Source organism: Gelidibacter gilvus (genome assembly GCF_004115975.1).
Classification (GTDB): Bacteria; Bacteroidota; Bacteroidia; order Flavobacteriales; family Flavobacteriaceae; genus Gelidibacter; species Gelidibacter gilvus.
This window is the reverse complement of sequence record NZ_SDDZ01000008.1, coordinates 57,672-115,342: the sequence shown is the minus strand read 5'-3', so window position 1 is coordinate 115,342 and position 57,671 is coordinate 57,672. Positions and strand designations below refer to the sequence as shown.

Here is a 57,671-nt window from a genome sequence, read left to right as displayed (position 1 = left end):
AGTTAAAGCTCTAGAATTAGAGATTTTATCAAAAATAGGCTTGTTCCATCCAAACAACTCATAATCATCACCTTCAGGAATAACTGTAATGATATTGCTATAATAACCTAAATAGCCATCAGGGGCTATTTGTTTTCCACTTAATACGTTCCCAGAAATGATCCGATCGTTTCCGCCTTGTTCAACGCCATTGTCATAAACCATGGTTGCTACTTCGCTTGCTATTTTAGTAACAAAATAACGTGGTTTTTTAACTGAAGACCCAACAAGGGCAACAATACGCTCAGCATTGAATTTACCGGTAAGCAATAACTCACCAATGATTACTAAGTCTTGTGGGTTAATGGTCCAAACGGTTTCCCCTTTATTTACAGGATTTATTTTATTGATTTGCGTTCCCACATTGCCACAAGGATGCGGCCCGGATACTTTATGCAAAGTAATTCCTGAAAGTCCAGCTAAAGGAGAATTTGATTTTTCGCCAACGCTCACGTGCACTTTACCTTCTGTTAGTTTACCTAAGGCAGTAATGGCAGCTTGCAATTCAGCTTCTTTGCCCTGAAGTACATAGTCAAGATCAGCAGCTAAAGGCGCGCTGTCATAACCAGAAATAAAAATTGCTTTAGGAGTATGGTCAGGTTTTGCGATAATGTCATAAGGACGCTGTTTGATAAACGCCCAACATCCAGAGGCCAACAAATGTGCTTTTATAGTTTCAGCATCAACAGCATCTACATTCAGCTTACCGTAATCGTGGTAAGTTTGCTCTTTATCAGCCTGAATTTTAATGCCCATAATGCGTCTTTTCGCCCCGCGTTCGATCTCAATAATCTCCCCTGAAACTGGTGAAACAAATTTCACCGCCTCATTGGATTTATCATGAAAGATAGGCTCTCCAGCTTTCACCTTTGCACCTTCTTTATAAATCAACCTTGGAGTAACAGCGTGGAAGTCTTCTGGTCTTAACGTATAAAAGTTGCTTATAACCGCCTTTTCAGTGGTTTTTTCAGCTCCTCCCTTAAGTTTGATATCGAGACCTTTTTTAATCTTAATGTCGTTTGACATATTATAAGTCTATTGGTTAATAGTTACAATGATGTGATTTTACACAGTAAAAATCGGTGCAAATTTACGAAATATTTATGCAGTCTACATAATAATTGTCATAAAATTTATACGTTAACGATTGCGTAAAATATGAGGTATAATTTTTGTTTATCTTTACCTCTCAAACCACATGTAGATGACTTCACGTTTTAGATATTTTCTCTTATTGTTTTTTTTTACGGCTTTTGTGTTTTCGCAAATTGAAGAGGTCAATCCGCCCAACTATATAAAAACAATCATGTTTAGAGGCAACACCAATGAAAGTCAATTGCCCATCCTAAAATTAGGCGAACCTTTGCTCTTGGAATTTGATGCGCTTACCGGAACTGAACCTGATTTTTATTATGTTATTGACCATTTTAACTACGATTGGACGCGCTCCAATTTGGTGAAATCTGAATACTTGAGAGGTTTTGACAACCAACGGATTCAAGACTATAAGAATTCATTCAACACCTATCAGATTTATTCGCATTATATGCTTCAAATTCCCAATCAACAAACCAAAGGATTATTGGTGACCGGAAATTACCTCATGAGCATTTTTAACGATGATGATGAATTGGTATTCTCAAGAAAATTTATGATTTATGAGGATCTTGTGAATGTTGGCGTTGCCCTCAAGCGTTCGCGTGATGTCAAGGATATTGATACAAAGCAATCGGTGGACATTGTTATCAATAGCAGAAATATCAACTTCAACAATCCTTTGGAAAATGTCAAGAGCCTAATCATCCAAAATAACAATCTCAATACGGCAATTTCCGACGTAAAACCACAGTATCTGTTAGGAAATCAGTTGATTTACAAATACACTTCAGAAACCAGTTTTTGGGGTGGCAATGAGTATCTTTATTTTGAAAACAAAGATGTACGGGCCGCCAACGTAGGCGTTCAGTTTATCGAATTAAAAGATATTTATCACAACTATCTTTTTGTCAATACCTCAAGAGCCAATCAGCTCTACACTTACAATCCTGATATCAATGGTAATTTTTTAATTACCGCCATAGATGCACAAGACGTGTCCATTGAAGCCGATTATACCATGATCCATTTTGCGTTGCAATACCCCGAATTGACAGATGGCAGTTCCGTATATGTCTATGGAAATTTCAATAATTATGCGCTTGAACCCGATAACGAGCTTCAATTTAATGCGAAAACTGGATTATATGAAATAGCATTCCGTCTAAAACAAGGGTTTTACAATTACAAATATGTGATAACCGATAAAAACGGCACTCTGAATGAAGGCGCGATTAGCGGTAACTTCTACCAAACCGAAAACAACTATAAAGTATTGGTCTACTATAGAGATTTGGGTGCACGTTATGACCGATTGATTGGCATGGGCGAAGGGTCTTCAGTCAATATTTCGAATTAAATTCCTTATAACCAGAATAAGTTACTCAAGATTATTTTAAAAAGCCGGCGTTCAGCTGACACTCAAAGCTATAAACTCCTAATTCAGTGTTAAATAGCTGTAAAAATAGGGATAGCGTTACATCTTGAATCAAATAAATTATTAAAATCTTCTAAATTGTCCTATTTTAGCACTAATCTAAACATTCTAATATTATGGTCCAGCAAGTTACAAGTGGTATTAAGATAAGTGTACAGACTACTTTTGAGGGCACTTTTTATAAAAACTATAAAGTCCATTTCGCTTTTGGATATAAAGTGACCATTGAAAATCAGAGTAAAGGCGCTGTACAATTGAATTCTCGCCATTGGAAAATTTATGATGCCCTTAATAATATTGAAATTATTGAAGGCGAAGGCGTCATTGGCAAAAAACCAGTCTTAAAACCGGGAGAGTCACATACGTATACTTCAGGGTGTTTGCTATCATCTCCTTTTGGCGCAATGCACGGCCACTACAATATGGTCAACTTTACCACCACCAATAAATTCAAGGTTTACATTCCGTCATTTAAATTGAGTGCTCCTTTTGCTTTGAATTAAACCAAATGTCGGTCTGTTTTTATCTTTAAAATCGTGTGCCCGACTTTAGTTTCTTTGATGTTTCTAAATTAATGTCTGAGCAGAGAGCATTCCATTTGGCATTTAGGTCAACAAAAAACCATCAAGCGTTATTTTCAAAATAGCTCTACTAACCTCTTCAAAACCCACTGTCCTATCCTTTCAGAAATCTAAATCTGGATTCTGAATTGGAAAACAACAAGATGGATTTCAAAAACCTGCATTTTATCGTTCAGACACTTAGCTACAATTGACAGATAAGTTATTCCTGAAAATAGACGCGACATTTAACGTGGTTTTAGGAGAATATCGCATGTAATAGGTTTCAAAATTTCGTACCTTCGCATCTTAAAATTTTAAACATTCAAAATAAAAATAATCATGGGAAAAGGATTTTTCAAGGTACCGGTAGCGGTCAATGAACCTGTAAAAACTTACGCTCCAGGATCTCCAGAACGTGAGGCAGTGATAGCGGAATACTCTAAAATGTTCAGAAGTAAAGTTGATGTACCTCTTTATATCAATGGCAAGTATGTCACAACTAAAAACACCAAAACCATGTCCCCGCCCCATGATCATAAGCATGTGGTTGGAACCTATCATTTGGCAGATAAAAACCACGTTGAGGATGCCATTGCCACCGCACTTGAAGCTAGAAAGACATGGTCTCAAATGCCTTGGGAACATCGCGCCGGTATTTTTCTTAAAGCTGCCGAATTGCTTGCTGGTCCATACAGAGCAAAAATCAACGCCGCGACAATGATTGCGCAATCGAAAACCATCCATCAAGCTGAAATTGATTCGGCTTGTGAGCTGATTGATTTCTTGAGATTCAATGTTCAGTTTATGACTGAAATATACCATGATCAACCTCAAAGCACAAGTGATGCATGGAACAGGGTCGAGTACAGACCTTTAGAAGGCTTCACTTATGCAGTGACGCCATTTAACTTCACTGCCATTGCAGGTAACTTACCATCATGTATGGCTTTAATGGGAAATGTGGTGATTTGGAAGCCAAGCAACCACCAAATCTATTCTGCTAAAGTGATTATGGATGTCTTTGAAGAAGCTGGAGTTCCTGCAGGAGTTATCAACGTTGTTTTTGGTGATGCTGCGATGATTACAGACACCATTATGGCCAGTCCGGATTTTTCTGGATTACACTATACAGGATCAACTTCCGTTTTTCAAAGCTTATGGAAAAAAATCGGAAATAATATCGCAAATTATAAAACCTATCCACGAATTGTAGGAGAAACTGGAGGGAAAGACTTTATTGTTGCCCACAAAACTGCCGATGCCAGACAAGTAGCAACCGCAATTGTTAGGGGTGCCTTCGAATTTCAAGGTCAAAAATGTAGTGCAGCTTCAAGGGCCTATATTGCAAAAAGCATTTGGAGTGATGTCAAGAAATATGTTATTGAAGATCTAGAAACCGTAAAAATGGGTTCTCCTGAAGACATGAATAATTTTGTTACTGCAGTCATCCATGAAGCTTCTTTTGATAAGTTGGCTAGCTATATTGACCAAGCTAAAAAAGATAAGACAGCTACTATTATTGCCGGTGGAAATTACGATAAGAGTAAAGGTTATTTTATAGAACCAACGGTTATTGAAACCACTGATCCGAAATACTCAACGATGTGCACAGAACTTTTCGGTCCTGTAATGACGGTTTATGTATATGACGATAAAGATTTTAGCAAAACCTTAAAGTTAGTAGATGAAACCAGTGAATATGCACTGACAGGCGCTATTATGGCAACGGACAGATATGCAATTGATGAAGCGACCAAAGCCCTACAAAACTCGGCTGGAAACTTTTACATCAATGATAAACCAACAGGTGCCGTAGTTGGGCAACAACCTTTTGGTGGCGCAAGAGCTTCAGGAACCAATGACAAAGCTGGTAGTTTACAAAACCTTTTACGTTGGATCTCTCCGAGATTGGTTAAGGAAACTTTTGTCACACCAACAGATTACCGTTATCCGTTTTTAGGATAATCTTATCATAACAAAAATAAATCCTCAAACTAGCGTTTGGGGATTTTTTTTGCCCTTTTAGATAAATAATTATTTTACTTAACCTCAGGAAGTCAAAACTTTGTATCTTTAAATCAACTAAAAATAAATCTTACATGAAAAAAATCTACTTTCTACCTTTATTATTAACCAGTGCTTTCTTATTTGCCCAAACTCCCGGTAGTGAAAGCCCTGTTATGACCGTTGACGCCAGCATCCCTTATCAAGGATTTGACGAAGCTATTCCTTTATTGGGTTCTGCCCAGTATAAAATTTATTATGACAATGTTGATGGTGTATTGGACAAACCCATCTTTCTGATTGATGGTTTCGATCCAAACGATTCAAGAGACATCCCAGCCGTATATGCACTTTTAAATTACGGAAATTCCGGAATGAACCTGGCCGATTTAATAAGAGATGAGGGCTATGACCTCGTGGTTTTAAATTTTGAAGCAGCCTATCCAAGCCCTACGGATGGCACCATACTTATGGGAGGTGCGGATTTTATACAACGCAACGCCCTGACATTAGTGGAACTTATAAATACCATAAACAGTATGAAAATAGGGTCTGAACAAAACGTGGTCATCGGACCAAGTATGGGTGGTCTCATCTCTAGATATGCGCTACGTTATATGGAACAGAATACAATGGATCACGATACACGATTGCACATCTCGTTTGATGCACCACATAGGGGAGCCAATGTGCCAATTGGCATGCAATATCTATTTAATTATATGGTCAATGGTGAACCTGGAATTACAGAAGCCGAACCTTTAGTAAACGGTCTATTGAATAGTCCGGCAGCTAAACAAATGTTGATCGACCATTATTTAGGCCATGTAGCCGCAAATGGGGTTAGTCAAGATAATTCAACCCATACACCTAAAGGCGCGCCTGATTTTAGGGATGCGTTTCAAACTGAACTTGACGCTATGGGTTTTCCACAAAACACAAGAAACGTCGCCATCACAAACGGTAGCGGTGTTGGACAGATGACAGGTACTCCAGGAATGGAACTTATCAACCACACCTTTGATATGGGAACCATCGATATTGGAGGACTACCAGTTTATTCTAGAGCCCTGGTCGCCGTACATTTTGCACCAGTTGCCAATGAAAACATTAATGTGTCAAATTTTACTGGAGAGATAAGGTTATTACCTTTTGGTCCTTGGATAACGGCTCTTAATTTTACTGCATCTGCACAATCAACCGCAACGTCCGATGGCTTGGACAGCGCTCCTGGAGGTCAATTTGATTTATTTTCTTTTGACGATGGTTCCAATCCTTTAGTTTCGGATTTTTTCAACAATTTAAATTCGCAATATTTCAGTTTTATTCCAACGCTCAGCGGATTGGCTATAAACAACCAACCCAATTGGTATGCGAATCCAGATATCAACAATTCGCCATTTGCCAGCACTTATATTCCAACAGACAATGAGCCGCACGTTACGCTAACTGAAGGAAATGTCGCCTTTACATTGGCCGAAATCCTTCAAGGCACTCTTGGAACCATTGATTTCTCTAGTACCCATAAAATCAAACTGCAAAAGAATCCAGTTTATAATTCAATGACTTTGTTGAGCTCTACTGATTTCACAAATGTAAAGGTTTCAATTGTTGATCTTACGGGGAAATTAGTTTTAAGTTCACGTACTTCGCTTTCTAAAAGCACAACAATTCCTTTTAACTTGGAAACCGGCTTATACTTACTGAATGTTCAAACCGAGAATGGATTTGTTTTCAACACCAAGCTTCTTGTAAAATAATTCTACGATCACTTATAAAAAACCAAAGGCTGAATTTTTAATTCAGCCTTTATATTTTATGGGCAAATGCACCAGTTTTTTTGTTTCAAAGAACTCTTCTTTGTAAAAATCAGAGAGCTCATACACCTTGGCCTTTGGGAAGTCCTGCAATTCTTCAGCCAAATCGCCACCTTTTAAATAAATGATTCCATTTTTGAGTTCGTGTTTTTGCTTTTTGGCAACTTTACCTTTTACCCAATGCACAAAGGTTGGCATTGCCGCTACAGCTCTACTTACGATAAAATCGTAGGTACCATCTAATTCTTCCACTCTACTGTGAGAAGTTTTCACATTGGTCAATTCCAATCCTTCAACCACCTCATTGACAACTTTTAGTTTTTTAGCAATACTATCCACCAAATGAAAATTGGTTTCCGGAAACATAATGGCCAAAGGTATTCCAGGAAAACCTCCACCCGTGCCAACGTCCATCACTTGAGATCCAGGTTTAAAGGAAACCAACTTAGCAATAGCCAGGGAATGCAGGACATGGCGCAAATACAATTCGTCAATATCCTTACGTGATACCACGTTTATTTTAAGGTTCCAATCTTTATAAAGATCCTCCAACTGCTCAAACTGATGTAATTGAAGTTCAGATAACTCAGGAAAATAATTTCTAATTAATTGCATTATTTCTAAATTTTCAACAAAATTAGTCATTTTTACATGGATATTTTTAGCATATTAGCACCAAGTGCAAAACAATAATTGATTATCTTTGCTCAATTAATATGATGGCGTGATTTTTGACCTTATCATAGCAAAATATAATACCATGACACAACAAACTCTATCCTTCTCTAGAAATGATTCTACAAAGTTTTTCAGAACACTTAACAAACGCGTCAATGATTACTTCAAAGACAACAATATAAGACGAACTGGAAACTGGAAAATATGGGTAAAAACGGTGGTGATGTTTACCCTGTTTCTAACGCCTTATTTTTTAATCCTTACACTTGATTTACCAGGATGGTCAATGTTGTTGTTAACGATTGTCATGGGTATTGGAATGGCCGGAGTTGGCATGAATGTGATGCACGATGGCAATCACGGTGCCTTTTCAAACAAAGAATGGATCAACCGTTTAATGGGAAGCAGCATTTACATTTTGGCTGGAAACGTTTACAATTGGAAGGTTCAACATAATGTACTCCATCACACATACACCAACATTCACGGACATGATGAAGATTTGGAAGCAGGGAGAATCTTACGTTTTTCAAAGCATGCCAAATGGCACAAACATCACAAATTCCAACATTATTATTCGGTATTACTTTACGGCCTCTTGACCATAAACTGGGCCATTACTACTGATTTTCTTCAAATGAAGCGCTATATGAAGCGTAAATTATCATACGGTAAATTCCCTAATCCTGCAACGGAATGGAGCAAATTGGTTATTTCAAAAATAATTTACGTTTCCATCTGGATTGTTGTTCCATTGGTATTTACGGACATTGCCTGGTGGAAAGTATTGCTCGGATTCTTTGTAATGCACTATGTTGCTGGACTTATTTTAAGTGTTGTGTTTCAGTTGGCGCATGTTATGGAAGATGCTGAAATGCCTCTACCGGCAGAAAATGGTACCATGAAAAACACTTGGGCAATCCATCAATTATTGACTACTGTCAATTTTGGTACTAACAATAAAATTGTAAACTGGTTTACTGGTGGGTTGAACCATCAAGTAGAACATCATATTTTCCCACACATCAGTCACGTTCACTATTCTAATATTTCAAAAATAGTCAAAGCGACTGCGCTAGAATTTGATCTTCCGTACAAAGAGTACGAAACTACACGCAAAGCAATCATAGCACATTTCAGACACTTAAAAGAAATGGGACTAAAACCTGCAATACAAGCTTAATCACTACTTTTAAATGAACTTACTTTCAGATAGAATTCTAAACATGTCTACCTCTGCAACTTTAGAAATGGCCGCTAAAGCCAGAGAATTAAGGGCAGAAGGAAAAGACATCATTGGTTTAAGCTTAGGCGAACCAGATTTCAATACGCCAGACTATATAAAAGAGGCCGCCATACAAGCCATCCATGACAACTACAGCTCCTACACGCCAGTGGACGGTTATGTAGAGCTTAAAGATGCCATCATCAAAAAGTTCAAGCGCGACAATGGTCTAACGTACAATCGCAGTCAAATTGTAGTATCAACAGGCGCCAAACAATCGCTTGCAAATGTTGCTGCCATATTAATCAATAAGGGTGACGAGGTGATTATCCCTTGTCCGTATTGGGTGAGCTATGCCGATTTGGTAAAACTAAATGACGGCATACCTGTTGAAGTACCCACAACTATTGCCACTGATTTTAAGATGACACCAGAGCAATTGGAGGCTGCCATTACGCCTAAAACAAAAATGCTTTGGTACAGTTCGCCGTGCAACCCGAGTGGTTCTGTGTATAGCAAGGAAGAATTACGTGGATTAGCCGATGTCTTGTTAAAACATCCTCATATTATTGTAGTCTCTGACGAAATTTATGAACACATCAATTTTGTCGGCAAACATGCAAGCATGGCAGGATTTGAAGATATGTACGACCGTACGATTACCATTAACGGCGTTTCAAAAGCATTTGCTATGACCGGATGGCGGATTGGGTATATGGGAGGTCCTGAAATATTTGCACGTGCCTGCAATAAAATGCAAGGTCAAATAACCAGTGGTGCCAATAGCATTGCCCAACGGGCTGTTATTACCGCTTTAAATGAGTCGCCATCTAGAGTTCAGTTTATGATTGACGAATTTAAAGTTCGTCGTGATCTGGTTCTTGATTTACTTAAAGACGTTGAAGGTTTTAAAACCAACATCCCTGAAGGCGCATTTTATGTATTTCCAAATATATCCTATTATTTTGGCAAGACATTGAGAGGGAAAACTATTAATAATGCTGCCGATTTCTCTTTGTATTTGCTCGAAGAAGCACTTGTAGCCACAGTTGACGGCGGTGCATTCGGAAATCCAGATTGCATCAGACTTTCTTACGCAGCTTCACAAGATCAGATTGTGGAAGCGATGGCACGCATCAAAGCTGCAGTTAATTAAATAACATAGCGACCAAATAAATATATTAATAGCCACTTTAGTTAAGTGGCTTTTTTTATTCTTCACAAGTAATCTACAACCCTAAAGACCAGACGCCCACAATATCTTTAGCTTTAATTCCCTGAGAAACTTTAGATCTAACGCTATCATTATATAAGTCTCGCATTATGTAGAATTCAATACCTTTCCTATTTCGAACTTTTCTCTATATAACTAATTGAATTCTTCGGATTTATCGATCTCATAATTATATGCCTTTTCAGAGTAGTCAACTTCAACTCCACAAATTAATCATTACCATTTTATTAAAAAGACCATTTCAAAATCACTATAATTCCAATATAAAGGCTAATAAATCAATATAATGCTAATTATCCATATCATTAATAAGTATAATAGGGCTAGTATTAACTTCAAATCATGTTAATCTAACAAGGATCTATATTAAACTACCAATGCTATTTGTTGCTTAATCAACACAATAACAGGAAGTCCGTAAGGAGCATGAACCACCTAATGATCTGACTACGAGGTTAATGAATTCTGTTTCTTTATACTAAAACATCACAATAAACGAAACTTATTATAATTCAACTTATATAATTGATTATCAATACAATATAAAAAATTAAAAAACATATCAACAATTACAAAGCTTTAACATCTTTGTAACCAAATCAAAATAATTATACTCAACTATCTGGTTTTTAACGCCTTAAAACTTAATATATGATTTTATAAATTAAGGAATTAACTGTTTTTAACATTTGGGCATGTAGTTTTTACAGTTAATTAACATTAGCTATTGTTTTATATATAATTATTCTGTTCATTTGTTGCCATAATTCTAACCATTTTATAAATGAAAACAAAAATCAGTCTAATTTTAACACTTTGTTTAGTGTTCGTTGCACAGATAGCATTTGCGCAACAAAAATCCATATCAGGTACAGTTTCTGATGAATCTGGTTTACCATTGCCTGGAGTAAACATCTTGGTCAAGGGAACAACCTCTGGAACACAAACCGATTTTGACGGTAAGTATTCTATAAACGCAAAAGCGGGTGATATTCTTTCATTCACTTATGTGGGATTAAAAGCTCAAGAAGCGACCGTGGGAGCATCAAACACAATCAATGTGACCATGGCGGAAGACGCCGCAGTTTTGGATGAAGTCATCGTTGTAGGTTACGGTGTCCAAAAGAAATCTGAAGTAACCGGTGCTATTTCAAGTATCTCTGGATCTGACATCCAAGGCTTGGTAACGCCAAGTTTTGAGTCGCAACTTGCAGGTAGAGCTGCTGGGGTTCAAGTAACTGCCAACAACGGAATTATCGGTGAGGCACCAAGAGTCAGAATTAGAGGCATTTCCTCTATTGGTTCTGGTACCTCTCCGCTTATTGTTGTTGATGGGATGCCTATTTATTCAGGTGATATTGGAGGCTCTACCTCAACAAACGGCTTAGCAGACATCAATCCAAATGACATTGAATCTTTCGAAATCTTAAAGGATGGTGCAGCAACAGCAATTTATGGATCAAGAGCTGCCAATGGGGTAATCTTAATTACTACTAAAAAAGGAAAGTTAGGGGACATGAAAGTAAGCTACAGTAATGTTACCGGTTTCGCCGCAGCTGTGAAAACTTTCGATCTTTTGGAAACTCCAGACTTTTTAGTTATTGCCAATGAAAAGCGTACCAATGCAAACCAAACTCCTTGGGCAGTTGGTAGTGTTTATAATACAGATTGGCAAAAGGCTGTTTTAAATAATAGCGCCTTTCAAACCGATCATAATCTTTCATTTAATGGAGGCACAGAAAGCACTAAATACTTTTTCTCAATGGGCTATACTGACCAACAAGGGGTTGCGGTAGCTAACGGTATGACCCGTTATAATTTAAGATCAAACTTAGAGCACAAAGTCAATAAATGGCTAACAATTGGTGGTAGCATTGCTGTTACGAGAACGTCCTATACTGGTTTAAATACAGGCCTCAACTCTTTGTCGGGAAATATATTTAACGCGATCAGACAACTACCAAACACGCCGATTTTTGATCCTAACAGTGCTTCAGGTTATAACTTCTCTGCAGATGGCGGCAATGTTGGCCCTTGGGATAACTTAGCACCAGTGGGAGATAACATTCCAAACATTGCTTATGTATTGGCATACAACAAAATTCAATCTAGAGTAAGTAGAACGATTGTAAACACATTTGCTTCAATCGATTTATTTGAAGGATTAAATTACAGATTTCAAGCCAGTGCCGATAATCCATTAACAAAAGGATTCCAATATAGAAACCCTAAACATGGTGACGGCCGAGGCGCCAATGGTCTTCTTACAAATAATCATAATGATTTGATGCGTTGGAACATCCAAAACATTTTAAGTTATAATAAATCATTCAATGATGCGCATAATTTTGGCCTAACCCTAGTTGCCGAATACCAAAAGGATAGAAATGAATCGTTTTTTGGAACAGGAACAAATTTGTTAGATGAATTTTACAATCAAAATCTTGTTTCAAACGCTTACGGTACGCAAGAATCTGGAGGTGGGGTAACTGAAAATGGTATAATGTCATACATAGGTCGATTGAGCTATAACTACAAACAAAAATACTTTCTTCAAGGATCTATTAGACGTGATGGGATTTCAAAACTGAGCCCAGAAACAAGGTGGCATAACTTCACCGGTTACTCTGCGGGATGGAATATTGCCAATGAGGAATTTTTCAGTAATTTGAGAGGCACCATTAACGAATTTAAAATAAGAGGTTCTTATTCAGAAGTAGGAAACACGGAAATTGGAAGTTATCCTTACTTAAATTTGGCAAGAGCATCAAAATATGGTAATATGAACGGCATTGTGTTCTCACAATTAGGTAGTGGAGAGTTACTTTGGGAAACTAGTCAAAAGACGGATTTTGGTTTAGACCTTGCATTATTCAATAATAAACTTAGAGTCAATTTCGATTACTATAACAATGATATTGACGGCTTAATCCTTAACGTTCCAATTCCTGAATCCTTAGGTATTCCTGACAATAGAATCAAACAGAACATTGGCTCCATGAGCAACAAAGGCTACGAATTTGGGGTAGACTACAGAGCAGTTTCCAACGAAAATTTCAGCTGGAACATTACTGCCAATTTAACTTTAGATAAAAATAAAGTGGTGAGCACTCCAAAAGGTCAAGACATTCCAGGAGGAACATTTGGCGGAATAATTGGAGAGAACCTGCTTATTAGAGAAGGTGAGTCTCTTAACTCTCTTTATGGTTATAGATATTGGGGGGTGAACCCATCCAATGGAAACCCAGTATACCATAAAACTAATGGCACTTTGGTTCAAGCAAATATAACGAATAGTCAATATTATGTTTTCGACCCTAGCAACCCTACTGATGTAACCACATCAGCATCATTGAGTGCGAGTGAAGATCGTGTGATTTTAGGAACTACGATTCCAACCTATTATGGCGCACTTATTAATAAATTCACTTACAAAAGTTTTGACTTAAGCTTTATGTTCCGTTTTAGTGGTGGTAACAAGGTTTTCAACGCGACACGTAGAGAATTGGCCAACCAATCATTAAATAACAGTAGCAAAGAGATGTTAGGAAGATGGCAAAGCCCAGAAAACCCAGGAGATGGTGTGACGCCTAAATTATGGGCTGGCAAAGCCAATTTCATCAATTTTGCAGGTAGTGCAACTACAAGGTTTGTTGAAAATGGTGATTTCATCAACTTGGACAACCTAACTTTAGGTTATCAAGTTCCAAAGTCATTTACGGACAGAATTAAAGTTGACATGTTCAGAATCTTTGTTCAAGGACAAAATTTACTGAGCATAACTGACTACAAAGGTTTAAACCCAGAAATGGAAACTGGAGGCGTGGATTATAACGGAACTCCTAGAGCTAGAATTTTATCCGTAGGATTAAATGTTAATTTATAATATTAAAAAAATGAAAAATATATTCAAATATTTAGCAGTAACTGTCATTGGAATCGGAATGGTTTCATGTTCAGAAGATGCTCTTTTAAACTTGAGCCCCATCAATAATATTCCAATTGATCAAGCCTATTCTACGCCTTCATTAATTGAAAGCTCCATCAACGGAATGTATAATGCCGCAGCCCTTGGTGAGTATGATGGCAACCCTCGTGGTTATGTCTGGGGAGCAGCCTTTGTGGAGCAAGGTGATAACAGAGGTGAAGATGTCGTTAACGAAGCGTCCTTTTATGCATTTACCTATCAATCAACCTATAACCCTTCAACGGCAAACAACGTGTATTATTGGATTGATGGTTACAGATTAATCAGCCGTGCAAACCTTGTTATAGATGGTGTTACCAAAGCAGTTGAGAGTGGCATTATTACTCAAGAAAAAGCTGATGACTATATCGGTCAAGCCAAATTTTTACGAGCCATTACACATTTTGAATTGTTGAATTTCTTTGCAAGACCATACAATTTTTCTGCAGGAGCTACCCATCCAGGTATCCCTTATAGAGTAGTAGCTGTTGATACGCAAGAAGAAATTGATGCCGAGATCCTAAAAGGCAGAAATACGGTAGCAGAAGTCTATCAAAAAGTGTTAGAAGATTTAAATGATGCCGAAAACTTAATAACCAATACTGAGTTGATAAAAGCATCAAAAAATGCTGCCATTGCTTTTAAAACACGTGTATATCTTCACATGAGAGATTGGGAGAAGGTTATAACAGAGGGAAATAAACTTGCTGGTGAATATAGCTTAACTGACGATCCTAATGGTGTCTTTTTAGACAACTCTGGTAATAGTGAATCTATTTTCTCTCTTTTAATGTCCGCAAGTAATAACCCTGGTGTGAATGCTGCTTTAGCTTCACAATATAATAATAGAAAATTGGTGAGTATCAGCCCTATTATTTGGAGAGACCCAAGTTGGTTGCCAACTGACAAACGAAGAACTGAAACTTACAAAGACGAAGCTAAGAAACTAGATCCAACAGGGATGGTTTTTGAGTTTGGAGGTAGAAAATACACGAACAAGTATAAAGATATAATTAGTTATACTGACTATGCTCCAATAATACGTTACGCAGAAGTTCTATTAAGCATGGCAGAAGCGCACGCAAGAATGGCGTCACCAGACTTAACTGAATCTTTAACCTTGCTAAATATGGTTAGAAATAGATCTCTAGCAGATCCAACAACAGAAGCATATACAGCAGCATCATTTACTACGCCAGCAACCATGGTGGGCGCTATAATAAAAGAACGCAGAATTGAGTTTTTGATGGAAGGCAGACGTTGGTCAGATATCCACAGGCTTCAAGGGGATGATTTAGTCCCAATGGACGGTATTCCAGCAAAATATGCAAATTCGAGCCCTAAGGCCTCAGACTACATTTTAGGAACACCTTACACTGGTCCTTTTGGTGAAGCTGCCATTCCTGGAAGTGATTACAGATTTTTATGGCCAATTCCACAGCGAGAGCTGAATTCAAACCCAACCTTGGCAAAAGAACAAAATCCAGGCTGGTAATTAATTTATGTTAGTCTATAAATACTAGCTGTAAAATAAAAAAGTTCAGCTAAAAATAAAACCGTCTCGATCTAGAGGCGGTTTTTTTTGTTTTATATGCTATCCAATTGTTATCAAAATAGATAAAATCTGCGAATGCAAGACCATCACGAAACTGCTAAGATTAAACATACAAAAAGAAGATCTTCTTAAAAATGACAAGAACTAGCCTGAAAATAATTAGGGGCAACACAATAAGTTCTGGAGTCATTTAAAATGGATGACTATAATAAGTATTTCGAACATGAAGAAAGAACTGTAAAGTTCTTTCAGGACTATCCGCTACATTTTTATAAGTATTATAGACTTGATCCGGTATTTACCACCCCCATGTAATGAATCCAGGAGGACTTAAAAAACTACCATTAACCAAGGATCATGACTTCCACCATTTAGGTTTAAAAATTGGGTCAAAAGTTTAGATCACATAACCTAAACCCTCGATCCTACACCCATAATTCAAACAATTCTATTAAAATGCATATTTCAATAGCTAGTTTCAAAATACTTGTTGATTGTTCTATTTTGAAACGTTAAATACAGTAGAAATGTTAAAAAGTTTAAAAAATTTTTTATGTTAGCCCCTTATATTAACTAAAATTTAAACCAATGAATGTAAAATTACGAAGTATGTTAACATTCCTAGCGATGTTAGTAGTGCAATTTACTTTTGCGCAGAACAAAAGCATTACAGGGACTGTGAAAGAACCTGGAGGAGAATCCTTGCCTGGTGCTACTGTAATAATAGTAGGCACAAATAAGGGCGTTAGTACAGATTTTGATGGTAATTTCAAAATCGAGGCAAAAACTGGAGATAAATTAGAAATCTCTTATGTTGGCTATTCTACTCAAACTATCACTATCGATTCTAAAGACAATTACTTAATTGAGTTAAGTATCGACAATAGTTTATTAGATGAAGTAGTGGTAGTTGCTTATGGAACAGCTAGTAAAGAATCTATTACTGGCTCTATTTCATCAGTAAAATCTGAAGCGATAGCAATAAGACCTGTTAGTAATGCCGCAGCTGCTTTAGAAGGTTCAGCAGCAGGAATACAAGTTAACAATACTTCTGGACAACCAGGTGATGGTGTCTCCATTCGCATCCGTGGTTTTACCACAATCAATGGAAGTAATTCACCTCTAATTGTTGTTGATGGTGTGCCTTTTGGGGGGAATTTATCGGACATAAACCCATCGGATATCGAAAGTATGTCTGTTTTAAAAGACGCCTCTGCTTCAACACTATATGGTAACCGCGCTTCTAACGGGGTCGTAATGATTCAAACCAAAAGTGGAAAAGGAGAAAGCAACATGAATTTATCTGTAAAACAAGGGTTCTTTAATCGTGGAATCCCTGAATATGATCGAATAGGTCCAGACGATTTTATGGAAACGATGTGGAAAGGCTATAGAAATGCACTTTTGACCGACAGACCAACCTTAACTGTATCAGAAGCCAATGCTTTAGCTTCCGGAAATCTTTTTGATGAGAGCTTAAAACTAAACATCTATAATGTTCCTAAAGATCAATTGTATACTGCTGATGGAAAATTAAACCCAAATGCTCAAATACTTCCAGGTTATGCCGGTGATTTAAACTGGTATGATGGTATTGAACGTGTTGGATATCGTCAAGAATATAATGTTAACGCAAGAAATTCTAACGATAAAGGTGGGATATATTATTCTGCGGGATACTTGAGTGAAGATGGCTACATAAAAAAATCGGACTTCGATCGTTTTACTGCGAGAATGAATGCCGATTATAGACCAAATGATTGGTTGAAATATGGTTTAAGTCTAGACGGATCTCATCAAAAATCTAGTTCTCTTTCAGCCACAACTGGAAGCTCTGCTTCATTTGTAAATCCATTTATGTATGCAAGAAACATTGCACCAATATACCCTGTACATTTGCACGATCCAGTTACGGGAGAGTATCTTTTAGATGAGCAAGGAAACAAATTATATGATGGAGGAGAAAACACAAGAGGTCAATATGTTGGAAGGCATACGGTTTGGGAGAACGAATTGAACAGTCAAAGTTCTTTTAGAAACACCCTTCATGGACAGGTATTTGCTGATTTTAATTTTTTAAGCGACTTTACTTTTACAATTCGTGGCGACTTGAACGTACGAAACGAAGAAAACCAAAGCTATAACAATGCTATTATTGGTGACGGTGCAGGAAACGGAGGTAGAGCCTCGAGAAGTATCTATAGATATAAAAACTATACGGCTCAGCAAATATTGAATTGGGGCAGAAGTTTTGGTGACCATAACGTTGAGGTAATTGCTGGTCACGAAAGTTTCTATGACAATTACAATTATTTATATGGGTATAAAACTACCGAAACCTTTGCTGGCAAAGAAGATTTAATAAATTTCACTGAAATTACCCAGTTATATGATTACGGAGTAACTTATACAACCGAAGGGTATTTTAGTAGAGCTAAATACAACTTTAATAATAAATATTATGGTGAAGCTTCCTTTAGACGTGATGGCTCTTCTAAATTCTCTAAACAAAAACGTTGGGGAAATTTTTGGTCAGTTGGTGCAAGCTGGATTATATCTAAAGAGGATTTCTTTAACGTAGAGTCAATTGATGATCTTAAATTAAGAGCTTCCTATGGTCAAGTTGGAAGTGATATGGGGGCTGGAAAATATGCCTATCATGCATTATATAATATCGCACAAAACGCAAATTTAGCCGCACTTTACAAAGAACAAAATGGAGCGGAAGATTTAATGTGGGAAACTTCTTCCTCAATTGGCGCTGCATTAGAAGGCCGTGCATTTGACAGAGTAAACTTTATTATTGAGTATTTTGACAAACGTTCAGACAACTTATTATTTGATATTAATTTGCCACTCTCTTCAGGTTCTACCTCAACGGGATCAGCAACATCTACAATTACCAAAAATATTGGAACCATCTCTAATAGTGGTTTGGAACTTACCTTTGATGTAGACGTAGTCCGCAACCAAGATTGGCGCTGGAAAGTAGGTGCAAATGCAACTTTTATGAAAAATAAGATTGTTAGATTACCAGAAGAGAATCGTGAAAATGGATTGATTAGTGGTAATTTTAAACGCATGGAAGGCCGCAGTATCTATGACTTCTATACATATCAGTTTGTCGGAGTGGATCAAATGACTGGAAATGCGCTATATAAACCGGATACAGAAATTTATAATGTAAATGGATCTAACCCTGAGGCTGATCCAATTCCAGCTAATTTTTTAACAGAGATTAATGGAGAATACTATACCACTAATACAACTTATGGTATAAGAGATTGGTCTGGTAGTGCCATTCCTGATGTCTTTGGAAGTTTCAATACTGAAATAGGGTGGAAAAACTTTAGTTTGAGTGGTTTGTTTACCTATAGTATAGGAGGTAAGACTTATGACAGCTCTTACTCCTCTTTAATGGCTATATCTGGCGCACCAAGTGCTCTGCATGTTGATATTCTAAAATCGTGGAACGGCGTACCAGATGGTATGACAGATACCTCTACAAACAGAATTGACCCTAAAGGAACCCCAGTAGTTGACTTTTCAAGAAGTTCTTATAATAATGCCACTTCTAACAGATTCTTACAAGATGGTTCTTATTTAGTAATCAAAAACATCAATTTGAGCTATAAACTTCCAAGACAAATTGTCGATAAAATGACTTTAAAATCAATGAACTTTTCTGTTGGAGTAGAAAACTTAGCAACCTTTACAAAACTCAAAGGTATGAACCCTCAACAATCGTTCGCAGGAAGTAGCGTGAACGCTTTTGTTACCCCGAGAATATTCACTTTTGGAGTTAATGTTGGACTGTAAAAAAACACATTTATGAAACTTAATATATTAAAATATATCACCTTATCAGGAGTATTGCTATTAACATCATGTAGTGATGACTTCCTTGAAACTGCACCAACCGACTCCACTGGAGTTGAAACGGTCTTTGAATCGACAGCAAATGCTAAACTCGCCATCAATGGGATAGCGAGAATCATGACAAACCAACATTTAGGTTCCCAAGGTTTTAATGGGGAAGGCACTATTAAAATGTACTATGGGAATTATCCAGGTAATGATTTTGTGGTAGCGCTTCCAGGATGGGCTTCCATAATTAATAGTGATTACCATGAGAATGTGACAAGCGTTTACAACTATTATCCATGGCATTATTACTATAAATTAATCGCGAATGCCAATGAAATTATTCATAATATAGATGGTTCTGCAGGCCCTCAAACCGAGAGAGATTATATTAAAGCGCAAGCACTTACCTATAGAGCTTACAGCTATACCATGTTATCTCAGATTTACGGTAATCGTTGGAGTGACTCAAACAACGGTGCTACTAAAGCACTTGTTCTTCGTCTAGAACCTACAAATGATCCTATGCCGCTTGCTTCTTTAGGAGACGTATATGCTCAAATTTATGTAGATTTAGATCTTGCACTCTCATTATTTGATGCTTCAGGCTATACGCGTCCTGCAGGCACCAATTTTGAAATCGACAAGAGTGTTACCCATGCCGTTTATGCCCGTGCAGCTATAACTAGGGAAGATTATCCAAAAGCGATGACTCATGCCGAAGCGGCTAGAGTAAATCACGCCTTGATGAGTGTATCAGAATATAAAGCTGGTTTTTCTAATCCTAACAAAGAATGGATTTGGAGTAGTTATGGCGCTTTGGATGAAACTTTATATTTCTATTCATACTTTGCATATATGGCATATAACTCTTCGGCAAGTGCGGTTAGAACTTATCCAAAACGGATCAGTAAAGAATTATATGATCAAATACCTGATACAGATATTCGTAAAGATTTATTTCTTAATCCAGAAGGATTTTCCTTTAATGCTGCGACTGGTGCCGCGGGCGCTGATCTAATTAGCAATGCTCGTAGTCGCTACCCAGAAATTAAAAGTAACGCCACCATATTTGCACATATGCAATTTAAAGTGGATGCAAATGATATGCCAGGGGTAGGAAATCTAAATCATTTCCGCTCATCAGAGATGTATTTAATAGAAGCGGAAGCAAGATATTTTATAAATTCTCAAGACCCAAGAATTGCTGAGCTACTTGAAGAGTTGACGGCAAGTTCTGGTAGAGATCCAGATTATACGGTTACTGCTACAGGAAGCGATTTGTTAACAGAGATTAAAAAATACCGTGCTATAGAATTATGGGGCGAAGGTTTTGACTGGTTTGATTATAAGCGTTGGAATGATCCTATCGTACGACATGGTGTAGACGATGGAGGGAACTTCTTGCCATCTCTAGCTGTAACAATTGGACCTGACGAAAAAAACAAATGGACTTGGAAAACGCCACAAAGAGAAACAGATAATAACGAGTTGATTGATTAGTCCGTCATCCGTTAAGATCTAAGTGAAATTACAGTTATTCACATTCAAGAATAACACATACAAAAAGGAGTTAAGAAAATATTTTCTTAGCTCCTTTTTCAATTATTGCCTTCGGCGGTTACTTACTAATATTCTTGATTAAATCAGGAGTAAGATTTTCCATTGGAAAAATAAAAATGGCAACCACACCCTTCTTTACGGTGGAACTGTAGCAATACCAATCCAGATAGCCACTTCTAATAGCGCAATCTAACTTTTGAATTATGGGTTCGATTAGATAATTCACCTAAATTATGAAAGTCAAATAAGTCTATTTATCCATACCTTAAACCTTGGGTCAATTAGATTAATCCTACAAACCAGCATCTGATTCTGCCGGAAAAAAGAGTTGTCATGCCAATTTCCACAGATAAAAAGTTAATCCACAAAGAAATTTTAATAATACATCACTAAGCGCCCAAACAACATCTTGAGTTATGGAGTAAAAAGGTACGTATATAAGATTGATAGATTAGTGGGTAGAGCATTTTAAAAATGGTGCAAGAGTTGATTTGGATTAATCTAAAACTTCCCTGATTTACCTATTTCTCCAAAAGAAAGGCGTCAATAAAATCAATACGGTAAACAGTTCCAAACGTCCAATGAGCATTAAAAATGAAGCCCACCACTGCGCTAACGGTGGTAATGACGCATAATTATTTACTGGACCAAAACTACCTAAAGCCGGTCCAATATTGCCCAAAGCAGATGCCGACAAGCCTATAGCAGACTTAAAATCAATCTCGAACATTGAAAACACCAAGGCACCCACTATAAAGGAAATCATGTAGAGAATAAAAAATCCGAGTATATTGTACACTACCTGTCCTGTTATAGCTTTTGAATTATAACGTACTGGTAACACTGCATTAGGATGGATTGCCCGTTTAAATTCCAAAAATCCGTTTTTTATCAAGATCAGATGGCGCATCACTTTGACACCCCCTGAAGTACTTCCGGCAGAGCCACCCAAAAACATAATCCCAAAAAATAATATCATCAAAAATGGTGTCCATAATGTATAATCAGCAGTAATGAAACCTGTTGTGGTAATGACGGTTACAACTTGAAACAAAGCATGTCTAAAAGCACTTTCAGCCTTCCCCCAAACCATTGGATGCTCAATTGTAGAAAGCGACAAATCTGCTCTAAAATAGATGATCAGTGCCGAAATAATCGTAAACGTTGCAATGAACCTGAAATACCAACGGAGCTCCTCATCGCTTAACGCTTTTTGAACTTTTCCTTTGAAAGCATAATAACTCAAAACAAAGTTTGTTCCGGCCAAAAACATAAAAGTGATGATAATATATTGGATAAGTGGCATATCGTTCCAATAAGCAACACTCGCATTTTTTGTAGAAAAGCCCCCCGTAGACAAGGTGCTCATGGCGTGATTGATAGCGTCAAAAAAGGACATCCCTGCCGCCTTTAACAATATGGTCTCTGCTGCGGTGTAACCAAAATAAATTAACCATAATCGCTTTGCAGTATCCGTAATACGAGGATGTAATTTATCAGCACTTGGACCTGGTGCTTCTGCAGCAAACAATTGCATTCCGCCAATGCCCAATAAGGGCAAGATGGCAATTGCCAAAACAATAATTCCCATCCCGCCAATCCAGTGGGTTGTACTTCTCCAAAATAAAACACCTTTTGGCACGGCCTCAATATCATTTATTATGGTAGCTCCAGTAGTGGTATATCCGGACATGGTCTCAAAAAAAGCACTTGTAAAACTCGGAATGACGTCGGTGACCATATAAGGTAAAGCACCGGAAATGGCCATGACAACCCAACCAAAGGTCACCACCATATAGCCTTCGCGTTTGTTCATTTCCTTACTGTGCTTTTTGGTGGCCATCATCAAAACAATGCCAATCAACAGGACGGCAAGCCCAGAAAGAAAAAGTTTTAAAGTAACACCATCATCATATATAAGACTGACTAAAGTGGCCAAAAGCATAAACCCGCCATTGAACAGCAATAACAATCCAAAAAAATAAAAAACGATTTGGTAGTTGATTTTCATAGCATTTCACACAAATTCATAAGGATTCAAAGCTGTTTTTTATGATGCGCCTTAATCATTCAAGATTGTTTTCGAACATTTTATGTTTTTAAAAGAATAATTTCTCTACTTCGGTTATCGCCTTTGGCAAACAGCAAACCACCACTCTATCCCCACCCTGTACTTTAAAGTCCCCTAAAGGGATAATCCCTTTGCCATGTCTTATGATGCCACCGATAATCGCAGAGCGCGGGAATTCGAGATCTTTTATCATTTTTTCTGTGATTTTAGATCTGTTTTTAACTTCAAATTCGAGCAGCTCAGCATTCATATTATTGAGCTTGGTCATTGCTACCACTTCTCCTTTACGGATATATCTAAAAATATTATTGGCCGCCAAAAGTTTTTTATTGATCAAGGTATCAATCCCAATAGATTCGGAAATCTGATAATAATCCATGTTTTCTACTAGGGCAATGGTTTTTTTTACGCCTTTAGATTTCGCCACCAAACAAGACATGATGTTGGTTTCCGAATTTCCGGTTACTGCAATAAAAGCATCCATACTGCCAATATTTTCTTCCTCCAAAAGGTCCACGTTACGCCCATCGCCATTGATGATCAACACCTTGGGCATATCGTCAGCCAACTCAAAGGCCACGTCCTTATCACTTTCAATCAACTTGACGTTGAAATTGGAAGCGCATAAATCCTTGGCGGTTTTATGACCAATTTTACTGCCCCCAAGAATCATTACGTTTTTAACATCTAACCTCATTTTTCCAGAGAGTTCGAACAATTCCTCGCTCCCACCTTTTGAGGTCACAAAAATCACCTTATCACCTTCCTTAAACTCGGTATCGCCACGCGGAATTATAGTGTATTGGGTTCCAAACCGCTGAATGGCGATGGGTACAAAATGAAGTTGGGGAAACACTTCTGCAGCCTCCTGAACTGTCTTACCCACAAAAGCTGCGGTTTTGGACAACCTTAAGCTCAACATGGTCAAGGCGCCTTGCTCAAATTCGTAGCCGTCATCAAAACCATACTGATTTAAAAGCAGTTCTATCTCTCCAGCGGCTAAGGACTCCGGCGAAATCAACTCGTCAATCCCAAATTTTGAGAAACCAAAGTTATCTTTCTGATCAATAAACTCTGTATTGGAGATTCGTGCAATGGTGCGTCTAGCTCCAAGTTCTTTCGCCAGCACGCATGCCGTAATATTTGTGGTTTCTGAAGAAGTTACGGCTATAAACAAATCTGAATTTTCAACTCTGGCATCCTTTAAAACACCAATGGAAGTGGTGTCGCCTTTGATCACCCTGATATCCAAATGGTCAATGGCATATACCAAACTTTCCTTTTTCGTATCTATTAAAGTAATTTCCTGGGATTCATAGGATAGTAATTTCGCCAAATGAAATCCAACTTCACCAGCACCTGAAATGATTATTTTCATTTAATACAGCTATTCAAAAAGTGATACAAATATAAGTTATTTAACAGTCTCCTATTTAATTTAGAAAGGATATAATGGATTTCTTTGAATTCAAAATAAACTATTTAGCGCCATCTTACAGCATTGAGAATCCCTAACATTTTTTAGCTTTTCACATCATATTGACAAATTTCCATTGAAAAAATATGTAGTTTTGCCAAAAATATTGCAATGTCTGAAAAAGTAAAACCATACAAGGATAGTCAGTTGAACAAGAAGGAACAAGTGACCAAAATGTTTGACACTATCTCTAAGGAATACGATGGCCTTAACCGCGTCATTTCATTTGGAATTGACGTAAAATGGCGGAAAAAAGTTGTGGCTATTATTGCAAAAACCCAACCCAAACGCATCCTCGATATTGCTACTGGAACTGGAGATTTAGCCATTAATCTGGCAGAAACAGATGCAGAGGAAATCATCGGGTTGGACATAAGCGATGGCATGCTTGAGGTAGGAAGAAAAAAAATTACTGATAAGAAGCTAGACAACAAGATTAAAATGACGTTGGGTGATTCTGAAAACCTCCCTTTTGAGGACAACAGTTTTGATGCGATTACCGTCGCTTTTGGGGTTCGGAATTTTGAAGACCTAGAGAAAGGACTTTCCGAAATCTTACGCGTTTTAAAACCCAACGGAACTTTTGTGATTTTAGAAACGTCTGTCCCAATCAAAACGCCGTTCAAACAAGGTTACAAATTCTATTCTAAATATATTTTACCAACCATTGGAAAAGTGTTTTCAAAAGATCGGGTGGCCTATTCTTATTTAAGCGAATCGGCATCTGTTTTTCCTTATGGTGAAGCCTTAAACAATATTTTAAGACAAATTGGGTTTACTAATGTTAAGGATTTACCTCAAACCTTTGGCGTCGCTACCATTTATACGGCAACCAAGCAATAACCCCAAATTAATTGACCTAGAACCTCAATACAATGAAAAGAACTGGCATCATCATTCTATTTTTACTGATTTGCAATTCGGCATCAGCACAATTATTCACGAAAGAGAGAGTTAAAAATCAAGAGAATTTTGATAAGGATCGATTGACCTGGGGCTATTTTTTAGGCTTTAATAGCTATGACTTTAAGTTTGAATATGAGTATGACTACTATACGGTAGACGAAAATCGTGCCTACCATGATATTTTAGTGAAAACCAATATAGGATTTAATGTAGGCCTGGTAGGAGATCTCCGAATCAATGATTATTTCAACCTTCGTTTTGAACCTGGCCTTTATATTAGCCGAAGAGAGCTAAAATATGATGAGAGTTATTTTGGGGGCCAACCCTTCAATAGTTCAGATTTGATTAGAGAAGTGAACTCTACTTATATTCATTTCCCTTTATTATTAAAGGCCAGTACCAAGCGCATCAATAATTTTAAACCTTTTGTTGTAGGTGGTTTTTCTACCGCTTTAAATTTGTCCAGCAACCAGGATGGTGATGACAATAGCGCTGGTAAGTTCCGTACCCAAAAAAGCATGCTTTTTTATGAAGTTGGTTTTGGAATTGACTTTTATTTGGAGTGGTTCAAGTTTAGCCCATCCATTAGAGGGGTTTTCGCAATTAATGATGAATTGGTTAGAGATCGTGTTGAACATCCGGATACAAGCCCTTGGACCGATAACATTGCCTCCATGAAAACACGTGGCGTTTTTGTGAATTTCACGTTTCAATAAAAGTTTCCCGCAGATACCGCAGATTTTCTCAGATTGCCGACTGATATAAATTAATAGAAATATCTAAAAAGAGGCGTTTCTCGTTTGAAGTTTCTAGTTTCCCGCAGAACTCTCGGATAACTAACTGATTTTCATTATTTAATCAATCCACTAATCCCTAATGCCTAATGCCTAATACCCAATGCCTACTAACTAATCCCTCCTACCTCACTCCTCATACCTCACTCCTCCTACCTCATTCCTAATCCCTAATCCCGCCTCTTAAACTCACTCAATAAAATAGCTGTTGCCGTTGCTACGTTCAAACTTTCCGTCTCTTGATGTGCGCTAAAGTGCGGAATGCCCAGTCTGTTTTCAATAAGTGCTTCAATTTCAGTAGAGATTCCGTTGGCTTCATTGCCCATAATCAAAATACCTTGTTTTGGCAGCGTACTTTCATAAATGTTTGTACCATCCATAAAAGCACCAAATTTTTGAACGGTTGAAGTTTTTAGAAATTCCTCCAAGTTCAGATAACTGACGTTTACACGTGTCAAAGATCCCATGGTCGCCTGAACAACCTTTGGATTGTAGCAATCTACCGTGGTTTCACTGCATACCAAATGCTCGATTCCAAACCAATCGCACAGTCTAATTATCGTCCCTAAATTTCCAGGATCGCGTACGGCATCCAAGGCGAGAATTAATTTATCGCTCACTATCTCATTTGCATTCGGGATTTCAAAAACAGCCACTACCTGTTGCGGCGTCGTCAAGGCACTGATTTTTTTGAGTTCAGCTTCCGTAACGAGGCTGAATTTTTCACGAGGACAAATATAATCATCACTGAGAGCGTATAGATGATGGAGCTTAAAATGCGACTTTAAAAACTCAGCGACAGTCTTTTTCCCTTCTACGGTAAATAACCGGTGTTTTAATCGCTGTTTCTTTTGTCCTAAGCTTGCAATTAATTTAATTTCATTCTTTGTTAACATTAAAATGTATTTACTTTTGTTACGTTATTGATTCCTATCAACGATTTTTTTTATGATTGTTTTACCACCTATAAAAACAGTAAATTTGAGCCCATCAATACTTATGTCAATTTCCTCTTGAAAGTTAAGGTAGCAAAAATATCACTTATTATGGCAATATTCATATTGCTATCCTCTTGTAACGCTGTAAAACGTGTTGGCAAGGATGAACATTTGCTAATGGACAATACCGTTTACGTCAACGACAAAAAGAACAATACTGACGCGCTTAACAATTTATTGTTTCAAAAGCCTAACGGTAAGTTTCCGTTATTTGGCATCCCAATACGATTACATATTTATAATCTGGCACGACCAAACATTGATTCTATCTTGGTCGCCAAATATAGAAATCCTGAAGACCCAAAAACGGGCCTCAAGAATTTTATTTCCTTAAAACAATACGAAGCCCTCATCAACTCAAGGAAGAATTTCAATACGTGGCTAAAAAAAACGGGGGAACCTCCAGTGGTAATCAATAGTCTAAGGACTGAAAAGTCGGCAACCAATCTTAAAACTTACTACTATAAACATGGGTGGTTCAATGCCACTGCGTCCTACAAAATAGACACAGTGGACGCACAAAGGGCAAAAATGAACTATTATATAAATACTGGCGATCCTTATTATATGGATTCCATAAGTACCAGAATAGCGTCACCTGTTATAGACACACTGTACAAAAGCCTTAAAAAAAATTCATTGCTCGTTAAAGGAGAACAATTTAAGGAAGCCAATTTGACCAATGAGCGCGAGCGTTTAACAACAGAATTGCGAAACTCTGGACTTTATCATTTTGCCCAGGACTATATCACCTTTGAAATTGATACCATTGGCACCAACAAAAAAGTAAATACAGATCTTATTATCCAAAATAGGACAATTAGATATGACGATTCCGTTCAGGTAAGGCCATTTAAGATTTACACCATTAAGGATGTTAATATCTTTACGGATGATACCTATCAAAATATAAATATCAAGCCTACAGATACCATAAATTATAAAGGGTTTAATATTTACAGCTACGGGAAATCCAAGTACCGGGCAAAGGCACTAACAGATGCCATCTTCATTACGAAAGGAGACATCTTCAAAGACATCAACCGCACGCGCACCTACCGTTATTTAAGCGAATTACAGACCTTTAAATACCCAAATATTGAATATGTGGAAAATGTGGAAGACACCACGTTGACCACTAATATTTATTTGATTCCCAAAAAGAAATTTGGACTGAATTTTAATACTGAAATCTCGCAAAGTAACATTCAAACCATAGGCCTTGGCTTCAGCGGCGGACTCCTGATCAGGAATGTTTTTAGGGGTGCCGAAACTCTGGAGGTTTCTGGACTGGCCGCTATTGGTTCTTCAAAAGATTCAGGAATCAAAAAGGATGTGTTTTTTGACATCACTGAAGTGGGATCTACGGTCAAGCTCACCATTCCACGTTTATTTTTCCCATTAAATACGGATAAGGTCATTCCAAAATACATGTCGCCAAGCACCAGAATTAGTGCTGCAGCTACAAGTCAGCGCAACATTGGCCTCGACAAGCAAACCTTTACCGGGAACTTGAGCTACAATTGGTATCCCAATAAAAAAGTCACCAATACGCTTGATCTCTTTAATGCACAATACGTGAAAAACTTAAATGTCGATAATTATTTTGGGGTTTATGAGAATTCATACAATAGTCTTAATAGCATTGCAAAAAACATTAATTATATAGACAACACCGATAATTTATCGATTCCTGATGGTGCAGATCAATTTATATATGATGTTTTAAACGACAACACGTCCTTAGCGCCAACAGATCCAAATTATCAGAATGTTAGCAATATTGATCAAAGGAAAACAAGATTGTCTGAAAACAACCTCATCATTTCCTCAAGTTTCAATTATGTAAAGACCAGACGTGAAAATATATTTGACAATGATTTTTCAACAATAAGATTTAGGGTAGAATTTGCAGGAAATATTCTGACCAGCCTTTCAAAACTGACCAACGCGAAAAAAAATGATAATGATCGCTATGATATTTTCGGAGTGGCCTTCTCACAATATTCCAAGGCAGAAGTTGATTATGTAAAATATTGGGATCTAGGTAAAAAAAGTGTTTTTGCGGTTCGTAGTTATGTAGGAATTGCGGTGCCTTATGGCAATTCAAATAGTATTCCGTTTTCTAAGAGTTTCTTTGGAGGCGGGCCAAATGACAATCGCGCTTGGACGGCTTACAATCTTGGTCCTGGAAGCACGAAATCAACCAACGAATTCAACGAAGCTAATTTTAAACTTCATTTTAGTGCGGAACAACGCTTTAATCTTTTCGGCTCTGTTTACGGTGCCTTTTTTGTGGACGCTGGAAACATCTGGAACGTGTTTGATAATGTCACTGACCCGGCACAAACCTTTGACAGTTTCAGCTCTTTAAAGGATATCGCCGTTGGTTCCGGTTTTGGTATGCGCTACGATTTTAGCTTTTTTGTACTCCGTTTGGATGTTGGCTTTAAAACCTATGATCCGTCTTATGACTTAGGAAACCGATGGTTTAAGGATTACAACTTTGCAAATGCTGTTTATAATATTGGTATTAACTACCCTTTTTAGGAACAGCTTCCGATCGTGTTTTTAAAATTCACAAAAAACACTAAATATCAAAAGACCAATCCAGTTTCATCAGGATATTCAAGAAATGCCTCCAAACTATAAGGTTATAGCCGTATGCACAGCCTCTGTTCATAAAAACAATACGGCCAAAACCTTAATTTTGCTTTAATTTCATTATTTTTGAAATTAATTAAAACAACAAAATCATTATGAGTCACAACATAAAACCAGGTGTTGCTACCGGCAAAGAGGTACAAGCCATTTTTAAACTTGCAAAAGAAAAAAACTTCGCGCTACCTGCTGTCAATGTTATTGGATCTAACACAATCAATGGCGTATTAGAAACTGCAGCGAAACTTAACGCACCAGTCATCATTCAGTTTTCTAATGGTGGTGCTATTTTCAATGCAGGGAAAGGATTAAGTAATGACGGACAAAAAGCGGCAATTGCAGGTGCCATTGCAGGCGCTAAACACGTACATCTTATGTCTGAAGCTTATGGTGTGCCTGTAATTTTACATACTGACCACTGTGCGAAAAAACTGCTTCCTTGGATAGATGGCCTATTAGATGCCAGTGAAAAACATTTTGAGGAAACCGGCAAACCGCTATACAGTTCACATATGATTGATCTTTCTGAAGAACCTCTTGAAGAAAACATCCAAATCTGTAAGGACTATTTGACACGCATGAGCAAAATGGGAATGACTTTAGAGATTGAATTGGGCATTACTGGTGGCGAAGAAGATGGCGTGGACAACACCGATGTAGACGATTCCAAACTATACACACAACCTTCGGAAGTGGCTTATGCATATGAAGAATTAAGCAAGGTAAGTGATCAATTTACAATTGCCGCCGCTTTTGGAAACGTGCACGGAGTTTACAAACCTGGAAACGTAAAGTTAACTCCAAAAATCCTTAAAAACTCTCAGGAATTTTTATCCAAAAAATATAATTTACCACACAATCATATTGATTTTGTATTCCACGGCGGATCAGGATCAAGTGTAGAAGAAATAAGAGAAGCCATCGGTTATGGTGTGATAAAAATGAATATCGACACTGATATGCAATATGCATTTATGGGTGGAATTCGTGACTACTTTAAAGCACATGAGGGGTATTTACAGTCTCAAATTGGAAGTCCTGACGGAGAGGATTCCCCAAACAAAAAGTATTATGATCCACGTGTCTGGCTTAGAAAGGGTGAGGAAACCTTTGTGGAAAGATTAAAAAAGGCCTTTGAAGATTTAAATAACGTAAATACCTTATAACTTTGCAGGAGGTTTTAGGATATTTTAATATCTCTAAATAAATTATAAGATATTTTCTAATCATAAGATTCCTGCCTGCGCCGGAATAAGGTTTATGATAATTTAAATAACGTAAATACTTTATAACTTTGCCTTTAATAAAACTAACTATCGATTACGGTTTTGAAACTCAAAAATCGTTAATCGTTAATCTAAAATCGTAAATCAATATGTCTTGGTTTAAAAGAAAAACAAAAGGAATCACCACTACTACAGAGGAGAAGAAAGACACGCCAAAAGGCTTGTGGTACAAATCTCCAACGGGTAAAATTATAGATACTGAAGAGCTTGAGAAGAACTTTTTTGTCAGCCCTGAAGATGGATACCACGTAAGAATTGGCAGCAAGGAGTATTTTCAGATACTCTTTGATGATAACAAATTCAAGGAATTGGACGCCAATTTGTCTTCAAAAGACCCCTTGAAATTTGTGGATACCAAAACCTATCCGGACCGTTTAAAGGCTGCTGAAGAAAAAACCAAACTTAAAGATGCCGTACGCTGTGCCGTTGGAAAATCCAAAGGAAAAAACATTGTGGTGGCTTGTATGGACTTTGCATTCATTGGAGGTTCCATGGGTAGCGTAGTAGGTGAAAAGATTGCACGCGCTGGAGACTATGCTTTAAAGAAAAAACTGCCGTTTGTCATCATTTCAAAATCGGGAGGCGCACGAATGCAGGAAGCTGCATTATCGTTGATGCAATTAGCAAAAACCGCAGCTAAATTGGCACAGTTGGCCGATGCAAGCATTCCTTACATTTCCTTAAGTACAGATCCAACAACCGGTGGCACAACAGCCTCCTTTGCCATGTTGGGTGATATTAACATCAGTGAACCAGGAGCTTTGATTGGCTTTGCAGGACCGCGCGTAGTGAGAGATACAACAGGACAAGAATTACCTGAAAATTTCCAAACTGCAGAATTTCTATTGGAACACGGGTTCTTAGATTTCATTACAGAACGAAAGGATTTAAAGAACAAAATCAACCTTTATATTGATTTGATCACCAATCAACCACTAAGGGTTTAATCAAAAATAAATTTGCCACGAATACACGATGTTTAAATAACTATCTGTGTGTTCGTGGCATTTTAAATTCATGTAACCGCTACTTAAGCTTTCTGAAAATAGACTTTAAAGGTGGTGCCTACATTGACTTCGCTTTCAACCTCTATGCGTCCTCCCATTCTTTCAACATGGTTTTTAGTGATGAACAGGCCAACACCCCTTGAATCTGACAATTGGTGGAACGTTTTTCTAAATTGGTATAAATCACTCCTATGCGCCTCCAAATCGATACCCAGACCATTGTCTTGGATTTCTAAAATGACGAAGCCGTCTTGAACTAAGCTTCGGAATCTGACAAAAGAGTTTCGTTCTTTGCACCTGTATTTGATGGCGTTGGTTAAAAAATTAAGGATAATACTATCTAAATAGACAGAAACTCCCAATACACTGACATCATCGGCAACCTCATTAATAACTTGACATTGTTCGTTCTTAGCTATGGCGTTCATATTATACATAGCGTTATCTACAAAAAGCTTTAAATTTTTTGGTGCCAAATTGGTATGCAGGGAAAAATCATCGTTCCTAACCTCATTAAGATTGGAGATAGTGACTTCTAACTGGGATAACGATTCTTTAAGCATCTTAAAATTCTCGTCATCCTTGATGCCTTCGGTCTCTTCCTCCATAAAGTCCGTAATCATACCTAAGTTACCAATGTGGCTTCGGATGTCATGAGTTGCAATATGTGCAAAATTCAACAACTTATCATTTTGATTTTTCGCAATTTCTTTAATGGAATTCATTTCCCATAAGATCTCCTTTTGTTTAGTGATGTCCACCACTTGCGAAATGAAGTAGAGCGGACTTCCATCAATATGGAGTTCCATGGAAACGGACAATAAGGTCCATACTATATTTCCGTTTTTATGGAAATAACGTTTTTCAATTTGATAACTTTCTATGTCCCGATTCACCAATCTATTAAGTTGCTCTACATCAACATCCATATCATCTTTATGAGTGATGTCTGGAAATTTCATACTGTAAAACTCCGTTTCTGAATACCCTAAGAGTTCTATTAAGCTACGATTGACCTTAACCCATCTGTAATCTAATCCTACAATGGCTATTCCGTTTGGAGCGTTTTCGAAAATATTTTCAAAAAGCTTATCCTTAATATTTACTAAATGTGTTGGCATTCTATTTATTCTATAATTGAATATCAAAAATAGCTGAGATTAAGCCATATAATTAACCTGTTAACAAATATTTATATCCTATTTGAAATAAAACAACTCTAAATTATTTTTTATCAGCAGCATAATTCATGTAAATATAATCCCTATCTTTGCACCGTGAATCGAAAACCGAGGCGCGTACATAACAATCATTTACAATAATATTAGCATGTATTTAGATCAAAAAGAAAAAGAAGCCATCTTTACAAAACACGGTAAAGGTGCAAAAGACACAGGTTCTGCAGAAGGGCAAATTGCTTTGTTTACTTACAGAATCAATCATTTAACAGGACACTTAAAGCAAAATCGTAAAGATTTTAACACAGAGCGTTCATTGGTCATGTTAGTTGGTAAGCGTCGTGCATTACTTGATTACTTAACTAAGAAAGATGTATTAAGATATCGTGCCATCGTAAAAGAATTAGGATTAAGAAAATAATCACTATTAAGACCACGCCTTTCAGCGTGGTTTTTTGTTTGCGTTAGCTCTCTTTTGCGCTAGGGATTGTAGCGGCATCCTTTTTTGTTTTTCACAAAAAAGATACAGCGGAAAGCCCGACCCTTTTTAGGGTAGCGCCCAAATAAAAAAAAGAATACTATCGAATTAGAAGAAGCTAGATCCCGGAGCAAGCCCGGGACTAAAGGTTTTTCATTGGTCAACACACAACACTACACAACAACACAACGACCATTGTTTAATTTAGAATTAAAAAATTTATGATTCCAAAAGTTTTTAAAGAGGTCATTGACCTTGGTGATGGACGTACAATCTCCATCGAAACCGGAAAATTGGCTAAACAAGCTCATGGTTCGGTTGTTGTGCAATCGGGAAAATGTATGTTATTATGTACGGTTGTTTCCAATTACAAACAAAGTGATGTTGACTTTTTACCGTTAACAGTAGACTATAGAGAGAAATTTGCTGCTGCGGGACGTTATCCTGGTGGTTTCTTTAAAAGAGAAGCACGGCCAAGTGATGGCGAAGTATTGACCATGCGTTTAGTGGACCGTGTATTGCGTCCATTATTCCCAAGTGATTACCACGCAGAAACGCAAGTAATGATTCAGTTGATGTCTCATGACGAAGATGTTATGCCTGATGCTATGGCTGGATTAGCCGCATCTGCTGCGATTCAGTTATCAGATTTCCCTTTTGAATGTGCTATCTCTGAAGCTAGAGTTGGTCGTATTAACGGTGAATTCATCATCAATCCAACCCGTGCACAATTATTAGAATCTGATATTGATATGATGATTGGTGCTTCAGCAGACTCAGTGATGATGGTTGAAGGTGAAATGGATGAAATTTCTGAAGAAGAAATGGCAGAAGCCATTAAATTTGCTCACGAAGCCATTAAAGTACAATGTGCTGCTCAGGTAAGATTAGCTGAAGCATTTGGAAAGAAAACTGTTCGTGAGTATGAACCAGAAAGAACTGACGAAGACTTAGCAAAGAAAATTCATGATATGGCATACGATAAAGTGTACGCCATTGCTAAAGCTGGATCAGCTAAACATGAAAGAAGTGCTGCCTTTGATGCTATTAAAGAAGAGATCAAAGCGAGTTTTTCTGAAGAAGAATTGGCGGATTATGGCGGGATGGTATCTAATTACTATTATAAAGCCGAAAAAGATGCGATTCGTGATTTAACCTTAAATGAAGGTTTGCGTTTAGATGGAAGAAAAACAGACGAGATCAGACCAATCTGGTGTGAGGTCGATTATTTACCATCTACACACGGTTCTGCTCTTTTTACACGTGGAGAAACTCAAGCCTTGGCGACAGTTACTTTAGGAACTTCTAGAGAAGCCAACCAAATAGACATGCCATCTTTTGAAGGTGAAGAGCGTTTCTATTTACATTATAACTTCCCTCCTTTTTCAACTGGTGAAGCACGTCCAATTCGTGGCACATCTCGTCGTGAAGTAGGTCATGGAAACTTGGCACAACGTGCCTTAAAAGGAATGGTTCCTGACGAGTGTCCTTACACTGTAAGAGTGGTATCTGAAGTATTGGAGTCTAACGGTTCGTCTTCTATGGCAACGGTATGTGCTGGTACTATGGCTTTGATGGATGCTGGGGTTCAATTAAAGAAACCAGTTTCTGGAATTGCAATGGGCTTGATATCTGATTCAGATTCTGGAAAATATGCAGTGCTTTCTGATATTCTTGGTGATGAAGATCACTTAGGCGATATGGACTTTAAAGTTACTGGTACTGCAGATGGTATAACCGCCTGCCAGATGGACATTAAAGTAAAGGGTTTAGGTTACGAAATTTTAGTGAATGCTTTAAAGCAAGCACGTGAAGGTCGTTTACATATACTTGAGAAATTGGTAGAAACTATCGCAGAGCCAAATGCTGATGTTAAAGCTCATGCTCCAAAAATGATTACCCGTGTGATTCCTAATGAATTCATTGGTGCATTGATTGGACCTGGTGGAAAAGTGATTCAAGAATTACAAAAAGCAACAAAAACTACGATTGTTATCAACGAAGATCCTATTACTGAAGAAGGTATTGTGGAAATTTTAGGTACCAATCAAGAAGGTATTGATGCGGTATTGACTAAAATCGATTCGTTATTGTTCAAACCAACCGTTGGTGGATCTTACTTAGTAAAAGTAATTAAAATGCTTGATTTTGGTGCTGTAGTTGAATATGAAGATGCTCCAGGAAACGAAGTGTTATTACACGTAAGTGAATTAGCATGGGAACGTACTGAGAATGTTACAGACGTAGTGAATATGGGTGATATTTTTGAAGTGAAATACTTCGGAGTAGATCCTAAGACACGTAAGGAAAAAGTATCTCGTAAGGCGTTGTTGGATAAACCAGAAGGTTATGTAGCCAGACCACCAAGAGATAATAGTAGAGACAGTAGAGATAATAGAAACGGCGGACGCGATAGTCGCGACAACCGTGGATCTCGTGACAATAGAGGTCGTGATGACCGTCGTGATGATCGTAAACCAAGAGAAGATAAAAAAGAAGATTAATTTCTGATTTATAGTCTTAATACATTACCAACCTCTCAGGTTTTAAAAACCTGAGAGGTTTTTTTATGCCCATTTTTGAGGTAACAACCCGACAAACTTGCAAAATCCCGACAACCTGTCACCTTCCCAGATTTTAACAATTGAGAATATGGCAAGGTTCACCCTTCATAATTCCCAAATATGGAACTCATGCCACTCCTGATTATCAAATTGATGAATCTTCAAATTAATCTTTTTAAACCGGACTTCCGTACAATCCTTGCAGCTATAATTGAAATTAATAGTGATAATCAATAACTTAAAGAATGAAAGTATTAGTCATTGGAGCAGGAAATATGGGATTGACCTATGCAGAAGGCATGGCAAACTCACCCTTGCTCAAAAAACATAAACTCCGGATTTTTGACACGGATCCAAAAAAGATTGAAACATTAAGACAACAACCTCAATTTGATGTTTATGACACGCTTGAGGATTGTCTGCCGAAAGCAGACCTCGTATTTATAGCCGTAAAGCCTTTTCATAGTGCCAATTTATTTGAGATCATGAAACCAATGCTCAACGACGATCAGATTTTCGTATCGTTAATGGCTGGCGTGACCATAGAAACCATCCAGCAAAACTTGGGCAAAAACAAAGTGGTAAGGACCATGCCAAATCTTCCAGCTCAAGTTGGGAAAGGCGTCACCTCCTACACCGCATCCAAAACGGTTTCAAGAATAGAATTACTCATGGTAAGAAATCTTTTGGATACCACAGGAACGTCAATACATGTCGTTTCAGAAAACTTCATTGATGCCTCCACAGGAATCTCAGGAAGTGGACCGGCCTATGTATTCTACTTTATGCAATCCATGCTGGATGCCGCCCTGAAAATGGGCTTTTCAGAATACGATTCTAAAGTCTTGGTCAGCAACACCTTTGAAGGTGCGATTGAACTCTTTAATCAGAATGACATCTCACCAAAATCATGGATTGAAAAAGTAGCTTCAAAAGGGGGTACAACCCAAGCAGCCATAGACTCCATGGACGATAATAATGTAAAACAACTCATTCAGGACGCAGCCTATGCCGCATTTGACAGGGCCGTCGAATTGGGAAAAAAACAATAATGGAAACAAAACGAATAGTAGTAAAAGTTGGTACCAACGTACTAACAAATAAAGACAATAGAATTTTAGGTCCCGTTTTAAGGGAATTGGTAAGACAAATATCTGTTTTAAACGAAAGGGACATCGAGGTGATTCTCGTCTCTTCCGGATCGGCAATTGCCGGAAAAGAAATTTTAGGCGAAACGAGTATTCAAGACCCATCCATCAGAAGACAAGTGTATTCTTCTGTAGGGCAACCGCGGATGATGCGCCATTATTACAGTTTATTTCATGATTATGGAATGCGGTGCGCACAGGTTTTGGCCACTAAACGTGATTTTGACCGTGGCAAACACCGTGAAAATATGATCAACTGTTACGAGGGTCTCCTTTCAGAAGGCATTACTCCTATTGCCAATGAGGATGACGCCACATCTCTAACCATGTCCATGTTCTCTGATAATGATGAACTGGCCAGTTTGGTAGCCGAGTTATTGGATGTTGACCGATTGATCATTCTTTCAGATACCAACGGTTTGTATACCGGACATCCCGATGATGAGAATTCCACACAATTGAAAGAAGTTACGGTAAACCAGGCTGTAGAACAATACGTCATGGCTTCCAACAAAAAGGAAGGCGAAGGACGCGGCGGAATGGCTTCAAAATTAAAGATTGCCAAAGGAGCTGCCCTAAAAAACATCCCTACCTACATCGCCAACGGGAAACGGGAGAATGTAATTGTTGATATCATTGACAACAAAGAAGTTGGTACGAAGTTTATTTCTTAGAAAAGAAGGCGGAATTAGGCAATAGACATGAGGAATGAGGGATTAGGGATTAGGTGGAAATGAGAGAGTTATTTCTTGACGAATTTTCAAATATGCCGAAGTAAAAAAAATCCATCCCTTTTTTCAAATTCATCCCACGGAAACGGAAAGCTTGAGGCATGAAGTTGGAAGCGGGAAGTTAAAAATTCTAACAAAATTTAAACACGCTCAAATTAAAAAATTCCTTCCTCGCCCGTTGAGCATGTCGAAATGTTGGCATTGAGCTTGTCGAAATGTTCGCATTGAGCTTGTCGAAATGTTGTCATTGAGCTTGTCGAAATGAAGGAAAGGTGCCTTCAATTCCAGAAAAGGAATTGAAGACGGAAGGGTTACAAACCTTATACAGGTGAAATCATTTAAATAAAACAAAAATTATGAAACTATTAAACACAGATATAAAAAATAAAGTGCTCCAATCGATGATGACTATTATCGATAAAGAGCGAAACAACATTTTAAAAGGAAACCAGAAAGACTTGGATGCCTTTGACAAAACCGATCAAGCTCTTTACGACCGATTGGTGGTGGATGATTCCAAAATTGATGGGATGATTACGGCCATATCAGAAGTAAAAGCCCAGGAAGATCCGGTTGGAAAAGAAATCTCAGATTTAACCTTGGACAGCGGTTTACAGATCACCAATAAAACGGCACCTTTTGGTACGATCATGATCATTTACGAATCGCGACCGGATGTCACCATTGAAGCTGCTGTTCTAGCCTTCAAAGCGAACAATAAAATTCTTTTAAAAGGCGGAAAAGAGGCCCTGAACAGTAATCTTATCCTCGAAAAATGTTGGCACCAAGCTTTGGAGGAAAACGGACTTTCCAAAGATTGGATCAAACTCTTACATCTGCAACGTGAAGAAACACAAGAGTTTTTAAAGAATCCGACAGAAAAGATTGATTTGATTGTCCCAAGAGGCGGCGAACGTTTAATTAAATTCGTAAAAGACCACGCCACTTGTGCGGTATTAATCAGCGGTAGAGGGAATAACTTCCTCTATGTTGCCAAAAACGCCGATTGGGAGAAAACTGTCAAAGTGATCGTCAATGCCAAAACCGATAAGATTTCAGGATGTAACGCTTTGGATAAAGTCTTGATCGACAAAAACATTCCTAATTACGAAACGAAGCTGAAAGATCTTCAAGCCATTTTACATAATTTGGGCGTTGAACTCCTTGTCGATAATAAGGTTGGAAAAATTCTTTCCGACGAAACTCAGATTGATAATGAAGACACTTGGTACGAAGAGTTTTTGGCCATGAAAATTTTAGTTGCCGAAGCCGCAAATGAAGATGTTGCCATTGAGATGATCAACACCTATTCTGGCGGACATTCAGCTTCCATTTTAACAGAGGACAAAACATTGGCACAAAAATTTATGGAGCAAGTAGATAGTGCTGCAGTATACCATAACGCTTCCACACGCTTCACTGACGGCGGACAAATGGGCGTTGGAGCAGAATTAGCCATCAGCACAGATAAATTACACCACAGAGGGCCATTGGGATTAAAACAATTGGTCACCAATAAGTATTATGTGTTTGGTGATGGGCATGTGCGTGTATAATTGAGACTCTGAATTCTAGAGTCTAGAATCTAGACTCTAGAATTCATATCATCCACTACCCTCTCCCCACTCACCTCTCATAATTTAGAACCCTGAACCTGAAATAGTTAAATGTTCACAAAAACTTGGAATTGTCAAAAATTTGACTAATTTATAGCTTATGATTCATACAGATAAAGAAAAGTATACGGAAGTTTTAAGTACATCATTAGCTTACTTAGAAAACATCGGTTTTGAGAATATCAAAGCAGACGCAGAGGGTTACGAAACCCCAAAATCATACCTCCAAAAAGGTAGTGACATTAATATTACACCCGATATTGTAGCAGAAAAGGAAGGCAGAAAGCACTATTTTGAATTGAGCTTAAAATCGGATAAAACGCGCTTGTTAAAATCAAAATGGTTATTTTTAAATACCCTAAGCGCCATGCGTTCTGCCCGATTTAAAATTATAACAACCCGTGGACATTACAAGTTTACAAATGAGATGCTTGAAGCCATCAATTTGACAGATAAAAAATTAATCAAACTTTAATTACGAAAAGGTTTTTAGTCCTCAGACCAAAAACCTTTTTTTTTTGTTCCAACCAAAATCACTAAAAGGCAATTCCAACCTCTCAAAAAGGATAGCCTAGTGCGAGAACTTGAAATCAATCCGATGTAATCGGAGGTTTAAATCCATCGAAATATCCTCTCAATTAAAATTAATTTTGACTTTCTTGTAACATTTTGAGTATCTTTTACGTATAATTACTTACGAAAGGATTATTCACTATTTTAAATTAAAGAGGCACATTTAAATGAGACAACTCAAAATTACGAAGCAAGTTACCAATAGGGAAACGGCTTCGCTAGACAAGTATCTCCAAGAAATTGGAAAAGTTGACTTAATTACCGCAGACGAGGAAGTAGAATTGGCACAACGTATTAAAGCTGGAGATCAACTGGCTTTAGAGAAATTGACCAAGGCCAATTTACGTTTTGTTGTTTCGGTAGCAAAACAATATCAAAATCAAGGCTTGACCTTACCGGATTTAATCAATGAAGGTAATTTAGGTCTTATTAAAGCAGCACAACGTTTTGATGAAACTCGTGGGTTCAAATTTATTTCATATGCGGTATGGTGGATTCGTCAATCCATTCTACAAGCCTTAGCTGAGCAATCCCGTATTGTGCGTTTGCCACTGAATAAAATTGGCTCCATCAACAAGATCAACAAGACTTTTGCCTTTTTAGAGCAAAGTCATGAGCGTCCGCCAAGTGCTGAAGAGATTGCCAAAGAATTGGACATGACCATCAATGATGTGAAAGAGTCCATGAAAAACTCTGGCCGTCACGTATCCATGGATGCGCCTTTGGTTGAAGGAGAAGATTCCAACTTGTATGACGTTTTACGCTCTGGAGAATCTCCAAATCCAGATAAGGATTTGTTGCATGAATCATTGCGTACGGAAATTGAGCGTGCGTTGGAAACATTGACTCCTCGTGAGGCTGATGTCATCCGTTTATACTTTGGTTTGGGAGATCAACACCCGATGACCTTAGAAGAAATTGGTGAAACATTCGACTTAACGCGTGAACGTGTGCGCCAGATTAAAGAAAAAGCAATCCGTAGGCTGAAACATACCTCACGAAGCAAAATATTAAAAACCTACTTAGGGTAGGGATAAATAAAAATTTCAATAGGCAAGCACCAAATTCCAATCTTATTCTTTGGAATTTGGATTTTGATTCTTGGAATTTAAAAGTAACAAACAGTATAAGATACCCACTTTCGTGGGTATTAAACTGTTCGTTTTTTGATTGATGAAAGAACCCTCGGCTGATTACCGGGGGTTCACTTTTTAAAGTTGAAATTGAAGATGAAATTGAAAGAAAATCAGTCTAAATCGTCAAATTCTCGCACTATCCTATACCCAATATCATCTGTGCCCTGAAAACTGCGCTTGAGACTGAGACTGCCAACTGAAACTGCCTGCCCATCCATAGCTTTAGCGAAGGCGGGAAGACTGAACGCCGAATGACGAATTTCGAACACCGAACGCCGAAGTTTAGATTCCCATGAAATTTAAATCTGCGTTCCTTTGTGGAGCTTTGAGAATACTTTGTGGAACTTTGTGTTATAGCTTGGTCACTTAGGAGTTCTGTCAAAGTATAGGAATCGTTGAATTTTGTATAAATAATCGAATGATATTTAGGCATGAACAAACAGGAAGCTTGCCTACCCGACATGAGCTTTAGCGGAGTGAGGTATTATTTACTGAGGCGGGAAAACTGAACGCTGAATGACGAATTTCGAACACCGAACGCAGAAGTTTAGATTCTAATGAAATTTAAATCTGGGGTCCTTTGTGGAGCTTTGGGAATACTTTGTGGAACTTTGTGTTATAGCTTTGTCAATTATTAGTTCTGTCAAAGTTTAGGAAACCTTGAATTTTGTATAAATAATCAAATGATATTTAGGCATGAACAAACATGAAGCTTGCCTACCCGACATGAGCTTTAGCGGAGAGGTATTATTTTCGGAGTCAGAAAGACTGAACGCAGAATGACGAATTTCGAACACCGAACGCCGAAGTTTAGATTCTCTTGACATTTAAATCTGGGATTCTTTGTGGAGCTTTGAGAATACTTTGTGGAACTTTGTGTTATAGCTTGGTCACTTAGGAGTTCTTATAAAGTTTAGGAAACCTTGAATTTGGTATAAATAATCGAATGATATTTAGGCATGAACAAAGATGAAGCTTGCCTACCCGACATGAGCTTTAGCGGAGAGGTATTATTTTCGGAGGCAGAAAGACTGAACGCCGAATGACGAATTTCGAACACCGAACGCCGAAGTTTAGATTCTCATATAATTTAAATCTGCGTTCCTTTGTGGAGCTTTGTATTATAGCTTTGTCACTTAGGAGTTCTATCAAAGTTTAGGAAACCTTGAATTTGGTATAAATATTCGAATGATATTTAGGCATGAACAGAGGGGAAAACTGAGACTGAGACTGCCAACTGAATACTGCTGACTGAGGACTTTTTTCCCTATCTTTGCAAAAAACTTTACAACAACACTGTATGTCTTCAAAACTCATTGCCCCTTCAATTTTAGCCGCCGATTTCGGCAATCTTCAACGTGATATCGAAATGGTCAACAATAGTGAGGCCGATTGGTTTCATATTGACGTTATGGATGGTCATTTCGTACCCAACATATCTTACGGAATGCCCGTAATTGCCGCCATTAAAAAACATGCCACAAAGCCCTTGGATGTCCATTTAATGATTGAAAAACCAGAACGCTATATTGAAGAATTCGCTAAAGTTGGCGCCGATATCATTACGGTCCATTATGAATCAACCGTTCATTTACATAGAACTTTAAGACAAATTAAGGATGCAGGTTGTAAAGCGGGCGTTGTACTCAATATAACGACTCCTCTGGTGGTTTTAGAAGATATCTTACCTGAATGTTACATGGTACTTTTAATGTCCATCAACCCGGGATTTGGCGGTCAGAAATTTGAAGATGTTACTTACAAACGCATCAAAAATCTTCGTCAAATGATCGATGCCCAAGGCTTGGACACGCGGATTGAAATTGATGGCGGTGTCACAGACCAAAACATCCAGAGATTGGTTGAAGCTGGCGCAGATACTTTTGTGGCCGGAAGCCATGTCTTTGGAAGCGACAATCCGACGGCAACTATTAAAACTTTACGGGAATTGGCCAATTCATAAAGGCAGATTTACGATTGACGATTGTTGATTTACGATTGAGGATTGTTGATTGTTGATTTACGATTAACGATTAACGATTGACGATTTTTGATTTACGACCTGCCCGAACGTACCGTTTCCTTATCGGCGGAATCCCCATAGACCGTCAGTACGGGCGGGTTGAAGATTGTTGATTACGGCAGGCTGAGTTCACTTCTGCAGGTTCAAGGGAGGTATGAATTCCTGAAGTTAGAGGGCGAAATTGAAATTGCCCGCCGCCCGCCTGAATGACTATGTCGGGCAGGGAAGGTCAGGAAGTTGCTTGTCCGTCCGAAGATTCATCGAAGGCGGAAAGTTGAAGTTGAACTCGAAATTCAAGTTGAAACAACTTAATCACTAGAAGCTGCAAAATCTAGTATTCTCTTCCCTCAACAGATGCAGAAAGGTTTGAATATCCAACAATGACCGACAAATATCTAATTTCGAAGTTTAAGTTCTAATATATTAGAAATTTTGATTTTTAAAGTCGGACCTGGCTAACCGTTCAGACGTGATTAAAGATTGACGCTTAACGATTTTTGATTTACGATTGACGATTGAAGATTGTTGATCTGATACACACCTCTCACACCTCTCACCTCTCACCTCTCACCTCTCACCTCTCACTCCCCACCTCTCACCTCTCACCTCTCACTCCTCTCACCTCTCACCTCTCACCTCTACCCTATACGCAATACTCTACAAAGAAAATTCCTAATACCAAACCATGACCATCGAATATCAAAGGCCAGAATCTGATATCTTTAATCCAACTTACTTTGTGGACCTGGCTAACCGTTAAGACGTGATTAACGATTGACGATTGTTGATTTACGACCTGCCCGAACGTACAGTTTCCTTATCGGCGGAATTCCCATAGACCGTCAGTACGGGCGGGTTGAAGATTGTTGATTACGGCGGGCTGAGTTCACTTCTGCAGGTTCAAGGGCGGTATGAATTACTGAAGTTAGAGGGAGAAATTGAAATTGCCCGCCGCCCGCCTGAATGACTATGTCGGGCAGGGACGGTCAGGAAATTGCTTGTCCGTCCGAAGATTCATCGAAGGCGGAAAGTTGAAGTTGAACTCGAAATTCAAGTTGAAACAACTTAGTCACAAGCAGCTGCAAAATCTTGTATTCTCTTCCCTCAACAGATGCAGAAAGGTTTGAATATCGAACAATGACCGACAAATATCGAATTTCGAAGTTTAAGTTCTAATATATTAGAAATTTTGATTTTTAAAGTCGGACCTGGCTAACCGTTAAGACGTGATTAACGATTGACGATTAACGATTAACGATTTTTGATTTACGATTGAAGATTGAAGATTGTTGATCACGAACACACCTCTCACCTCTCACCTCTACCCTACAAATAAAGTTCCTAATACCAAACAATGACCATCTAATATCAAAGGGCAGAATCTGATATCTTTAATTCCAACTTCCTTTGTGGATCTTTGTGTCTACTTTGTGGCACTTTGTGGAACCTTTTTGACCTGATTCTGAGACATAGAAACCTCGAATCTTTGTTTCCTTAAAATTCATGAAACCTTGGATTTCTATTTAAATAGTGAATGCTATTCAGGCAAGTTCAGACTGCTACCTACGGACTGCCAACTGCCTTCCTGTCCGCACTATTTCACTAAGGCGGGAAGACTGCCAACTGCCCACACTCCCCCTATAAATGAATAATCAAAAAATTAATCAAATCCGTAGTCGTCACCATACCCACCAATTCACCATCATCAACCACTGGTAAAGCGTGAAATTCTTTTTTAGCCAAAATTTGTGCGACCTCTTTGATGCTTGTTGTTGAAGATACCGAGACGATATTTTTGGCCATCACTTGTTCTATGGTGAACATATTATAGACCAAGCTTTCAATTTCCCCATCATCATCCACAGCGTCTACGAAACTAATCCGCAATAAATCGGTGTAGCTCAACATCCCGATAATGGACTTCCCTTCAACCACAGGGATATGTCTGATCTTATGTTTTTTAAATAAATATTCCGCCCTCTCGAGATCATCGCCTTTTTTGAGTTTGACAATTTTAGTGGTCATTATTGCCGATACAAGTTGGATATTTTTCATGATTCTTAGTTTTATATTTCAATGATAAATATATTCCTTTATAATAAAGTAAAGCATGATAATTATCACCTCCCTAAACTGTTGAAAGGGTAAGATTCTATTCTTTGATACCATAGCCGTAACCATAGCCATAATTATAGCTATATCCATAAGACTTACTAGCTCCTACGCCATTAATAATATAGGCCATATTCTTCATACGTCCAGAATCGTAAAGATCTTTGGAGAAATCCAACAATGTTTTTTCTGTCACTTCAGCTCTAACTAAATATAAAGTAGCATCTGCAAATTCAGAAATCAACAAGGTGTCGGTCACCAATATGGTGGGTGCGGTGTCAACGATGATATAATCATATTCCTCTTTCGCTTCATTGAGAAGCCGCTCGAATCGACCATTAGTTAAAAGATGAGCTGGATTTGGAGGAATAGCACCTGCAATTAAAATGTCGTGGTTCGGATGCATAGAGAATCCTTTGATTAAGGCATCTTTCCAACTAAACGTCTCGTCATGTAAATAATTGGATAATCCGGGTAGATTTTTGTCCGATTCAGGCTGAGTATAATGATGGATTTGTGGGTTTCTTAAATCGGCCCCAATCAATAACACTTTTTTGTTCAGACTAGATAGTGCCAAGGAAAGATTAAGGCCCACATAAGTTTTACCTTCACCTTTGATTGTAGAAGTCACATAAATAATCTTGCCTTTGGCATCCTTTCCAGTAGTCAATATATAACTGACGTTAGAACTCAGAATTCTAAACGCCTCCGCCTGCGCGCTCCTTTCGGTAGGATCAGTAAAGACGACATTCATATCATCCGTTTTTGGTATTTCAGCCAATATGGGTATTTGACCTGCTCTTAATTTCACGTCGTTTCTACCTTTAATTTTAGTATCCAATAAAATAGATGCATATATAATTCCAAATGGAATCAGTAAACCCCCAACTAAGGCCATAAGGTAGATGTTTTTTTTATTTGGGGATATCGGCGCTCCTCCTGAAATAGCGTATTCAACCACTTTTAAGGAAGGCTCTGTAATCGCCAAATTGATAGCCGCTTCTTCACGCTTCTGAAGTAAAAATAAATACAAGGTTTCCTTGATGGCTTGCTGCCGTTCAATAGAACGCATAATTTTCTCCTTCGCAGGAATAGCAGAGACTTGGGATACGAATTTATCATTCCTTTTGACCAATTGATTTTTAGAAGCCTGCAATTGTGATTTGTACGCATTTAACGAGCTGTTGATATTCTTAGCCAGTTCATTTAGTTTTTCATTAATCGTTTGTACCATAGGATTATTTTCACCGCCACTGGTCAAATAATTATCACGTTCAAAAACCAAAGTGTTATAAGCTCCTATAAGTTCATTAGTATTAACACTGGTAATACCAATATTTGCAGGTAATAGGTCATACTCATTATTTTTAATATTGAGAGACTCCACCAACATATTAGAAAGCAAAATTTGACCCTCAATTGCAAACACTTCGTTCTCGGATGCAGTGCGTTGGCTTATCCCTAAGGCGGCATCCGATTTAACATCGAAAAAATTATTATTCTGCTTATAATCCTGTTTGTTCCCTTCGATAGAATCCAATTCTCCAGCCAACAATTCAAATCGATCGTCAATAAAAGCAATGGTTCTTTTAGAGACTTCTTGGCGGTCTATAATTCCATCTAAGTTAAAAACCGACATCAATTCATTAAGGATTTGTTCTGATCGCGACTTATTTTCTCCCGAATAATTCAACTGTAGCAACTCACTCCCTTTACCTACGAATGAAACACCTATCTTGCTTTTCAAACTTTTCGCCGCAGAAGTTACTGGAATCAGTCTGAAAATATATGTTTTTCCCTTATTTTGTTTGATGTTATTTAGGTTGCCCGCCTCTAATTCAAATGGAAGATCATGACTCACATTATAAGAGCTATAATTAGGGAAAACGATGGCCTTATCTGATGTTCCTCTAAAAACTTCAAAACCTGTATCCTTAATTTGGATTTTAAAGGATTCATGGGACTTGATACTGTCGTTTGGAATTGTTTTAGTAAGCACGAATGGAAACCCAGCAATTTCAGTTGTTCTTACATTCCCTTCTTCATAGAAAGCCATGGTCAAGTCAAGATTTCTAACCACCTGTTCACTGATCCGTAACGATTTAATAACCTCGATTTCGTTTTCAAGGTTAATAGTCGATCTATTAAAAATAAAAGCTGAAGAGGGCATCTCAATACCTTTACTTTTATTTAAAATTTGAATTTTGGAGGAGCTGTTATAAATATTGGGGGTATACCTCAAATATAAAAAGGCAGCAACCAAAGCAATCATTATTCCAATTACAAACCAAAACCAATAGCGTAGATATTTCCTAAGCTCGTATTTTATCTGCTCTCCTTGATCAGTTTTTCCTGTGACAGTTTTCACTCTTTCTTCGTTCATTATTATCTGGTTATTAAAAGCACAGTACTCAATACGATAGAAAATACTGAAATGAAGGTTCCTACATTGCCGACAAACCCTGAACTTTTAATTTTTGGTCCATTAGGATTAACCATGATCACGTCATTTGGTTTTATTAAAAAGTAAGGGCTGGTTAATACCTGTGCAGAAGTCAAATCAAGATGTGCTGTTTTATAAACACCCTCCGATTCTCTTACCAATAGGATATCTTCTCGTTTCCCATTTATGGTCAAATCTCCGGCTAGACCTATAGCTTGCAACAAAGTGATACTTCCTTCTGTAAAATCATAGGTTCCGGGACCGCTAACTTCGCCTAAGACAGTGACTTTGGCGTTCAATAGCCTCACACTAACGGTTGGGTTTTTGAGATGGCCTCCATCTTCCAACATCCGGGTCAATTCTTGTTCAAATTGCTGGGTTGTTTTATTCTTTGTGGATATGACTCCCAATTGAGGAAAATTAATAGTATGGTTTTCAGTAACCAAATAACCTTGAAGCTTCATCATGTCGACATTACCACCGCCTTGTGAACTACCTCCAGTTGTTATATTGTAAGGTCTTGCCAAATCTTCAACAAGGGCACCTACCGTAATTTTTAAAATGTCGTTAGGCTGAATAGAGGGTCTGATATAACTAATGGGCGTATTATTATATTGTTCAGAATCCTGAAAATAAAGAATTTCCTTTTTTGTGGCACAAGAATTCAATAAGAACAATGTTACCAATCCTAATAATATGTACTTCATTAAATTAGTCTTGAGATCTTTAAACATAAAGCTTTATACATTTGAAGTGCAAAAGTAAGCTCTTTTTTTATAAATGGTACTAAATAAGCGTATCTCTTCTGTTAATTTCAGACTTGGATTTTGAATTTAAAATCCAATGGTATAGAAAAACTGTAGAATATAATATAGTTCCAATAGAAAGCAAAAGAATCAATTGCAGATGGATCTCAAAATCCTTAAACAAAAGTGCCAATACAAACAAGATCACATTAATGATCACGATACATGTCGTAGTTTGAATATGCGAATACCCCAATCTAAGGAAACCATGGTGCAAGTGGTTTTGATCGGCATGAAACGGGCTTTTTCTGTGGAATACGATACGTATAAAAAAGACGCGAAAGGTATCCAGTAGCGGAAAAAACACAATGGCAAGCGCCAATATCGGGGCCGAATTATAGAATATTGAGGTGCGATAAATCTGTGCTTCACTGAGAAATCTAACCACAAAAAAGGAAAGCAGAAAGCCTATGATCATGGAACCTGTATCGCCCATAAATATTTTTCTTTTTTTAGCAAAATTCAATCTCAAAAAGGGGATCAGTGATCCTATAGTCGCTACGGCTATGGTAGCCATACTGATATCTTGTGTTTTTAGAAAAATATAGGTAAAAGCCGCACAGGCAAATAGGGCTAAACTTCCTGCAAGGCCGTCAACACCATCGATAAGGTTATAGGCATTAATGATCAACACATAGACAAACAAAGTGAATAGTACAGAGAACCAATACGGCAAGGTGGTGATCCCAAAAATCCCAAAAAAGCCTACGATCCTTGTGTCGGTAAAAATAATTAGCACCAAGGCTGCCAGCAGCTGCCCCAGGAATTTTTTCTTAGGCGACAATACCAATAGGTCATCCTTAAGACCTAAAAAGAACAAGATGGACATTCCACCTAAAAGCAACAAGAGCACCTTCGTATTCAGTAAAGCACCAAGTGTGGTGATGACCACCACTAAACTCATAAAAATAGCAATCCCGCCTAGGGTAGGCGTTCGTTTTGAGTGAACACTTCTTGAACCGGGTTCGTCCATCAGCTGTTTCTTTACCGATATCATAAAAATGGCTGGAAACGTGTTAAATGAGACATAGAGCGCAATGAGAAATGCTACAACCAACCAAATGACCACATAATCAAGGGGGTTAAAATAAGTGAGAAGTTCTTGGATCATAGCAATTTACGCTTAAGTAGTCTTGGGTGTATTTCTAAAGTAAATTTTCGGCAAAGATACGCTTAAAGTGCTAACATTCACAGTATTTTAGATTATAAAATACGCTAGCATTAACTTTGCAATTTACAACGTCGACAAAAATAGCGCCCTATTTAATATTTTATTAACTCTAATCAATAAATGTTTTATGATATCAGTTCTTATTTAAAAAACCATTGTGGAATTTTTGAGAGGTTTTTTGATAAGATGACCCTCAGCGGGAAGCGTATTTTATTAATATAGGCAGCATTATAATCTTCCTTAGTTTTTTGATAGAGATTCTTAAGACTTCTATTACTAGCCCCACCTACTCTCATTTTTGTAATGGTCAAGGGTAAAAATTTAAACCGATGTTGCTCTTGTTTAAAGACGCGAAGAATAAAATCATAATCGGCAGCGATTTTATAGTTCAAATTAAATTGCCCGTACTTTGCATACACCTCTCTTTTCAAGAACAGTGTCGGATGTGCGGGCATCCAACCACGGTTCAATAATTTTGGATAGAAGGGCTGGCTCACCCAGTTCCGCACAATTTTAGAAGTGTCATCAAACTGTACATAATGGAGATTGCCGTAAATGCCGTCAATAGCCTGAGATTCAAAAGCTTCAGCAATTTGTGAAATGACTGTTTGGTCTGCGAGAAAATCATCCGAATGCACAAACCCAATAATATCACCGGTAGCTTTGGCAATCCCTTTGTTTAAAGCATCATAAATGCCATTATCAGGTTCAGAAACAACAATAATATTGGAGTGCTTTTCTACTTTCGATTTTACTAAACTAAGGGTATCGTCTTTGGAACTACCGTCAATAATAATGTATTCAATGTCTTTATACGATTGTTGTAACACAGAATCCATACAGACCTCCAAAGTTTTGGCGCTGTTGTAAGTTGCAGTTATAATTGAAATTTTCATCTAATCGTTTATTGTTCTTTCCTTAATCTTTACCGCAGGATTTCCTCTGTAAATCCCGTAGGCATCTAAATTACTGCTCGTAATGGAACCTAAAGACAGCACTGCATGGCTTTCCATGATCACGCCCGGACCAACAATACTTTTGGCGCCTACCCAGCTTCCTTCTTTTAAAATTATTGGAGCAATCATGAGGTCAAAAACGGGTGATTTATAGTTATGATTGCCGCAAAGTAAAAATGCGCCTTGCGAGAGGCACACGTGATCTTCAAGAGTCACTTGATCTAGATTATCGATCCAAACCTCCTCGCCTATCCAACAATGATTGCCAATAGTTAATTTCCAGGGATACTTTATATTGATCCCTGGTTTGATAACAACTCCATTTCCTATTTTAGCCCCAAAGCATTTTAACCAAAAAATCTTGAGTCCTGAAGAAGGATTCAAACTGCATTTCAGAAACAACTCATTGATAAAGTACCATAACAAGCGTTTGACTTTAGACCCAGGTTGGTACCAACTGTTGTTATATTTAGAGAGATCGATTTTCAAATGTATGTTATTAAATATTTAATCATGGATATTAGCTTAAATTGATATATGTAGCTCAGAGATTAGGCATGAGGGATTAGGAATTAAGAATTAGCCAAGCATTTTCTTATGTCCATTCTCATCGTATTATCTTTTCAAAGATTACCTTTCCTTCTATCTATTCTGCAACAAGTCATCAAAATATCCAATCGTCTTTTTCAAACCTTCCTCCAGATGTACTTTTGGCTCCCAACCATTCAATTCCTTTTTAGCTAAATCAATTATAGGCTGACGTTGCAAAGGATCATCTTGTGGCAAAGGCATGTAAACCAATTTTGATTTGGAGTTGGTTAATTTGATGACATTTTCAGCCAATTCCAACATGGTGAATTCTACAGGATTACCAATATTCACCGGACCTGTAAAGCCATCCCTACTGTTCATCATTCTAATGGTGCCTTCCACTAAGTCATCGACGTATTGAAAGCTCCGCGTTTGCGTCCCCTCACCAAAAATTGTGATGTCTTTTCCTTGTAAGGCTTGCACGATAAAATTAGAAACAACACGGCCATCATTTGGATTCATATTTGGCCCGTAGGTATTAAAGATTCTAATAATTTTAATTTTAACTTCATTCTGAATATGGTAATCCATGAATAAGGTTTCCGCACAGCGTTTTCCTTCATCATAACAGGAACGTAACCCGATTGGATTAACATTGCCCCAATACGTTTCAGGTTGTGGATGCACGGCTGGATCACCATAAACCTCACTAGTTGATGCCTGCAAAATTTTTGCGCCAACACGTTTTGCCAGCCCCAACATATTGATGGCTCCCATCACCGAGGTTTTAATCGTTTTTATGGGATTGTATTGGTAATGTACCGGGGAGGCAGGACAAGCCATATTGTAGATTTCGTCCACCTCAATCATATATGGGTTGATGACATCATGTCTTACCAACTCAAAATAGCGATGGTCCATCAAATGTTCAATATTCTTCTTACTCCCTGTAAAGTAATTATCCAAACAGATGACTTCATTACCTTCATTCAATAAGCGTTCACATAAATGAGAGCCCACAAAACCAGCACCTCCTGTAATTAATATTCGTTTCATATTTTTTTTTTAAGCGTTCAAAAATAAGGCTTTATTTTGCTCTAACACTTCCGGATTTTCTACAAATTTTTTCGCATAATTGAAAGCGGAAGCTGACCACACATTATATTCTGCTTCAGACATATCGCAAAACTGTTCAATCGCCTCAATAAACTTCTTATTTCTTTCTAGTGAAATATCAAAACCAAGTTTATTAGATTCCAAGTCAAGCCACGGAGTTTGATCTGAAATGATTACTGGACACCCATTTTGCCAAGATTCCATGATCACGTGCCCAAAATTCTCTCCATAGGTTGGTAAAAATAAGATATGTTCCTCTTTTAAGATCAAAGGTAATTCGCTATTAGGGATTGCACCGAGGTAGTTCACATTTATGTTTTCAGGTAGAGACTTGATCCATTTACCACATTTCTGCCAATACACTTTATCGTCAATAGGTCCAATAATGTTAAACCTAATTTTGGAATTGATTTTAATATTCGATAAGGTGTCAAGTGCCCCTAACAAATTCTTTTTAATGGCAATACGGGAAAGGAAAAATATATTCAACTGATGGATCTGTTTCTCTTTTTCGATAAAACCATATGCTCCAATAGACGATAAATTAGGCGCTAACATAATTTTTATTTCCGGTCCAAAATGATCTTTGATTTCATCGACCTCAGTTTGTGCCGTAGCATGCCACACTACTTTGTTGTGAAGCCCCAAAACTTTGAAGAGCTTCAAAAACAAATTTTTCTTTAACGGCTTGATTGCCAAAGCACCTTTGCCGAGCATTCCCCTCGATGCCAACACACGTCTGATTGGTTGGTTTCTTAAGAGCCAAAAGGGTAAAAGCGTATACTTTATGGAAAACAGAGAGTTAAAATAAACAACGTCGAAAGTATTATTAGAAAAAAGTTCTTCATAAAACTGTTTGTTTTGATGTTCCTCATCCACATACATCACGCGATACCCATCTTTTGGCATCCAAACATTTATATCTTTTGTTTCAAGAGCCAATGGTTCTCCCAAATCAGAATTTGAAGTAACAATAGAGATGTCAAATTCCTTCTTCAACCTACCAACCAAATTTGATACCGATTGGATAGGACCACCAGCCTTATAAGCTGGTAAATACCAATCAATAAATATCCATAATCTCGTTTTTATCTTGCTCATAACGCTGTTACTATTCTATTTTAAGCCTTGGATTAATTCCTGGTGATTCCAAATCATCACTAGACACTTAGTTCTCTATAGATTTTCAAATAGTCTTCTGCCACCGCTTCGGTACTAAAGCGTTTCACATTTCGCAATCCTTTTTGGACCAGACCTTCCCTTAAATCAACATCTTCAATCAATTTTATTACCCCTTCTCTGATTGAAGTAATATCATAAGGATCTACTAACAAAGCTGAATCTGCTGCGACCTCTTTCATAGCCCCTATGTTTGAGGTCAGCACAGGCCTACCCACCGATTGTGCCTCGATTATTGGCATTCCAAATCCCTCATAAGTCGATGCAAAACAAAGCATATCACACGAGTGATATTCGGCTATCACGTCCTCTATTTTTAAATTGAATTTATATGTAAAATCAAGACCAAACGTTTCGGCCAGAACCTCTTGTTCATGTGTAGGTTGGCCAATCAATACCACTTCACAAGGGATATCTTTTAAGCTCTCTAACACCCGATTTAAGTTTTTATTGCGCTTTGCACCCAATAATAGAATCCTTGGTTTTGTTTGATTAAACTGATAATCACTGAATTGAAATAAGAAGTTGACTGGATTGTGCACAACCCTGATTTTATTCTTAGAAAAAGGTATGATTTTTTCTAGTTCCTTTTTTGTAAACTCTGAAATAACCGTAATACGGCTGACAAATAATGCTGGCAACCAAAACCAAAACAGTTTCATGTAAATTCTTTTCAAGAAGTGTCCGTTTACAATGGACTTGACATCATGTACAGTAAGCACGGATTTCTTTCCAGTTACCAAAGCCATATATTGGACATCTCCTGTAATATGGTAAATTCTATTTTCCTCTTTAGTGAAAGATTTTATATTGGACCATAATGTTCTCGGGCTACCCCCTGAAAAATTCATGGTCAAAAAGGAAACGGACTCCCGTAATCCAACAGTTTTTGAAATGTTGCCGAACAGACCTTCAATACTTTTGTAATTGGGATCTGGCTTTCTGAAAATAAAAATGATAGTTTCTGTCATTTTTCAAAACTCCATTTTAAATATTTCTTAACAAACCATAGGAAAAGAAACACAACGATCATCGATTTTATTAGATGGTTCAGAACCACTACTAATTCCGTTTCCGCCTTAATTACCTGCAAAAATATAAGTGGAATAAAAGCAATAAATATAATATTGTATCTGATTTTTCGCCAAAAATACAACCAAATTTTCCCTAGAAAAAAGCCCCAGACAATCATAAATATAATGCCACCAAAATGTGCAAAGTTCCCGTAAGCCTCACCTACAATACTAATGCCCATTGATGCTTCAAGAATTTCTAGCCCCGTAAAAACCCTAAAGTTCTCTCGACCTCCCGCTTGTGTTTTGCTAGGGTTTAAAACTCTTGGTAAAATCGAGGCGAACACGGCATCACTAATAGTTGCCCCATCAAGATATTCTTGATTATTTGGAATATTGTCCATGACAGCACTGATAATCCAACCTTGATTAAGTCTCACATTAGAATCGACCCCATCATTAAGGTCTTCAAGTTCCGTGCTGTCCACGAAGAAAGAATCTACCATTAAACCCACAAATAATTCCAATTTATTCCCTGAATAATTATTCCAAACCTCTGATCTGAAGGTCGATTTTACGGTTTGTAAAGTTGCAGCAAGAAGTCCACCAGCAACAATTGTCAATAAGACTTTAGAGATAGAAGGCTTGTTCTTAAGCGCATAAAACATATAAAAAAATACAGACCATAAAAGAAAATCATGAAAGAGCGCTCTGAAAATTGAAGTAATCAATAAATATATAATTGCAACATAAAATATTTTTTTTAGTTTCTTATTTTCAGAATAATACAAAATAATGGCGCCAACAAATTTAAAATTGGAAAGGATGAAACCTAAAAAACTAAGTGCTCCTGGCAAAACGCCTCCTAAAACATCAAACACGACACCAATAACAAAAATAATTACACCGTAATTTGAATAGTTTTTCAATCGGTCTAATTCCACCTCTATGTTCACTGATTTTCTGATGACAAAAAGTACAACAATTGAAAACAAAGCATATGCAGGTACGACAAAGCCCATATATGTAGATTGTTCTACATACATGTAGTACTTCCAGTGCATCGATGGTGAACGGTATTCTATTAAAGCACCAACAATCCATTGTAAGCCTGCAATAAGTAGCATTAATTCAAGCACAGGCAACCCTTTACCTAAACGCTTAACGAATTTGTAAGCGACATAAATAACGGTGATAAGTCCTATATAAGACCAAAATCCCATATTATTAACTATTTATATTGGTCAATATTTAAAAGTTCTTTCTCCAAGGCGTCTACAATATTTAGAAAATTAAAGTTTTGAACGTTCTTATATGCCCGCGCTTTCATTTGGTTTAATTGTATTAATTTCAAATCTTGAATAATATTCACAAGTTCAATGATGTCGTCATGTCTGAAAATAAAGCCATTATGACCATTAGTAACCATATCTTTTGCACACCCAACCTTATCAGAAACTAACACTGGTCTAGAGCTTGCCATGGCCTCATTAACACCTAATCCCCAGGTCTCGCTTTTTGAAGGCAAGCAAAACACATTAGACATGCGATATAGTAATGGCATTTTTGTTTGATTCTGAAATGGTAAAAATTTAATTTCAGTAGTATGTGAACTCATTTCTTTTAGTTTGGTTTCTAAAGGTCCATTCCCTACAATTAAGAGACGGATTTTCGTGTTTTTTTTAATTGCAATTTTGAATGCTTCGATTAAAAAACCGACTTGTTTTACCATTTCCAATTTACCAGCATAGACAATAAGAATGTTGTCACTTTCATAGCCTAGCTCCTCTCTCCATTCCTCAGCTCTAATATCATACTTTTTATGAGTGTCATCATCAAATCGACTATTATCAATTGCGTGTGAAGCTCTAATTAATTGTGATTCTTCTAATCCATGTTTCTTAAAATATGATTTATTTTCTTGACCTACGTAAAAAGCTTTGTCGATATACTTATAAACTTTTTTAAGTACTAAGCGTCTTATTCTGGTTCTTAACCCTCCCGATTCGTTTAAAAGTGTTGAATCTCCTCGAAACCAAACGGGAGTTTTTCCATGGAAATAACGCATAGCTCCTAAATGACTTTTAAAATTCCATCCAAAGAATAATATGGCATCGGGATGATATTCCGTTAGTTTAGAGATCAACTCTGGACAATCAATGCCAAAGAAGTGATGTGAGCCTGGTTCCTTAGAGACATTGTTAATAAACTCATATTCATATCCATCGAGCAGCGGAATGTCCCATTTAATTTCTCGACCAAAGGTTTTATCCTTTACCGTATCCGATGTTTGAGACCACGTATAGAATACTTTTAATTTCACACGGCCACGTATTGCCAATAGTTTAAACCAAGGTGCATAATATTGAATTGGATGTGTTATAACTATAGCTAATTTTTTCATTTTTAATAAATACCTTCTTTATATTATAAAGTTTACTTTCTTCCGTACTAAGTTATTGGCAAAAGAGATCAAAACGTAAAAGGACAAAATGAATAGAACAATATCTATTGTTAATAAAGAGAATACGTCATGGCAATAATTTACCAAAAAGACTATTTCAACACAATAACTTTGACGTTTGAGTATGGATCTGTGATTATTTTCTCAACTTCTGTCAATAAATATTCAGGTACATCTACATTTGGATTAAA

General features: G+C 37.5%; 41 protein-coding genes (2 of these 41 cut by a window edge). 23 read left to right on the top strand and 18 right to left on the bottom strand.

The features are described 5' to 3' along the window. Positions 1-1,065, bottom strand: partial view of a Na(+)-translocating NADH-quinone reductase subunit A gene (locus ESZ48_RS13430; RefSeq protein ID WP_129018020.1) — the 5' portion only. The gene continues 291 nt to the left of window position 1, outside the view; the window shows 1,065 of its 1,356 coding nt (coding positions 1-1,065); it begins with the start codon at positions 1,063-1,065; the stop codon falls past the left edge of the window. Between the two features lie 178 nt (positions 1,066-1,243). Between ESZ48_RS13430 and ESZ48_RS13425 the strand changes: the two genes are divergently transcribed. The 4 genes from ESZ48_RS13425 (at position 1,244) to ESZ48_RS13410 (ending at position 6,899) form a co-directional block, all read left to right on the top strand. Next, positions 1,244-2,494, top strand: coding sequence for a type IX secretion system plug protein (locus tag ESZ48_RS13425; protein ID WP_129018019.1), 1,251 nt, complete (start codon positions 1,244-1,246; stop codon positions 2,492-2,494). A 194-nt stretch (positions 2,495-2,688) separates the two neighbouring features. Continuing rightward, positions 2,689-3,075, top strand: coding sequence for a Co2+/Mg2+ efflux protein ApaG (gene apaG / locus ESZ48_RS13420; protein ID WP_129018018.1), 387 nt, complete (start codon positions 2,689-2,691; stop codon positions 3,073-3,075). A gap of 399 nt (positions 3,076-3,474) precedes the next feature. Then, positions 3,475-5,100, top strand: a complete 1,626-nt coding sequence (pruA, locus tag ESZ48_RS13415; protein ID WP_129018017.1) for an L-glutamate gamma-semialdehyde dehydrogenase — start codon at positions 3,475-3,477, stop codon at positions 5,098-5,100. A gap of 134 nt (positions 5,101-5,234) precedes the next feature. Beyond that, positions 5,235-6,899 carry a T9SS type A sorting domain-containing protein gene (locus ESZ48_RS13410; protein WP_129018016.1) on the top strand — a complete coding sequence of 555 codons (1,665 nt, stop codon included), beginning with the start codon at positions 5,235-5,237 and terminating at the stop codon, positions 6,897-6,899. A gap of 42 nt (positions 6,900-6,941) precedes the next feature. Here ESZ48_RS13410 and rsmG read toward each other — a convergent pair whose 3' ends face one another. Then, positions 6,942-7,571 (bottom strand): 16S rRNA (guanine(527)-N(7))-methyltransferase RsmG, encoded by a 630-nt coding sequence (gene rsmG, locus ESZ48_RS13405; RefSeq protein WP_129018015.1) that lies wholly within the window; start codon positions 7,569-7,571, stop codon positions 6,942-6,944. Between the two features lie 145 nt (positions 7,572-7,716). Here rsmG and ESZ48_RS13400 point away from each other — a divergent pair, with 145 nt between their 5' ends. The 6 genes from ESZ48_RS13400 to ESZ48_RS13375 all read left to right on the top strand — a co-directional run bounded on the left by ESZ48_RS13400 (position 7,717) and on the right by ESZ48_RS13375 (position 20,982). Then, on the top strand, positions 7,717-8,817 hold the full coding sequence (locus ESZ48_RS13400; protein WP_129018014.1) for a fatty acid desaturase family protein: 1,101 nt from the start codon (positions 7,717-7,719) through the stop codon (positions 8,815-8,817). A 13-nt stretch (positions 8,818-8,830) separates the two neighbouring features. Continuing rightward, positions 8,831-10,015: a pyridoxal phosphate-dependent aminotransferase gene (locus ESZ48_RS13395; protein ID WP_129018013.1), complete on the top strand. Its 1,185-nt coding sequence runs from the start codon at positions 8,831-8,833 to the stop codon at positions 10,013-10,015. An 862-nt stretch (positions 10,016-10,877) separates the two neighbouring features. After that, positions 10,878-13,979 carry a SusC/RagA family TonB-linked outer membrane protein gene (locus tag ESZ48_RS13390; protein ID WP_129018012.1) on the top strand — a complete coding sequence of 1,034 codons (3,102 nt, stop codon included), beginning with the start codon at positions 10,878-10,880 and terminating at the stop codon, positions 13,977-13,979. A 10-nt stretch (positions 13,980-13,989) separates the two neighbouring features. Beyond that, positions 13,990-15,555 carry a RagB/SusD family nutrient uptake outer membrane protein gene (locus ESZ48_RS13385; protein ID WP_129018011.1) on the top strand — a complete coding sequence of 522 codons (1,566 nt, stop codon included), beginning with the start codon at positions 13,990-13,992 and terminating at the stop codon, positions 15,553-15,555. A gap of 669 nt (positions 15,556-16,224) precedes the next feature. Further along, a complete protein-coding gene (locus ESZ48_RS13380; protein WP_223266452.1) occupies positions 16,225-19,434 on the top strand; it encodes a SusC/RagA family TonB-linked outer membrane protein in 3,210 nt (1,069 codons plus the stop codon). A 12-nt stretch (positions 19,435-19,446) separates the two neighbouring features. After that, positions 19,447-20,982 carry a RagB/SusD family nutrient uptake outer membrane protein gene (locus ESZ48_RS13375; RefSeq protein ID WP_129018009.1) on the top strand — a complete coding sequence of 512 codons (1,536 nt, stop codon included), beginning with the start codon at positions 19,447-19,449 and terminating at the stop codon, positions 20,980-20,982. A gap of 577 nt (positions 20,983-21,559) precedes the next feature. On the opposite strand, the gene ESZ48_RS13370 is transcribed toward ESZ48_RS13375, so the two are convergent. Both ESZ48_RS13370 and trkA read right to left on the bottom strand, forming a co-directional pair. Beyond that, complete coding sequence (locus ESZ48_RS13370; RefSeq protein WP_129018008.1) at positions 21,560-23,053, bottom strand: TrkH family potassium uptake protein; 1,494 nt, start codon at positions 23,051-23,053, stop codon at positions 21,560-21,562. A gap of 88 nt (positions 23,054-23,141) precedes the next feature. Continuing rightward, positions 23,142-24,491 carry a Trk system potassium transporter TrkA gene (gene trkA / locus ESZ48_RS13365; RefSeq protein WP_129018007.1) on the bottom strand — a complete coding sequence of 450 codons (1,350 nt, stop codon included), beginning with the start codon at positions 24,489-24,491 and terminating at the stop codon, positions 23,142-23,144. 210 nt (positions 24,492-24,701) lie between these two features. On the opposite strand from trkA, the gene ubiE reads away from it, so the two are divergent. Further along, positions 24,702-25,433, top strand: a complete 732-nt coding sequence (gene ubiE / locus ESZ48_RS13360) for a bifunctional demethylmenaquinone methyltransferase/2-methoxy-6-polyprenyl-1,4-benzoquinol methylase UbiE (RefSeq protein WP_129018006.1) — start codon at positions 24,702-24,704, stop codon at positions 25,431-25,433. 32 nt (positions 25,434-25,465) lie between these two features. After that, entirely contained in the window at positions 25,466-26,212 is a 747-nt protein-coding gene (gene porT / locus ESZ48_RS13355) for a type IX secretion/gliding motility protein PorT/SprT (protein ID WP_129018005.1), read from the top strand. Positions 26,213-26,460: 248 nt separating this feature from the next. On the opposite strand, the gene ESZ48_RS13350 is transcribed toward porT, so the two are convergent. Further along, positions 26,461-27,186: a TrmH family RNA methyltransferase gene (locus ESZ48_RS13350; protein ID WP_129018004.1), complete on the bottom strand. Its 726-nt coding sequence runs from the start codon at positions 27,184-27,186 to the stop codon at positions 26,461-26,463. Positions 27,187-27,336: 150 nt separating this feature from the next. Between ESZ48_RS13350 and tamL the strand changes: the two genes are divergently transcribed. From tamL to accD, 3 genes are all read left to right on the top strand, one after another. After that, positions 27,337-29,838 (top strand): translocation and assembly module lipoprotein TamL, encoded by a 2,502-nt coding sequence (tamL, locus tag ESZ48_RS13345; protein WP_223266451.1) that lies wholly within the window; start codon positions 27,337-27,339, stop codon positions 29,836-29,838. 209 nt (positions 29,839-30,047) lie between these two features. Continuing rightward, entirely contained in the window at positions 30,048-31,115 is a 1,068-nt protein-coding gene (gene fbaA, locus ESZ48_RS13340; protein ID WP_129018003.1) for a class II fructose-bisphosphate aldolase, read from the top strand. A gap of 209 nt (positions 31,116-31,324) precedes the next feature. After that, positions 31,325-32,182: an acetyl-CoA carboxylase, carboxyltransferase subunit beta gene (gene accD / locus ESZ48_RS13335; protein WP_129018002.1), complete on the top strand. Its 858-nt coding sequence runs from the start codon at positions 31,325-31,327 to the stop codon at positions 32,180-32,182. An 83-nt stretch (positions 32,183-32,265) separates the two neighbouring features. Here the strand turns inward: accD and ESZ48_RS13330 are convergent, their stop codons facing one another. Next, complete coding sequence (locus ESZ48_RS13330) at positions 32,266-33,363, bottom strand: sensor histidine kinase (RefSeq protein ID WP_129018001.1); 1,098 nt, start codon at positions 33,361-33,363, stop codon at positions 32,266-32,268. A gap of 208 nt (positions 33,364-33,571) precedes the next feature. Here ESZ48_RS13330 and rpsO point away from each other — a divergent pair, with 208 nt between their 5' ends. The 8 genes from rpsO (at position 33,572) to rpe (ending at position 43,629) form a co-directional block, all read left to right on the top strand. Further along, a complete protein-coding gene (gene rpsO / locus ESZ48_RS13325; RefSeq protein ID WP_129018000.1) occupies positions 33,572-33,841 on the top strand; it encodes a 30S ribosomal protein S15 in 270 nt (89 codons plus the stop codon). Positions 33,842-34,119: 278 nt separating this feature from the next. Next, positions 34,120-36,402 carry a polyribonucleotide nucleotidyltransferase gene (locus ESZ48_RS13320; protein ID WP_129017999.1) on the top strand — a complete coding sequence of 761 codons (2,283 nt, stop codon included), beginning with the start codon at positions 34,120-34,122 and terminating at the stop codon, positions 36,400-36,402. Between the two features lie 305 nt (positions 36,403-36,707). Continuing rightward, positions 36,708-37,514, top strand: coding sequence for a pyrroline-5-carboxylate reductase (gene proC, locus ESZ48_RS13315; protein ID WP_129017998.1), 807 nt, complete (start codon positions 36,708-36,710; stop codon positions 37,512-37,514). Further along, a complete protein-coding gene (gene proB / locus ESZ48_RS13310) occupies positions 37,514-38,284 on the top strand; it encodes a glutamate 5-kinase (RefSeq protein ID WP_129017997.1) in 771 nt (256 codons plus the stop codon). Before proC ends, proB begins: the two co-directional genes overlap by 1 nt. A gap of 413 nt (positions 38,285-38,697) precedes the next feature. Further along, complete coding sequence (locus ESZ48_RS13305) at positions 38,698-39,897, top strand: glutamate-5-semialdehyde dehydrogenase (protein ID WP_129017996.1); 1,200 nt, start codon at positions 38,698-38,700, stop codon at positions 39,895-39,897. Between the two features lie 160 nt (positions 39,898-40,057). Next, positions 40,058-40,432, top strand: coding sequence for a hypothetical protein (locus ESZ48_RS13300; RefSeq protein ID WP_129017995.1), 375 nt, complete (start codon positions 40,058-40,060; stop codon positions 40,430-40,432). Between the two features lie 265 nt (positions 40,433-40,697). Then, complete coding sequence (locus ESZ48_RS13295; RefSeq protein WP_066433750.1) at positions 40,698-41,561, top strand: sigma-70 family RNA polymerase sigma factor; 864 nt, start codon at positions 40,698-40,700, stop codon at positions 41,559-41,561. A 1,405-nt stretch (positions 41,562-42,966) separates the two neighbouring features. Continuing rightward, positions 42,967-43,629, top strand: coding sequence for a ribulose-phosphate 3-epimerase (gene rpe, locus ESZ48_RS13290; RefSeq protein ID WP_129017994.1), 663 nt, complete (start codon positions 42,967-42,969; stop codon positions 43,627-43,629). Positions 43,630-45,327: 1,698 nt separating this feature from the next. Here the strand turns inward: rpe and ESZ48_RS13285 are convergent. The 12 genes from ESZ48_RS13285 to ESZ48_RS13230 form a co-directional block, all read right to left on the bottom strand. Beyond that, on the bottom strand, positions 45,328-45,744 hold the full coding sequence (locus ESZ48_RS13285) for a CBS domain-containing protein (RefSeq protein ID WP_129017993.1): 417 nt from the start codon (positions 45,742-45,744) through the stop codon (positions 45,328-45,330). Positions 45,745-45,841: 97 nt separating this feature from the next. After that, positions 45,842-48,184: a GumC family protein gene (locus ESZ48_RS13280; protein ID WP_129017992.1), complete on the bottom strand. Its 2,343-nt coding sequence runs from the start codon at positions 48,182-48,184 to the stop codon at positions 45,842-45,844. Positions 48,185-48,186: 2 nt separating this feature from the next. Continuing rightward, complete coding sequence (locus ESZ48_RS13275; protein ID WP_129017991.1) at positions 48,187-48,951, bottom strand: polysaccharide biosynthesis/export family protein; 765 nt, start codon at positions 48,949-48,951, stop codon at positions 48,187-48,189. Positions 48,952-49,030: 79 nt separating this feature from the next. Continuing rightward, positions 49,031-50,161, bottom strand: coding sequence for an MraY family glycosyltransferase (locus ESZ48_RS13270; RefSeq protein ID WP_129017990.1), 1,131 nt, complete (start codon positions 50,159-50,161; stop codon positions 49,031-49,033). Positions 50,162-50,361: 200 nt separating this feature from the next. Next, a complete protein-coding gene (locus ESZ48_RS13265) occupies positions 50,362-51,117 on the bottom strand; it encodes a glycosyltransferase family 2 protein (RefSeq protein ID WP_129017989.1) in 756 nt (251 codons plus the stop codon). Next, positions 51,118-51,666, bottom strand: a complete 549-nt coding sequence (locus ESZ48_RS13260; RefSeq protein ID WP_129017988.1) for a WcaF family extracellular polysaccharide biosynthesis acetyltransferase — start codon at positions 51,664-51,666, stop codon at positions 51,118-51,120. Between the two features lie 153 nt (positions 51,667-51,819). Continuing rightward, positions 51,820-52,764: a UDP-glucuronic acid decarboxylase family protein gene (locus ESZ48_RS13255; protein ID WP_129017987.1), complete on the bottom strand. Its 945-nt coding sequence runs from the start codon at positions 52,762-52,764 to the stop codon at positions 51,820-51,822. Positions 52,765-52,773: 9 nt separating this feature from the next. Further along, positions 52,774-53,925, bottom strand: coding sequence for a glycosyltransferase (locus ESZ48_RS13250; protein WP_129017986.1), 1,152 nt, complete (start codon positions 53,923-53,925; stop codon positions 52,774-52,776). Positions 53,926-53,984: 59 nt separating this feature from the next. Continuing rightward, entirely contained in the window at positions 53,985-54,974 is a 990-nt protein-coding gene (locus ESZ48_RS13245) for a glycosyltransferase family 4 protein (protein WP_129017985.1), read from the bottom strand. Beyond that, complete coding sequence (locus ESZ48_RS13240; RefSeq protein WP_129017984.1) at positions 54,971-56,239, bottom strand: hypothetical protein; 1,269 nt, start codon at positions 56,237-56,239, stop codon at positions 54,971-54,973. Before ESZ48_RS13240 ends, ESZ48_RS13245 begins: the two co-directional genes overlap by 4 nt. Positions 56,240-56,247: 8 nt before the next feature. Beyond that, positions 56,248-57,420: a glycosyltransferase family 4 protein gene (locus ESZ48_RS13235; RefSeq protein ID WP_129017983.1), complete on the bottom strand. Its 1,173-nt coding sequence runs from the start codon at positions 57,418-57,420 to the stop codon at positions 56,248-56,250. Between the two features lie 152 nt (positions 57,421-57,572). Next, positions 57,573-57,671, bottom strand: partial view of a hypothetical protein gene (locus ESZ48_RS13230; protein ID WP_129017982.1) — the 3' portion only. The gene runs 1,842 nt beyond the window's last position; the window shows 99 of its 1,941 coding nt (coding positions 1,843-1,941); its start codon lies off the right edge, out of view; its stop codon occupies positions 57,573-57,575.

What these genes read in the sequence shown, in the direction of transcription:
- ESZ48_RS13320 (WP_129017999.1), top strand. Translation starts at nt 34,120, where the DNA reads ATGATTCCAAAAGTTTTTAAAGAGGTCATTGACCTTGGTGATGGACGT.
- ESZ48_RS13305 (WP_129017996.1), top strand. Translation starts at nt 38,698, where the DNA reads ATGAAACTATTAAACACAGATATAAAAAATAAAGTGCTCCAATCGATG.
- tamL (WP_223266451.1), top strand. Translation starts at nt 27,337, where the DNA reads ATGGCAATATTCATATTGCTATCCTCTTGTAACGCTGTAAAACGTGTT.
- ESZ48_RS13255 (WP_129017987.1), bottom strand. Translation starts at nt 52,764, where the DNA reads ATGAAACGAATATTAATTACAGGAGGTGCTGGTTTTGTGGGCTCTCAT.
- accD (WP_129018002.1), top strand. Translation starts at nt 31,325, where the DNA reads ATGTCTTGGTTTAAAAGAAAAACAAAAGGAATCACCACTACTACAGAG.
- ESZ48_RS13300 (WP_129017995.1), top strand. Translation starts at nt 40,058, where the DNA reads ATGATTCATACAGATAAAGAAAAGTATACGGAAGTTTTAAGTACATCA.
- ESZ48_RS13270 (WP_129017990.1), bottom strand. Translation starts at nt 50,161, where the DNA reads ATGATCCAAGAACTTCTCACTTATTTTAACCCCCTTGATTATGTGGTC.
- apaG (WP_129018018.1), top strand. Translation starts at nt 2,689, where the DNA reads ATGGTCCAGCAAGTTACAAGTGGTATTAAGATAAGTGTACAGACTACT.
- proB (WP_129017997.1), top strand. Translation starts at nt 37,514, where the DNA reads ATGGAAACAAAACGAATAGTAGTAAAAGTTGGTACCAACGTACTAACA.
- ESZ48_RS13235 (WP_129017983.1), bottom strand. Translation starts at nt 57,420, where the DNA reads ATGAAAAAATTAGCTATAGTTATAACACATCCAATTCAATATTATGCA.
- ESZ48_RS13380 (WP_223266452.1), top strand. Translation starts at nt 16,225, where the DNA reads ATGTTAACATTCCTAGCGATGTTAGTAGTGCAATTTACTTTTGCGCAG.
- rsmG (WP_129018015.1), bottom strand. Translation starts at nt 7,571, where the DNA reads ATGCAATTAATTAGAAATTATTTTCCTGAGTTATCTGAACTTCAATTA.
- rpe (WP_129017994.1), top strand. Translation starts at nt 42,967, where the DNA reads ATGTCTTCAAAACTCATTGCCCCTTCAATTTTAGCCGCCGATTTCGGC.
- ESZ48_RS13400 (WP_129018014.1), top strand. Translation starts at nt 7,717, where the DNA reads ATGACACAACAAACTCTATCCTTCTCTAGAAATGATTCTACAAAGTTT.
- ESZ48_RS13410 (WP_129018016.1), top strand. Translation starts at nt 5,235, where the DNA reads ATGAAAAAAATCTACTTTCTACCTTTATTATTAACCAGTGCTTTCTTA.
- ESZ48_RS13390 (WP_129018012.1), top strand. Translation starts at nt 10,878, where the DNA reads ATGAAAACAAAAATCAGTCTAATTTTAACACTTTGTTTAGTGTTCGTT.
- ESZ48_RS13370 (WP_129018008.1), bottom strand. Translation starts at nt 23,053, where the DNA reads ATGAAAATCAACTACCAAATCGTTTTTTATTTTTTTGGATTGTTATTG.
- pruA (WP_129018017.1), top strand. Translation starts at nt 3,475, where the DNA reads ATGGGAAAAGGATTTTTCAAGGTACCGGTAGCGGTCAATGAACCTGTA.
- fbaA (WP_129018003.1), top strand. Translation starts at nt 30,048, where the DNA reads ATGAGTCACAACATAAAACCAGGTGTTGCTACCGGCAAAGAGGTACAA.
- ESZ48_RS13250 (WP_129017986.1), bottom strand. Translation starts at nt 53,925, where the DNA reads ATGAGCAAGATAAAAACGAGATTATGGATATTTATTGATTGGTATTTA.
- rpsO (WP_129018000.1), top strand. Translation starts at nt 33,572, where the DNA reads ATGTATTTAGATCAAAAAGAAAAAGAAGCCATCTTTACAAAACACGGT.
- porT (WP_129018005.1), top strand. Translation starts at nt 25,466, where the DNA reads ATGAAAAGAACTGGCATCATCATTCTATTTTTACTGATTTGCAATTCG.
- ESZ48_RS13330 (WP_129018001.1), bottom strand. Translation starts at nt 33,363, where the DNA reads ATGCCAACACATTTAGTAAATATTAAGGATAAGCTTTTTGAAAATATT.
- ESZ48_RS13285 (WP_129017993.1), bottom strand. Translation starts at nt 45,744, where the DNA reads ATGAAAAATATCCAACTTGTATCGGCAATAATGACCACTAAAATTGTC.
- ESZ48_RS13280 (WP_129017992.1), bottom strand. Translation starts at nt 48,184, where the DNA reads ATGAACGAAGAAAGAGTGAAAACTGTCACAGGAAAAACTGATCAAGGA.
- ESZ48_RS13265 (WP_129017989.1), bottom strand. Translation starts at nt 51,117, where the DNA reads ATGAAAATTTCAATTATAACTGCAACTTACAACAGCGCCAAAACTTTG.
- ESZ48_RS13375 (WP_129018009.1), top strand. Translation starts at nt 19,447, where the DNA reads ATGAAACTTAATATATTAAAATATATCACCTTATCAGGAGTATTGCTA.
- ESZ48_RS13350 (WP_129018004.1), bottom strand. Translation starts at nt 27,186, where the DNA reads ATGTTAACAAAGAATGAAATTAAATTAATTGCAAGCTTAGGACAAAAG.
- ESZ48_RS13395 (WP_129018013.1), top strand. Translation starts at nt 8,831, where the DNA reads ATGAACTTACTTTCAGATAGAATTCTAAACATGTCTACCTCTGCAACT.
- proC (WP_129017998.1), top strand. Translation starts at nt 36,708, where the DNA reads ATGAAAGTATTAGTCATTGGAGCAGGAAATATGGGATTGACCTATGCA.
- ESZ48_RS13240 (WP_129017984.1), bottom strand. Translation starts at nt 56,239, where the DNA reads ATGGGATTTTGGTCTTATATAGGACTTATCACCGTTATTTATGTCGCT.
- ubiE (WP_129018006.1), top strand. Translation starts at nt 24,702, where the DNA reads ATGTCTGAAAAAGTAAAACCATACAAGGATAGTCAGTTGAACAAGAAG.
- ESZ48_RS13275 (WP_129017991.1), bottom strand. Translation starts at nt 48,951, where the DNA reads ATGAAGTACATATTATTAGGATTGGTAACATTGTTCTTATTGAATTCT.
- ESZ48_RS13425 (WP_129018019.1), top strand. Translation starts at nt 1,244, where the DNA reads ATGACTTCACGTTTTAGATATTTTCTCTTATTGTTTTTTTTTACGGCT.
- ESZ48_RS13295 (WP_066433750.1), top strand. Translation starts at nt 40,698, where the DNA reads ATGAGACAACTCAAAATTACGAAGCAAGTTACCAATAGGGAAACGGCT.
- ESZ48_RS13245 (WP_129017985.1), bottom strand. Translation starts at nt 54,974, where the DNA reads ATGACAGAAACTATCATTTTTATTTTCAGAAAGCCAGATCCCAATTAC.
- trkA (WP_129018007.1), bottom strand. Translation starts at nt 24,491, where the DNA reads ATGAAAATAATCATTTCAGGTGCTGGTGAAGTTGGATTTCATTTGGCG.
- ESZ48_RS13385 (WP_129018011.1), top strand. Translation starts at nt 13,990, where the DNA reads ATGAAAAATATATTCAAATATTTAGCAGTAACTGTCATTGGAATCGGA.